Consider the following 55,510-nt stretch of genomic DNA (forward strand, 5'->3'; position numbering starts at 1 on the left):
TGATTCTGCCGCTTCCGGTTTGAGCGCAACTGCTTTGGGTGGCGAATCCAAAGCGGAGGCATTACGGTCGGTGGCGGTTGGCTTTCGGGCTCACGCCAAGGGAACAAATGATGTAGCAGTCGGTGGCGCAGCGGCTGCTTCTGGCGGTCAATCCGTTGCAGTTGGCCTGCTGTCCAAGGCTTCGGCTTTGCGTGCCGTTGCGGTAGGTAATGGCGCGCAGGCAAGTAATATTGATGCAGTAGCGATCGGCAGAGATAGTGAGGCGGATGCGCTCAGTGCGACGGCCTTAGGTGATCGAGCTAAAGCACGTGGGACTCAATCACTTGCGCTGGCATCGGCTGCTGAAGCAGAAGGTTATCAAGCAGTGGCGGTCGGTACGCGTGCGGTATCGAATGCCGTAAACAGTGTAGCTTTGGGTGTAGAGTCTTCCGCTACAGCCTTGAACGGTCTGGCTGTCGGCACCAGCTCCAGCGTGCGTAAAGAAGGTGGTACGGCAGTCGGCGGCGGTGCATCGGCTTTGGAAGAGAAATCTTTGGCACTCGGTTTCCAAGCCAAAGGTAAAGCCGAGAAAGCGGTGGCTCTGGGTGCGCAAAGCATCGCAGATTTGGCTGCAGGTCAGGCAGGCTATGATTTTGCGACACAGTCGGCAAGTCAATCTGAAGAAAAGGCATGGAAATCGACATTGGGCGCGGTTTCGGTTGGCAATGAAAAGGACAGCCGTCAAATTACCCATGTGGCTGCCGGTACTCAGGATACGGATGCGGTAAATGTGGCTCAGGTCAAAAGGCTTGCGGAAAGATGGCAGGCCGACAGTCAGCAAAAAGAGTCGGCAGTAGCCGCTCAAATCAATCAGATACGCGCTGAAACACGCGTAGAAATGAAAAAACTGGAAGACCGTGCTGATGCCGGCTCTGCCGCTGCGATTGCGGTGGGTAATCTGGGACAAGCTTATCAGCCGGGACAGGGTGCGGTATCCATTGGCAGCGGCGTTTGGCGCGGAAAGGCCGGTTTTGCTGTCGGAGTGTCGAAAGTATCCGCCAGCGGCAAATGGCTGGTGAAAGGTTCGGCTGTTGGCGCATCTAAGGGTGGTGCAGGCGGTGGAGCCAGCGTAACTTATCTGTGGTAGAAAATTTCAGATGGCCTTGAATGTTGAGGCCGTCTGAATTTGGTATGCGAAGCGGTAGAAGCGTAAAATCAACGTTTTTACCGCTTTTTTATTATGGAAACCTCTTTCCTGCTTGCCGGAAAAATTACCGAGCTGACGCTGATTGTTTTGATGGGCGTGGCCTTGGTGAAGGCCGGGCTGTTGAAATCGGAAAACAGCTACACGCTCTCCGTCATCGCGCTTTACCTGATCAGCCCGTCCGTCATGATTCACGCTTTTCAGATGGATAATACGCCGCAGATTATCGAAGGGCTGAAGCTTTCCGTCATGCTGGCGGTGTTTTTCCATGTGGTACTGATTGTTCTGGGCAGGTTGTTTAAGCACTTGTTCAAACTCGATGCGCTCGAACACGCGGCGACGGTGTACAGCAATTCGGGCAACCTGATTATCCCTTTGGTAATGTCGGTCTTTGGTGCGGAATGGGTGATTTACACCAGCGGTTTTATCATGGTGCAGACGTTTTTATTTTGGACGCATCTGCGCCTGTTGATTTGCGGCCGAGGCAATGTGGCTTGGAAAACCATTCTTACCAATATCAACATCTTATCTATGCTAGTCGGGTTGCTGATGTTTACCTTCCAAATCAAGCTGCCGCATATTGTCGATAATACTTTGGCGACGGTGGGCAGTATGATTGGCCCAGTTGCCATGTTGGTGGCGGGCATGCTTTTGGCTTCTCTGCCGTTGCGCTCGATTATGTGGACGCCAAGGCTTTATCTTGTTGCTTTTTTAAGGCTGATTTTGATTCCGGTATTATTGCTTTTTGCCGTCAAAGTCTGTGGTTTTGCCCATCATGATGCGCATGCGGATACGGTTGTTTTAATCAGCTTTTTGGCAACGACTTCGCCTGCAGCTGCGACGGTTACCCAAATGGCGGTTGTTTACGGCAAAAATGCCCAAAAAGCCAGCGCGATTTATGGACTGACGACCTTGCTTTGTGTGGTAACCATGCCGGTGATGATTGCGTTATATCGTTGGATTATTTAAGAAAAGGGCAGGCCGTCTGAAACTTTGACTTTATGTTTCAGACGACCTGTTTGGTATTTTAATTTTGAAAATAACTTTTATTATCAATTAATTAAGCAACTAAAAAAACTATACAAAGCCGTTTGCAGCGTGTATCCTTATGTCTAACATTCATCCAATATCAATCTTTAAAGGAACACAGCCATGACCGACTTTACCCTTTGGGAAACCGCACCTTTCAATTCCACCATCGACCATATCTTGCAGCGTTACCACAATGTCCACCGCGCCCAGTTTGAAGAGTTGGTTCCGCTGGCGCAAAAAGTGGCGCAGGTTCATGCCGACACTTTCCCTGCCGAAGTACCTGATTTGTTGGCCTATATGCAAAACGAGCTGTTGATGCACATGATGAAAGAGGAGCGCATGTTGTTCCCGATGATTAATCAGGGTGTGGGTCGCGGCGCGGCCATGCCCATCAGTGTGATGATGCATGAACACGAAGACCACGATCAGGCCATCGCGCGTTTGGAAGAATTGACCAATAATTTTGAGCTTCCCGAAGGCGCTTGCGGCAGCTGGACCCGTTTGTACGCATTGGCCAAAGAGATGGTGGACGATTTGAAAAACCACATCCACTTGGAAAATGAGATTTTGTTCCCCCGCGTTTTGGCTTCTTAAGAATTGATGTTAATCAAGGCCGTCTGAATGTTCAGACGGCCTGTTCTTTAATCCCTTGCTAAGTTAGTACAATAGTTCTAAAATTTTAATAAAGAAACAAAAATAAGCAGTAAAGGCACACATCCGTTTTTTTGTTTACTTGAGAAGGAGTTTATGAATGAAATATTCTAAAGTTTTACTATCGGGTATTCTATTTGCTGCCGTGACTGCATGCGCCCAAGCGACGGACGGTAGCTGGAGCGCCCTGCAGGATACGAAAACAGGTGTGCAGTCGCGACCTTATTATGAATTTGGCAATGTGGTTCAGAAGATTTCTTTTAAGAAAACCGGCAATCCGGAAAATGGTCTGAAAAAGCCTGTCTTGACGGTGTATCGCCAAGGCAAGCTGTTGGGCGAAGCATATAATTTGGAAGCCTCTCATGGCAGCCCCTTGTTGCCAACCCTGTTTCTGGTAAACGGCAAGTCATTAAATGTAAATGACGGCAACGATAGAAAACAATTGGCTTCTGCGAAGAGAATCGATTTTTACGATTTCGGCCACGGCCGTATCGGCCACGCAGTCTTTACCGCGCCTAACGGCATCTGTCAGGATATGAAACACGGCAAAGGCGTTTCCTACAAGCTGGTTACCAACTATGTTAATTTTCCGGATTATCCTTCGCCTGAAAATATCTTGATTATCACTGCGCAAGGCAAATATGAGCAAGACGGGTTTATATTGGATGCCACTGAGTCAAGAGTGACCAGTGCCAATAAAGAGTTTGCCAAAAAATATGGCGAAGCCCTGAAATCCAAGAATGGCCCTGAGACCAGGCATGTGAATATGGCCAATGCAGCCAGTGCGGAAAAAGGCAGACTGTTGGCTGATTATATCTGTCAGTAATCATATTAAAGGCCGTCTGAAATTCAGACGGCCTTTTAGAATCATGAATGCATCTCTTGTTCAAACGACAGCAGAATCTGTTTTACTTCGTCCGCTTCTTTGACGGCGCGGATACGGTCGAACAATATCTGCGCCTGTTCAAACTCTTTTTTCATCATGCCCAGCCATTGTTTCAAACGGGCAACCGGATATTTGTTGTTGGCCTCTTTGGCAAGGCATAAGTCGAAGAACTGGACTATCCATGAGGAGACTTCGGCAAAGTCAGTGTCTTTCACTGTTTTGCCGTTTTCATATTGCTTGATTTGCCGTGCCAAGTCAGGACGGATAACCGCGCCGCGCCCGAGCATCACGCTGTCGCAGCCGCTGACGGTTTTAATGTCGAGATAGTCTTGAAGGCTGAACACATCGCCGTTGGCAGTAACGGGAATATTGACTGCATCGCGGATTTTGCGCACCCATTCCCAATGTGCCGGCGGTTCGTAGCCTTCGACTTTGGTGCGCGCATGGACGGTCAACGCGCAGGCGCCGCCGTTTTCAATCGCAGAAGCGCATTCCAATGCCAGACTTTTGTCTTCATAACCGAGCCGCATCTTGGCAGTCAGCGGAATGTGTTGCGGCAGGCGTTGGCGCAGGGTGCGGACGATGTGGTAAATCAAGTCCGGCTCTTTGAGCAAGACCGCGCCGCCTTTGTGTTTGTTGACCGTCGGCGCGGGGCAGCCGAAGTTGAGGTCGATTTTGTCCGCACCGAAACGCACGGCTTCCAAAGCATTGAAGGCCATGTTTTCCGCATCACTGCCCAAAAGCTGGACAGTACAGGGCGTGCCGGCCGGCGTGCGGTTGGCATGGGCGATTTCGGGAACATATTTAAGCCAAGTGGCGCGTGAGTGGACCGTGTGCGTAATGCGGACAAATTCGCTGACACATTCGTCAAATCCGCCGATACGCGTCAACAGGTCGCGCATCACATCGTCCACCAGCCCCTGCATGGGGGCAAGAATAAGCTGCATGAGTCAGGCCGTCTGAAAAAAGGAGGACATATTGTAGCGGTATATCGGTTAAAATACAGCTTCCTTTTTCAGACGGCCTTTTTATGATGCACACAATTCCGGCAACCGCCGCCATGTTGGTAAAAAATTCAGAACGTTATCTTTCAGAAGTTTTGAGTGCGCTGAAAGACTTTGACGAAGTCCTGTTGTTGGACAACGGCTCGACCGACCGTACTTTTGAAATTGCCAAGGACTTTCCCAATGTCAGCTATTACAAGCATGACTTTATCGGGTTTGGCCCGATGAAAAATCTGGCGGCCAGACTGGCGCAAAACGATTGGATTTTCAGCATAGACAGCGATGAAGTGGCGGATGAGGCTTTAATCGAAGCCATTCGTGCGGCCGTTTTGGAAAATGAGAAGGAACATATCTTTTCGCTTTCCCGTCTGAACCATTACCACGGCCGCTTGATTAAAGGCTGCGGTTGGTATCCGGATATTATTCCGCGCCTTTACCATCGTAGATTTACCCGTTTTTCCGACCGTCAGGTGCATGAGTCTTTGGTGTTGCCGCAGGAAGCCAAGGTTAAACAACTCGATGGCCGTCTGAAACATTATTCTTTTGAAAACGCCGAAGGGCTGATTCAAAAAATGCAGCAATACAGCTCGTTGTATGCGGAAGAAAACCGCTTCAAGAAAGACAGTTCGCCGTTTAAGGCTTTGCTGCATGGCGGCGTATCGTTTGTGAAAAATTACCTGCTCAAACGCGGTTTTGCCTATGGGGCGGACGGGCTGACGATTTCGGTGTCCAACGCGCAAGGTTCGTATTACAAATATGTCAAACTCTATGAGCGCAACCGCGCGATAACCGTCTCCCTCATCATCACTACCTATAATCGTCCTGATGCTCTGGAGCTGGTGTTGAAATCGGCTTTAGCGCAAACCCGTCTGCCGGATGAGATTATTGTCGCGGATGACGGCTCAAGGCAGGAAACCGCCGAAGTGGTTGATTTTATCCGCCGCAGGGCAAGTATTCCGGTCAAACATTCATGGCAGCCGGATAGAGGCTTTCGTGCTGCCGAATCGCGCAACCGTGCGCTGGCGCAGGCGAAAAGCGATTATATTGTGTTGATTGACGGCGATATGGTCTTGGATCCGTCTTTTATCGCCGATCATTTGAAGATTGCCCGCAAAGGACGTCTGATACAGGGTTCCCGCGTGATTTTGACTGAGGATAAAACGCAGGATATTTTGAACGAAGGCGATTTGCCTGCCTTGTCCATGTTCAGCTCGGGGATAGAAAAACGGCTTTCCGCCCTGCGCTGCCGTTGTTTGGCCAAATTGGCAGGCCGAAAAGGCAACCGCAAACACAAAGGCATCAAAACCTGTAATATGGGATTTTTCCGCAGCGATGCGCTTGCCGTCAACGGGTTTGACAATAGCTTTGTCGGCTGGGGCAGGGAGGACAGCGAATTTGTCGCCCGTTGCTATCATAACGGAATGAAGCGCCATAATTTGAAATTTGCCGGCATTGCGTACCACCTCTGGCACAATGAGGCAGAACGCGATTCATTGCCGCAAAACGATGCCTTGTTGGAGGCGACTTTGTCAGAACGTAAAATCCGCTGTGTTCATGGCGTATCGGATTTTGTAAAAGATGAAGAAGTAGCCGGAAAATAGCCTTATCATCTTTTTAAATCATAGAGGCCGTCTGAAAATCTTCAGACGGCCTTTTTTGTGTTTTTAAAAACCTAGCGGTTAAATGAGAATATTATTTATTTAATATAGATCAGTATGTATAATTAGGTAAAGTATGGTTATGGAAGAGGGTTTACTCTATAATCCAACCGTTTGTAATTTTATTTCGGTCAAAGCCGGATTTTGGGAGTTGTTATGTCAACTATGTTTTTTATCCAGTTTGCCGTTGTGCTGCTGTGTATCCTGATTGGTGCGCAGGTTGGTGGTATTGGTTTGGGCGTGCTTGGCGGTATCGGCTTGGCCGTATTGTCTTTTGGTTTCCATCTTCAACCGACCAGCCCGCCGATTGATGTGATGCTGATGATTATGGCAGTAGTTTCTGCCGCGGCGGCCATGCAGGCCAGTGGCGGTTTGGACTATATGATTAAGATTGCCACGCGCGTGTTGCACCGCAATCCGAAATACATCACCTTTATCGCGCCGGCGGTGACTTATACCTTTACCGTGTTGGCAGGTACGGGCCATGTGGCTTACTCGGTTTTACCCGTGATTGCCGAAGTCAGCCGTCGCAATGGCATCCGTCCTTCCCGTCCGCTGACGATGGCTGTTATCGCTTCCCAATTTGCGATTGTCGCCAGCCCGATTGCCGCCGCGGTTGTTGCCTGCGTTACTATGCTTGAGCCGCAACACATTACAATGGCGGATGTGTTGAAAGTGACCGTTCCGTCCACAATTTTGGGTATCGGTTTGGCTTGCGTGCTCGTAAACAAACTGGGCAAAGAGTTGAAAGACGATCCGCATTATCAGGCTTTGCTGAAAGACCCGAACTATGTGAAAGAATACATCGATGTGGAAGAGCAAAAAACCGATGTTGCCATTTCGCCGAAAGCCAAATTGTCGGTCGGTATTTTCTTGACTGCGGCATTGCTGGTGGTGGTAATGGGTGCGCTGCCTGAGCTGCGTCCGGCTTTTGAACACGATGGCGCGATCAAGCCTATGGGCATGGCGCATACGATTGAAATCGTGATGTTGTCTGCTTCTGCGCTGATTATTTTGACGTGTAAACCCAATGGCGATGCGATTACCCGAGGTTCGGTATTCCATGCCGGTATGCGTGCCGTGATTGCGGTATTTGGCGTGGCTTGGTTGGGCGATACCTTGATGAACGGCCACTTAACAGAAGTAGAATCGACCGTCAGTCATTTGGTTGAGTCTGCACCATGGACCTTTGCCTTTGCCCTGTTTGTCTTGTCGGTATTGGTCAACAGCCAAGGCGCGACAGTGGCAACGCTATTTCCAATCGCCATCAAACTGGGTATTCCTGCGCCCATCATTATCGGCACATTCGTTGCGGTAAACGGCTATTTCTTCATTCCGAACTACGGCCCGATTATTGCCGCTATCGACTTCGATACAACCGGCTCGACCAAAATCGGCAAATTTATCTTCAACCACAGCTTCATGATTCCGGGCCTGTTGAGCATGGCATTCAGTTTAGCCATCGGTTTGTTGTTGGTTCAGGTGTATTATTGATAGGCTAAAAAAATAAGGCCGTCTGAAATTAAATTTCAGACGGCCTTTTTGATATTGTTATTCGTGAGCTTAATTGCAGTATTTATTGACGTCGTTTTGGTATTGCTTAATCAGGCTGTCGCGATTGGCCAAGCGTGCGCTTTCGGCGACTTGGCGGTTGATTTTGGCGATTTTGCAGTTTTCCAGCTTGTTTTGGCGGTTTTGCTCTTCGATTTTTTTATTGCGTTCTTCGATTTGTTTGTTTTGTTCCGCAACCTGTTCGTTGGGCTGCTCGGCAACCGGCTCAGATGCCGCAACAGCAGGCGCAACGGCAGGTTTGACGTTGTGCGTGCGGATGTTGACCACGCCGGAACGCTTCGGTTGCAGACGGTTTGGCGTATCGGAGTAGCTGTTGCCCGATGCGCCTTTCCAAGTGTAAACCTCGGCCGCGCCGGTCAGGGCGGCGGAAGAGAGAAGGGCTGCTGTCAGACAGGTTTTGAGTACGGAAGATTTCATGGGTTTCCCTTATGTAAATGATGTTCTCATCCAACCTATTTTACTTGAAACTGCAATGCGTTGGCATATTTTTGTACTGCAGATCAAATCATGTAAAAAAATAACGTTAAAACGTGTATTGCCAATGTTAGCATCAAGCCGGTGTGATATAATGCCGTGCATCTTGCACAAACTGAAAGACCGAGCATCATGCGTATTGTAGAAAAAGCCTATACTTTCGACGACGTTTTGTTGGTTCCAGCGCACTCAAACGTGCTGCCTCGAGATGTCAAACTTCAAACCAAACTCACCCGCGATATCACGCTCAACCTCCCTCTACTTTCTGCTGCAATGGATACCGTTACTGAAGCGCGTCTAGCCATCTCTATGGCTCAAGAAGGCGGCATCGGCATTATCCATAAAAACATGACGCCGGAGTTGCAAGCGCGTGCCGTTTCCAAAGTGAAGCGCCATGAGAGCGGCGTGGTGAAAGATCCCGTTACCGTTGCACCGACCGCATTGATCCGCGAAGTTTTGGAAATGCGCGCACAACGCAAACGCAAAATGTCCGGTCTGCCTGTTGTTGAAAACGGCAAAGTGGTCGGTATCGTGACCAACCGCGACCTGCGTTTTGAAAACCGTGTCGATCTGCCGGTTTCTGCCATCATGACTCCCCGCGACCGTTTGGTTACCGTACCTGAAGGTACCAGCATTGATGAAGCCCGCGAAATCATGCATGCGCACAAAGTTGAGCGCGTTTTGGTGTTGAACGACCAAGACGAACTCAAAGGTCTGATTACAGTTAAAGATATTCTGAAAACAACCGAATTCCCTAATGCCAACAAAGATGCCGAAGGCCGTCTGCGCGTCGGTGCCGCGGTGGGTACCGGCGGAGATACCGAGGAGCGCGTTAAAGCATTGGTGGAAGCAGGCGTGGACGTAATTGTGGTCGATACTGCCCACGGTCATAGTCAAGGCGTTATCGATCGCGTGCGCTGGGTAAAAGAAACCTATCCGCACATCCAAGTCATCGGCGGTAACATTGCTACTGCTAAAGCCGCTTTGGATTTGGTGGCTGCCGGTGCGGATGCTGTTAAAGTCGGTATCGGCCCGGGTTCGATTTGTACGACCCGTATCGTGGCAGGCGTGGGCGTGCCTCAACTGACTGCGATTCACAATGTTTCCGAAGCCCTGAAAGGTACAGGCGTTCCCCTGATTGCCGACGGCGGTATCCGCTTCTCCGGCGATATTGCCAAAGCTCTGGCAGCAGGTGCATATAGCGTCATGCTCGGCGGTATGTTTGCCGGTACGGAAGAAGCACCGGGCGAAATCGAACTCTACCAAGGCCGCTCTTACAAGTCTTACCGCGGCATGGGTTCGTTGGGTGCGATGAGCCAAGGTTCTGCCGACCGCTACTTCCAAGACAAAACCGACAGCACAGACAAATATGTTCCTGAAGGCATCGAAGGCCGCGTTCCTTATAAAGGCCCGATTGTGAACATCATCCACCAGCTGACCGGCGGCCTGCGCTCCAGCATGGGTTATTTGGGTTGCGCCAATATTGCTGAAATGCACGAGAAAGCAGAATTTGTGGAAATCACTTCTGCCGGTATGAGCGAATCCCACGTTCACGACGTACAAATCACTAAAGAAGCGCCTAACTACCATCGTTAAACGAGTATAAAAAGGTCGTCTGAAAATATTTCAGACGGCCTTTCTGTTTTTATAAGGTTTTAAAAATGAAGCAAATATTGCTTGCCGCCGTTATGCTTAGTATTTGGGGCGTGGTATTTGCAGAATAATTGGGGAGACAAACGCTTCACGCGCTCAAACCAGAGTGCATCTGTTGAAATGACATGTATCAACTAGTACGTTTTGAACTGAGCGATTAAACCGAGTTTCAGATGGCCTTTTAAAAATCGTATTACAATAAGCTAAAATTAAAAACACATTCCATTATGTCCAAAAAAATCCTGATTATTACCCCAAGCTGGATTGGCGACTGTGTCATGACCCAACCGCTTTATCGTCGTTTGCATGAGCTGCATCCCGGCTGCACCATTGATGCTTTTGCACCCAAATGGTCGATGGCCGTATTTGAGCGTATGCCTGAAATCAACCGTGTGATGGAAAATCCGTTTGGACATGGTGCGTTGGAATTGAAAAAACGCTGGCGTATCGGGCGTGAATTGGGAAAAGAAGGCTATGATCAAGTAATTGTTTTGCCCGGTTCGCTCAAATCCGCCATCATTGCCTTGGCTACGGGCATTAAGCAGCGTACGGGCTACGTCGGTGAGTCGCGCTATTTTTTGTTGAACGATATCCGCAAGTTGGATAAGGCTGCGTTGCCTCTGATGGTCGACCGCTATACTGCGCTGGCGCATCCGACCCAAGCGGATTTTAACGGGCATTCCGATAATCCGTGTTTTAAGATTGATTCCGAAAACCGTCAAGCCGCTTTGGCAAAACATGGTTTAGCGACGGATAAACCGATTTTGGCATTTTGTCCCGGTGCGGAATATGGCCCGGCCAAGCGTTGGCCTGCGCGTCATTTTGCCGAACTCGGCCACCGATATTTGGCTGAAGGTTGGCAGGTTTGGCTGTTTGGTTCGCAAAAAGATTTTGATATTGCAGATGAAATCAACCGGCTTTCAGACGGCCTGTGTACCAATCTTTGCGGCAAAACCAATCTTTCGGAGGCGATTGATTTGTTGTCTTGCGCCGATACGGTTGTGTGCAACGACAGCGGTCTGATGCACCTTGCGGCCGCGCTTGATCGAAAATTGGTTGCGGTTTACGGCTCATCCAGCCCTGACCATACGCCGCCTCTAAGCCAAAAGGCAAAAATCGTCAGTTTGAATTTGGATTGCTCGCCTTGTTTCAAACGCGAATGTCCATTAGGGCATACGGATTGTTTGAACAAGCTGACACCGGATAGGGTGCAACAAGCGGCGGAAGAGCTGGCTCGTTCGGCGTAATCCAATAAAAATTAGATGGAAAACAACAAAGGGCGGATTTGAATCTGCCCTTTTGATTTTTCGTTTCTTTTATTTTTTAACAAAAGGCCGTCTGAAAATCATATTACAGACGGCCTTTTTTAGTTTGAAATCAATACATCTGATTATTTTTGATGCAGATTATAAACGTATTCTACTTCTTCTCGGCTGCCCATGAATACGGCAACACGTTGGTGCAGGCCGGTAGGTTGGATGTCGAGCATGGCTTCGATGGCGTCGTTTGATGCGCCGCCGGCTTGTTCCATAAGCAGGCTCATCGGGTTGGCTTCGTACATCAGGCGCAGTTTGCCCGGTTTGGATGGGTCGCGTTTGTCTTGCGGATACATAAATACGCCGCCGCGCATCAGGATGCGGTGAATTTCGGCAACCATGCTGGCAACCCAGCGCATATTGTAGTTTTTGCCGCGTACGCCGGTTTCGCCTGCCAGCAATTCGTCAATGTATTGTTGAACAGGGGTGAACCAATGTCTTTGGTTAGACATATTGATGGCGAATTCTTTAGTGGATTCTGGAACACGCGGATTTTCTTTGGTCAGCAGGAATTGGTTGGCATCGTCCAGAGTGAAGACGAATACGCCGTGACCGACAGTCAGTACCAGTTGGGTTTGCGGACCGTATAAAACATAACCAGCGGCTACTTGGTCGCGGCCTTTTTGTAGGAAGGATTCGGTAGTCAATGCGCCTTCAGGTTTCGCCAAAATGGAGAAGATGGTGCCGACGGAGATGTTGACGTCGATATTGGAAGAGCCGTCTAACGGGTCAAACAATACCAAATAGCCGCCGTTTTCTTGTGTGGCGACGTAGGTGTCTTCTTCTTCGCTGGCAAGGCCTGCGATGTTGGCATTGGCTTTTAAAACATCAATCATGATGTTGTTGGCGATAACGTCAAGTTTCTTTTGGTCTTCGCCTTGGATGTTGCCAGTACCTGCCATACCCAAAACGCCGGAAAGCGCGCCGAGGCGGACTTTGGCGTTGATGTCCAAACAGGCGGCGGCTACGGATTCCAGTATGCTGGCCAGCTCTTGCGGCAGTTTGTGTTCGGGCAGGTGTTGGGCTAAGAATTGGTTCAGTGTCTTCATGGTTTCACTCTTTTCCTAAGTTTGAATCGGGTATTTTTCAATTTCAGACCGTCTGAAAACGGCGTGTTCATTTGGTTTTGCTGTCGGCCATGCCTAAAACTTCTTTAGTGCAGGCGATGCTGGTGTCTTTGATGCGTTTTTTTAGCTCGTCGCTCATGGTGTTGCTGCCGCCCAAAAGTGAGGTTGCTTCTTCGGGGCTGATTTTATCAACTGTTTTTTCACCGATACAGCGGCAGATTTTTTCAGTGGTCGCGGAATCAAACGGGCTTTTTCCGGAAGCTTTTTCTACGCAGGCTTCGGTTGCCGAGCGGACAAATTCGGTGCGGAAACTTTGGGTAAATTCTTCTTTAAATTCGTTTTTTGCGGATTCGCTGCACGCGCAAAGCAGGAGCGTGCAGGCTAGGGGTGTGCGTATATTCATGAGTGGACGGCCGTTAATTGTTATGTTGTGAATTGTAGTGGAAAAAGGCTTAAGTATAAAGGGTTAAGGCCGTCTGAACAGGTATGGTGGCAAAATCGAAGCGCTTGGGTATGCGTTCAGACGACGGCGTTTATTTCGTTTTACTTTCCAATACATAATGCGCGCCTGCATCTTGCGCCAAAATTTTGGAAAGTTCGGGCAGATTGTTTTGCAACTGTTCGGCAAGCATGTAGGGCGGATTGATGACGAACATGCCGCTGCCGTGCATACCGAAGCCGTCGCTGCGCGGCGTATGGACATGAAGCTCGGCGTGCAGATAATTGTCGGGAGCGATTTTTTTGAGTTCGTCCGGCAGTTTGCGGCTTTCTTCGCGGCTCAAGCAAGGATACCAAACCATGTAGCAGCCGGTTTCAAAGCGTTTCAAGGCATCTTTCAAGACTTGGACGACACGGCGGTAGTCTTGTTTTTCTTCGTAGGGCGGATCAATCAAGACGGCGGCACGGCGGGGCGGAGGAGGCAAGAGTGAAATCAGGCCTTGATAACCGTCCGCTTGGCTGACCTGCACTTTACGCGCAGGACGGACTTCGCGCATATTGTTTTGCAAATGGACAAAATCGGCAGGATGCAGCTCAAAGAGGCGCATTTTGTCGCTGTCGCGCGTGAGCGCCTGTGCCAGCCAAGGCGAGCCGCAGTAAAGGTTGTCTTGCGGCAGTATTTGTTTCAGACGGCCTACAAATTCAGCCAATTCGGAAGGCAGCTTGTCAGCTTGTTCCAAGAGCGCAATGCCTTGTTTGTATTCACCGACTTTTTGCGCTTCATCGCCGCTCAAATCATACAAACCGGCACCGCTGTGCGTATCGATATACCAATAAGGCTTGTCTTTGCGGTTGAAATATTCGAGGATGAGGAAGAGGGTAAAGTGCTTGAGCATATCGGCATGGTTGCCGGCATGGAAGGCGTGGCGGTAGCTGAGCATGATCGGGCTGCGGAAATAAAAATCCGATTATACCCCAAACCATCGCCATCACCGCTTTCAGACGGCCTTTGTGCCTGGAAAATGCTACAATATCCGCCTTATCGTACCATCGGAAAGAAGACATCATGTTTACAGGCATCGTACAAGGCATGGGCAAAATTACAGACATCGCCCAACCTTCTCCCGACTTTCGTACCCACACAGTCGAGCTGCCCCCCGAAATCGCCGACAATCTGCAAACCGGCGCCTCTGTCGCCAACAATGGCTGCTGCCTGACCATTACCCGAATCGACGGCAACAAAGTCAGCTTTGATTTGATGGACGAAACCTTACGCAAAACCAATCTCGGCAGCTTGAAAGTCGGCGACAGTGTCAATTTGGAACGCGCGGCACGATTTGGCGATGAAATCGGCGGTCATGTGATGAGCGGCCATGTGATGGCGGTTACCCGAATTTCCCGAATTGAATCAAGCGAGTTCAACCGCACAGTTTGGTTTGAGCTGCCGGAAAACCTCAAGCCCTACATCCTGACCAAAGGCTTTGTCGGTTTGGACGGTTGCAGCCTGACCATAGGCGAAGTCAGCGACAGCGAATTTTGCGTACACCTGATTCCGGAGACTTTGGAGCGTACCCTGTTTGGCAGCCGCAAAGAAGGCGATCTCATCAATATTGAAATCGATCCGCAAACCCAAGCCGTTGTCGATACCGTGATGCGTGTATTGGCACAAAAGGCCGTCTGAAAAAAAGAAAGCCGAAATGAAATTATCCAATTTTTTGAAAAAAGCGAATTCCGTTTTAAACCGTCTGGATTTAATCCTGCCTGACGAAGCCGGTAAAACCGACTGGCGCGCTTTGGCCTACCGTTGGCACAGCGTGGGCAAAAAAGGCATTTTGGAAAGCCTGCCGCGTCCGCATACGTTTCCTTTGAGCAGATTGGCGGCAGTCGGTTCGCAAACCGACAGGCTGAAACGCAATACCGATCAATTTTTGGCAGGCCGTCCGGCAAATAATGTCTTGATGACCGGCGCACGCGGTACAGGCAAATCCTCCTTAGTTAAAGCGTTGTTGCACGAATACGCCGAGCGCGGTTTGCGTTTGATTGAAGTGGATAAGAGCGATTTGATTAGCTTGCCGGCTTTATTGACGCTGTTGTCCGATCGTCCTGAGAAATTTATCGTTTTCTGCGATGATTTGTCGTTTGAAACCGGCGATGAAACCTATAAAGCCTTGAAAACTGCTTTAGACGGCGGACTGTCGCAACGTTGCACCAATGTTTTGGTTTATGCCACTTCCAACCGTCGTCATTTAATTCCTGAATACATGGATGAAAACGGCGGTACTACGGGCACTCGCGGTGAAATCCATCAGAAAGAGGCCGTCGAGGAGAAAATCTCTCTTTCCGACCGCTTTGGCTTATGGCTGAGTTTTTATCCTTTCGACCAAAACGATTATTTGACCGCCGTAGCCAACTGGTTGGAAGATTTCAATGTGCCTTTTGACGATACGGCGCGCCAAGCCGCGTTGCAATGGGCGCAAATGCGCGGCAGCCGTTCGGGCCGCTCGGCATGGCAGTTTGCCTGCGACTGGGCAGGACGCTTGCCGGAAGAAAGAGTGCTGGATTAAGGCTGAAAAAGTAAAGGCCGTCTGAATATGGTTTCAGACGGCCTTTTTGTATTTTTATTTATCCATCAGCGTAAACATGAAGACAACCACTGCTGGCGTTGGCGCGGATTGAGCAGATGATAGAGGCGGTATTGGATTTCCATTTCATCCACTGCATAGTCCATGCTGGAGAGGTAGCGGCTTTCAACATAGTCGCGGGCGGCGTTTGAGTCGAATGAGTCGCCGGAGAGGATTTTGATAATGGTTTGACGGCGGTTGCGGTCGGAGCGTACGGTTTTGCGGTAGGCTTTATCGTTGATTTGTTTGAAGTCGGTACGCAGGCGGCGCAGGGCGGCGTGTTGATCGGCGGATAAATTAAGCTGTCGGATGTCGCAATTCGGGTGGAAGTCGTCCAAAGTGGCCAGAAACGGACTGGCGTGTGCAGGCAGACTGGAACAGAGTAGGGCAAGTGCTAAGAAAATAAAAGTCGGATAGCGGGAAAGTGCAACAGACACGGTGTTTTCCTAATGTTTCATCAGGTTTGGAAATATAACCGATAAGCGTGTGAAAGGCAGTATCAATGCAGTTAACTTTTGTTAATGATGTTAGATTTTTTTGCACATGTATGTAATCTAATAATTTATTTTCAAAGCCTTACTATGTGATTATAAGTTTCATTAATGTATATGAAATGTAAATTCATAAAAATGACGGCAGAGATGTTGTCGGCAGCATACAACATAGGGTTAAAAATGCGATAATGACAAAGGAACACACTTTAGGAGAATAAACATGACCGACTACCGTATTGCCCCCAGTATTTTGTCTGCCGATTTTGCCCGCTTGGGCGAAGAGGTTGGCGAAGTTATCCGCGCCGGTGCGGATTTGATTCATTTTGACGTGATGGACAACCATTATGTACCGAATCTGACTTTCGGCCCTATGGTTTGCGCGGCTTTGAAACCGTATGCAACCATGCCGGTCGATGTGCATTTGATGGTTGAGCCGGTGGACGATTTGATTCATGCGTTTGCCAAAGCCGGTGCCAATATCATTACTTTCCATCCCGAAGCCAGCCGCCATGTCGACCGCAGCTTGGGTTTGATTAAAGAATACGGCTGTCAGGCTGGTTTGGTATTGAATCCTGCTACGCCGGTCAATATTCTGGAAAACGTTTTGGATAAACTGGATATGGTGTTGCTGATGTCGGTCAACCCGGGCTTTGGCGGACAAAGTTTTATTCCGAATACGCTGGGGAAAATCCGCAAAGTGCGCGAGATGTTGGATGAGTATGAACGGCAAAGCGGCCGCCATATCGCATTGGAAGTCGATGGCGGCGTGAAGACAGACAATATTGCTGAAATTGCGGCGGCAGGTGCGGATACGTTTGTTGCCGGCTCGGCGATTTTTGGCAAACCGGATTACAAAGCCGTTATTGATGAAATGCGTCAACAGTTGGCGCAAGTCGGATAACTAAGCCGGGATATTCTTGGTTTCCAAACTTTAAATAATCAATGTTTAATATTAAAGGCCGTCTGAAATGATTTTCAGACGGCCTTTTGTTTTAGCCTAAACCCTTATAGCGGCCATTTCAATGCAGGATTGCTTTCAATGACTGCTTTGAATTGGTTTTGAATACGCTCAATCGCTTCTTGCGTATCCGCTTCAAAACGCAATACCAAAATCGGCGTGGTATTGGAAGCACGCATCAGGCCGAAGCCGTCAGGGAATTCAACGCGCAAGCCGTCGATGGTGATGATTTCGGTCACACCTTCAAACTTGGCATTGGCAGCCAGCTCTTCAATCACTTTGTGGCCGTTGCTGCCTTCGGGCAGGTCGATGTTGAGTTCCGGAGTGGAAATGCTTTGCGGCAGCTTGTTCAACACTTCGGACGGATTGTCGAAGGCAGACAGGATTTCCAAGAGGCGTGCGCCGGCATACATACCGTCGTCGAAGCCGTACCAGCGTTCTTTAAAGAAAACGTGGCCGCTCATTTCTCCGGCAACCAGTGCACCGGTTTTTTTCATGGTGGATTTGATGAAGCTGTGGCCGGTTTTCTCCATGACAGGATCACCGCCGTGTTCTTTAATCCAAGGCGCAAGCAGACGGGTGGATTTGACGTCGAAAATCACTTTGGCTTTAGGATTGCGGCTCAACACGTCTTGAGCGAAAAGCATCAGTTGGCGGTCTGGATAGATGATGTTGCCGTCTTTGGTGACTACGCCCAAGCGGTCGGCATCGCCGTCAAATGCCAAGCCGATTTCGGCATCGCTGTTTTTAAGCTCGACGGTGAGGTCTTGCAGGTTTTTCGGTTTGGAAGGATCAGGGTGGTGATTAGGGAAATTGCCATCCACTTCGCAGAAAAGTTCGGTCACTTCGTTGCCCAAGCCTTTGTAGAGCTTGCCTGCAAATGCGCCACCGACACCGTTGCCCGCGTCAATCACGATTTTCATCGGGCGTTTGAGCTTGATGTGGCCGACGATGTTGTTGTGGTATTCGCCGGAGATGTCTTTTTCGGTTACGCTGCCTTGTTTATCGGCGGCAACAAAACCGTCTTTCTCAACAATGGCTAAAAGTTCTTGAATGGCTTCGCCTGCGAGCGTGTCGCCGCCGAGCATCATTTTGAAACCGTTGTAATCGGGCGGATTGTGGCTGCCGGTAATCATTACGCCGCTGCCGCCGCATTCGTTGATGGCTGCGAAGTAGAGCATAGGGGTGGCAACCATGCCGACATTGAGGACGTCGATGCCGCTGTCTGTAAAACCGCGTTGAATCTGCGCCATCAGGCCGGGACCGCTCAAACGGCCGTCGCGACCGAGTGCGATGCGGGTAATGCCTTTTTCGGAGGCTTTGGTAGCAATAGCTTTACCGATTAAGTAGGCAGCTTCGTCGGTCAGGGTTTTGCCGACGATGCCTCGGATATCGTAGGCTTTGAAAATGTCGCGGGCGATATTTGCCATGTGGATTTCCTTTAAATTTAAGTGGAAATAATGGGGTTTATTCTAACACGGCTAAAAGGCCGTCTGAAAAAATCAGACGGCCTTTTGTCGTTACATCAAAGAACAGTGTTGTTTGGACGAATCAATTGTTGAAAGTGTTGCACTGGTTGATGTCGCCGCTTTCCAAACCGCGCTTGAGCCAAGTCATGCGTTCTTCGGACGAGCCATGGGTAAAGCTGTCGGGAACGACATAGCCCTGCGCCTGTTTCTGCAAGCGGTCGTCGCCGACGGATTCGGCGGCAAGCATCGCTTTTTGAATGTCTTCTGTTTTGAAGATATTGTTGTTGATGGCGTAGTGTCCCCAAATACCGGCGAAGCAGTCGGCCTGCAATTCGAGTTTGACGGAAAGGGCATTGGCCTCTTTTTTGCCGACTTGCTGTTGCATTTTGTGGATTTTAGGCAGAATGCCGAGCAGGTTTTGAACGTGATGGCCGACTTCATGGGCAATAACGTAGGCAAACGCGGCATCGCTGGCGGATTCGAGCTTGGTGCGCATGTCTTCGTAGAAACTCAAATCCAAATAAACTCTTTGGTCGCCCGGACAGTAAAACGGGCCCATGGCAGATTGGCCCGTACCGCAGGCGGTGGACGTACTGCCTTCATACAACACCATGGTTGTCGGTGTGTAGTGTTGGCCGTGTTGCTGGAAATATTTACTCCATGTTTTTTCGGTATTAGCAAGGACGACACGGGACAGTTCTTTCAACTCGGCTTCTTGTTGGCTGTCGAGTCGGGAAGCTTGCTGGGTAGGAATGCCCATCGAAGATGAGCCGCCAACCAAACCGCTCAAATCCACGCCGTAATATGCGCCGATCAAAACCACGATAATGCCGAGTATGCCCGGCGTTTTACCGCTGCCGCCGCCACGGCTTCCGCGGCGATCTTCGACGTTTTGGCTTTGTTCACGACCTTTCCAATCCATAATGCGTATCCTGTGTAATTTTCATGCGGCGGATTATACTATGGAATGTCAAATGTGTTTGATCGAATTGTGAATATTGCTTGAGGCCGCCTGAAAATGCGGCATCGGGAAAGTGAAAACGGCAGTATCTTTCAGACGGCCTTGGTGTTTGTTAGAATGAACAAACCTACTATTGGGAGATATAAGATGAAAGTCAGCAGTAAAGCTATTGTCAACGGCGAATTTGAAGACAAATACGGCAAGCGCGGCAGCCAGTTCAGCCCGAGCGGTATGCCTTCTTATTCGATTCCTTTTGAGATTGAAGATGCGCCTGAAGGAACAAAATCGTTTGCCGTGGTGCTGGAAGACAAAGATGCCATTTCAGCATCCGGCTTCGTATGGACGCATTGGTTGATTTCGGATTTGAAACGCACTTCCGTGGCAGAAAATGAAAGTATTTCTGCAACAGATTTCACACAGGGCGCGAACACTTGGGCGAGTGCGTTGGGTAAATTTGAAATTGAAGAGGCTTCTTTTTACGGCGGTATGGCACCACCGAACAACCGCCATCGTTATGAACTGATTGTGTACGCGCTGGATACTGTTTTGGATTTACCGCGCGGTTTCCGCTTTAATGAGCTGCATTTTGCCATGCAGGGTCATGTCTTGGATTCGGCATGCGTGGTCGGTACTTATGATGTGTGACGGTATGCGTCATTATTGAAAAACAGCCTATCCGGTTTTAATTCGGACAGGCTGTTTTTATGGGAAATCAAATCAATTAAACCACTTCGGCTTTAGTGATGATGACTGGTTCGCTCGGTACGTCGTCGTGGTAGCCGTGACGTTTGGTAGAAACGCCTTCGATGGCATCGACAACGTCAAAACCGTCAACGACTTTACCGAATACGGCATAGCCCCAGTCTTGGACTACGGTTTTGCCGTACAGCTCTTTAGAACGGAAGTTCAGGAAAGCGTTGTCGGCAGTGTTGATGAAGAATTGCGCGCTGGCAGAATGAGGATCGGAAGTACGCGCCATGGCGATGGTGTATTTTTCGTTAGGCAAACCGTTGGACGCTTCGTTTTGAATCGGATCGCGGGTTTCTTTTTCGTTCATGTTTTCATCCATGCCGCCGCCTTGAATCATGAAGCCTTTGATGACGCGGTGGAAGATTACGCCGTCGTAGAAGCCGTCTTTAACGTATTGCTCGAAGTTTTTAGCTGTAACGGGGGCTTTGTCGAAATCGAGTTCGATTTTGATATCGCCTTTGTTGGTGTGCAGGATAATCATGGGTTTCCTTTCGTTAGAATCCGGTTTTGAATCATTCGTTAAATTGTGTCTGAACGACAAACTTCAAGGCCGTCTGAAAAATATTCTTTCAGACGGCCTGGGATATGGTTTTACGGGTTTACGGCATCAGGACGAAATAAGCCCACAGCGCAACCAATACGATACAGAGGACGTTCAGCAATAAGCCAACGTTCATCATTTCGCGTTGCTTAATCAAGCCTGTACCGAACACAATCGCGTTAGGCGGCGTGGCAACCGGCAGCATGAAGGCACAAGATGCGCCAATGCCGATGACGAATACCAAGACTTGTTCGGGCAGACCCATTTGTGCGGCGATGCTGGCGAAAATAGGTACAAGCAAGGCGGCGGAAGCCGTGTTACTGGTGAACTCGGTCAGGAAGATGATGAAGGCGGCAACCACGAAAATCACCAGCAATGCAGGAGAATGGGAGAACGTGGAAGCAACTTGCTGACCCAGAGCTTCAGATGCGCCGGAAGATTGCAGCAATGCGCTCAAGCTGATACCGCCACCGAAGAGCATCAATACACCCCAGTCGGTATTGCGGGCAACTTCTTTCCATTGCGCCACGCCGAATACGACGACGGCAACGGCGGCAATCAGCGCGATAACGGTATCGGGGTTGGAAATGCCGAATGCAGCTTTGATTTTGGAGCTGAATACCCAAGCGATGGCTGCGGCCAAGAAAATCAACAACGCGATAACGCGGTGCAAAGTCCAAGGGATAGATTCGGCTTTAACTTCCACGCGCTCGTTCAAATTAGGTTTGAGGATGACGTACATGGAGAACAGCATCAGCGGCAGAATCAACAGCATCATCGGCAGGCCGAGCTTCATCCAGCCGACGAAGTCCAAGTTCAGCGCTTTGGCGGCAATCATGTTCGGCGGAGAGCCAACCACGGTGCCCAAGCCGCCGATACTGGCGCAGTAGGCGATGCCAAGCAGGACGAAGACGTAGGTTTTGCGTTCTTTTTCTTGGTCGAGGTGGCTCATCATGCCCATTGCCAAAGGCAACATCATCGCGGCAGTCGCAGTGTTACTGATCCACATAGACAGGAAAGCGGTAACGGCAAACAGCATCAACACGGCAACTTTCATATTGCCGCGGGACAAGCGCAACAGGCTGACGGCGATTTTACGGTCGAGACGTTGCATGTGCAGGGCGGTTGCAAGCGCGAAGCCGCCGAAGAAGATATAAATCGTCGGGTCGGAGAAACCAGCCATCGCTTTTTTGATGTCCATATCTGGGAAGCCGAGTACAACGGCAAGGATAGGGATCATCAGCGCGGTAACGGTAATGTGTACGGCTTCGGTAAACCAAAGTGCCGCAACAAAAAGCAACAGCGCGATACCTTTATTGGCATCGGGGCTGTAGGGAAGGATGTAATAAATGCCGAAGCAGACAACAGCAGAGATAATGGTCGTCAGCAGTCCTTTAAAGTCGGTAATCGGCTTCTGCGCACTGAGAAGCTCGACGTTCTCAGGATGCTGAGTCTTATCCTTGGCGTTTAAGTCCATGATGTATTCCTCTGAAACATGATTGGTTTTTCTTTTCAGCCGTACGTTCAGACGGCCTAATAGGCGACAGTATATTTGTAATTTGATGTAGTGTAAACAAATTGTAAATTGTTTTTTAAAAATGAAATGAAAACCGGATAAGCAGCAAGAAAACTGCTTATCCGGCGAATGAAGACCCATCGTGGGTTAATAAGAATCGGGACAAACCGGTAAAACTACCAAAATTACGGCCAGGTCAGTAATACCATCCTGATTTATATGGATTTAAACGTTTTGCGTCAGATTGTCTTGTTCCTTAAACAACAAGCCGCAAACGGCCAGACCTGCCGCTGCCAGCAAGGCTCCGGCAATGCCGATATTGGAAAGGCCGAACCAGACGGTCACATAATGTCCCAAAAGCGCACCGCCGCCGATACCGACGTTGTACAAACCTGAATAAATCGAGTTGGCCACATCTGTTGCATCTGAGGCAAATGCCAAGACTTTCGACACCATGCCCAAGCTGACAATGACGATGGCCACTCCCCAAATAAACACCAGCGCGTACACCGCATAAGGGAAAGAGGCAAACGGCAGAAGAAGCAGGGCAGAGAGCAGGATGACCGCCACCGCGCCAAGCATAAACAGGCGTTGCGATTTGGCAAACCATTTGCCAAACAAATAAGAAGCGGCAAAGCCTGCCAAACCGTACAGGCTCAAAACGATGGTAACTTGTTCTGCCTTAAATCCGCCAACTTGCAACACAAAAGGCTCGATATAGCTGTATGCCGTGAAGTGTGCCGTAATAATCAACACCGTCATGGCATAAAGCAACATCAGGTTGCGGCGTTTGAACAAACTCGGCAGGCTGCTTAAAGAGCCGGTATTTTGGCTGGGTAAAGCAGGCAGGTTTTTGGCCAACACCAGCATTACGCCGGCAGCACAGCCCCCGATCAGCAGGAAGCTGAGCTGCCAGCCGAAGTATTGCCCGACCACGCGCCCCAGCGGAATGCCCAAAACCATCGCTAAAACCGTACCCGTACTGAGCAAGCCCAAAGCCTGATTGGTTTTGCCGGCGGGGGCAAGCCGTACCGCCAAAGAAGCCGTAATTGACCAAAAGACCGCGTGTGTCAGCGCAATTCCGATACGGCTGACCAAAAGGATGTTGAAGTTCCAAGAAAAGAACGACAGCGCGTGAAACAGCGCAAACAGTGCAAACAGCATCAGCAATAATTTGCGCCGTTCGATGTTTTTCGTCATCAGCATCAGCGGCAGCGATAGGAGCGCAACAATCCATGCATACACCGTAATCATCATGCCCACTTCCGTTGCCGGTTTGCCAAAGCTCTGACCGATGTCGCTCAAAAGCGCAATCGGAATGTATTCGGTGGTATTGAAAATAAATGCACCCACCGCCAGCGCGCATACGCTAACCCATTGTTTGAATGTTGAAGTCATTATTATGTCCGTTTGATGAAGCAAAGGTCGTTATTGTACGCCTATCTGCATTTTTCAGACGGCCTTAATGAAGAATTTGCAAGCTGTTTGTGTAAGGAGTAAAGTATTTGGCAACTATATTTGTTTGAATGAAAGGAAATACAAATGCAAACTGTTACCCTCAATATCGACGGCATGACCTGCGGCGGCTGCGTGAAAAGCGTAACCCGTCTTTTGGAAGGCGTAGAAGGCGTGGAAAAAGCAGAAGTCAGCTTGGAAAACAAAAATGCAGTGATTACTTTTGATGAAAGCAAGACAGATACCGATGCGCTGATTGATGCCGTAGAAGACGGCGGCTACGATGTGGCTTTGTAACCGATAAGCGTATTTTGAAAAGGCCGTCTGAAACGCTTCAGACGGCCTCTGTCTCTTGATAACTTACTTTTTGCCATTATTTGGATTACACCGCCACACGGGTAAACAAAAGTTTTCGCGCATATCTGAAGCAAAGCGGCGGCAAGTGGCTGCCGTATTACGACGAGGCCTGTACCAAACCGTTAGCGGCCGACTAAGGCTACCTGAAACTTTTCAGGTAGCCTGTTTCTATTCTGCCAAAGCCGCCTAACGCTCCTCCAGCCCGGCCAAAATCGCACAATCCGGGAAGTCGTCTCCCGTGCAGGCATCGTGCCAACGTTGCAGCTCGGCCACCATGCCCTGCAAGCGTTCGATTTTGGCTTCCAGCTCGGCGATGTGCCGCGCAGTGAGCGTTTTCACTTCGCGGCTGGTACGCTGCGGGTTGTGTTGCAGGCTCAAAAGCTGCCCGATCTGCGGCAGCGAAAAGCCCACTTCCCGCGCATGGCGGATAAAGCGCAGCCGGACAAGGTCGGCCTGTCCGTAGCGGCGGTAGCCCGCTTCGCTGCGCGCGGCCGGGGCGATTAGGCCGTGCTTTTCGTAGTCGCGGATTTGTTTGGCGGAAAGGCCGCTCTCGGCCGCGGCCTGGCTGATGTTCATCATGATGCTTGACCTTTACTTCGGGTGAAGCTTTATAGTGGCGGCACTTAGCAGGAAAGCAAGAGCAGACCCATCATTTCAGGCTACCTGAAAGCTTTGGCTGCAACGGGCTTTAAAACCTCAGCCTCATTCCAACAGAAAGGAAACCCTATGCAAACCATCACATTAAACATCGAAGGCATGACCTGCGGCGGCTGCGTGAAAAGCGTTACCAGCATCCTCGAAGGCGTAAACGGCGTGGACAAGGCCGAAGTGAGCCTGGAAAACAAGAACGCCGTCGTGGAATTCGACCCCGCCCAAACCAACCCCGCCGCGCTGATAGAAGCGGTGGAAGACGGCGGCTTTGATGCGGCTTTGTAAATCGAATCGCAACAAATCGACTGCAACACCCCAAAGGCTACCTGAAAACCCTGCTCCGCTTTTTTCAGGTAGCCCAACCACATTCAGAAGGAAGAAACCATGCAACAAAAAGTCCGTTTCCAAATCGAAGGCATGACCTGTCAGGCCTGCGCTTCGCGCATTGAAAAAGTGTTGAACAAAAAAGATTTTGTCGAATCGGCAGGGGTAAACTTTGCCAGCGAGGAGGCGCAGGTTACGTTTGACGACAGCAAAACTTCCGCTGCCGACATCGCCAAAATCATTGAGAAAACCGGTTACGGCGCAAAGGAAAAAACGGAAGATACATTGCCGCAACCTGAAGCAGAACACCATATCGGCTGGAGGCTGTGGCTTTTGCTGGCCATTAATATTCCGTTTTTAATCGGCATGGCAGGCATGATGATCGGGCGGCACGATTGGATGATTCCGCCTGTATGGCAGTTTGTGCTGGCAAGCGTGGTGCAGCTTTGGCTGGCCATCCCGTTTTACAAAAGCGCGTGGGCAAGCATTAAAGGCGGACTGGCGAATATGGACGTGCTCGTTACCATCGGCACGGTGTCGATTTACCTGTATTCCGTTTATATGCTGTTTTTCAGTCCGCATGCGGCGCACGGCATGGCGCATGTGTATTTTGAAGCAGGCGTGATGGTGATCGGTTTTGTGTCGCTGGGCAAATTTTTGGAACACCGCACCAAAAAATCCAGCCTCAACAGCTTGGGCTTGCTGCTCAAACTCACGCCTACTCAAGTCAACGTGCAACGCAATGGCGAATGGAAACAGCTTCCCATCGACCAAGTGCAAATCGGCGACCTTATCCGCGCCAACCATGGCGAACGCATTGCCGCCGACGGCATCATTGAAAGCGGCAGCGGTTGGGCGGACGAGAGCCATCTTACCGGCGAATCCAACCCCGAAGAGAAAAAGGCGGGCGGCAAAGTGTTGGCGGGCGCGCTGATGACCGAAGGCAGCGTGGTGTACCGTGCCACGCAGCTCGGCAGCCAAACCCTGCTCGGCGACATGATGAACGCGCTCTCCGAAGCGCAGGGCAGCAAGGCGCCGATTGCGCGCGTAGCCGATAAGGCGGCGGCGGTGTTTGTGCCAACTGTTGTGGGCATCGCGCTTCTGACTTTTATCGCCACTTGGCTGGTAAAAGGCGATTGGACGGTTGCGCTGATGCACGCCGTTGCCGTTTTGGTAATTGCTTGTCCGTGCGCGCTCGGTCTGGCGACGCCCGCCGCGATTATGGTCGGCATGGGCAAAGCAGTGAAACACGGTATTTGGTTTAAAGATGCGGCGGCAATGGAAGAAGCCGCCCACGTCGATGCCGTCGTGTTGGACAAAACCGGCACGCTGACCGAAGGCAGACCGCAGGTTGCCGCCGTTTATTGCGTACCCGACAGCGGCTTTGACGAAGACGCTTTGTACCGCATCGCCGCCGCCGTCGAACAAAACACCGCCCACCCGCTCGCCCGCGCCATCGTCTCCGCTGCCCAAGCGCGCGGTTTGGACATTCCTGCCGCACAAAGCGCCCAAACCGTTGTCGGCGCAGGCATTACCGCCGAAGTGGAAGGCGTGGGTTTGGTGAAAGCAGGAAAAGCCGAATTTGCCGAACTGACCTTGCCGAAGTTTTCAGACGGCGTTTGGGATATTGCAAGCATTGTTGCAGTCTCAGTTGACAACAAACCTATCGGCGCATTCGCACTCGCCGACGCATTGAAAGCCGATACCGCCGAAGCCATAGGCCGTCTGAAAAAACACAATATCGATGTTTACATCATGAGCGGCGACAACCAAGGCACGGTCGAATACGTCGCCAAACAACTGGGCATCGCACACGCCTTCGGCAATATGAGTCCGCGCGACAAAGCCGCCGAAGTACAGAAACTCAAAGCCGCCGGCAAAACCGTGGCGATGGTCGGCGACGGTATCAACGACGCACCCGCGCTCGCCGCCGCCAACGTCAGCTTCGCCATGAAAGGCGGAGCGGACGTTGCCGAACATACCGCATCCGCCACGCTGATGCAGCATTCGGTCAACCAACTCGCCGATGCCCTGTTGGTATCGCAGGCGACTTTGAAAAACATCAAGCAAAACCTGTTTTTCGCCTTCTTCTACAATATCTTGGGCATTCCGCTCGCTGCGCTTGGCTTTTTAAATCCCGTCATCGCAGGCGCGGCAATGGCGGCAAGCTCGGTTTCGGTATTGGGTAATGCCTTGCGCCTGAAACGGGTGAATATTGAGTGATAATATAAAGGCCGTCTGAAGACTGTTTTTTCAGGCGGCCTTTAATCCATATTTTCTGATTTCGAGACCCAAGCGGGAGTATGTTGTATGGACATGATGTTGTTTACCAATATTGTATTGATTGTTTTATGTATTTTTACCATGTTGTTGGTGTGGTCGCGCAACTGGAAACGCAAGCAGGCGTATTTTGAGAAAATCAAGAGCAATCCGGAAAACCTCAAGTGGGTTGGGCAAAATCTGACCGGTCAGGAATGGAAGGATTTGAAAGCCGTAAGCGACCATTTTGGCCTGCCCATGTTGCAGGCCAAGCAATTAATTGATTTTTATAAAAACAGTCAGCGTTAATTTATGATTTAACAATAAAACTTGACTGAAGTTAAGGCCGTCTGAAATAGCACTCTTATAATAATATAAGTGATATTTCAGACGGCCTTGCTGTTTGTTTAAATAAAGGGAGGAGAACAAAAATGACCGTTTACTTAATCGGCGATTCCGTTCGGCTTGCATCGGAGCCTTACATGCGCACCGCTTTGCCTGAGGCGGATATTGTTTCTCCATCGGAAAACTGCCGTTCGTCGCATGATGTGTTAGAGCATATCAGGCAATGGACAGAGGACGCGATTGTGGGAGACATTATTCACATCAACTGCGGTTTGCACGATATCCGCCACAATCAAGGCTGTAATGAGCCGGTGGCCGATATAGAAACCTACCGCAATAACCTGACCCAAATTTTCGATTATCTGAAACAGACAGGTGCAAAAATTATTTGGGCGAGCAGTACGCCGTTTTTGGAAAGCGTACACAATATCGTCAAACCCTCGCGCCGTTATCTGGCTGATTTGAAGGCCTATAACCGTGTGGCAGAGGATTTGGCAAGGCAATATGGCTTTGCCGTCAATGATTTATACGGTTTGATGTTTGAGCAGGATTTGACCGATGTGATGCTGTGCGACGGGCTTCATTTCAATGAGTTTGGCAGTAAGATGATAGGCAAGGCAGTAGCCGAAGCGATATTGAAACAGATGGATTGACCTAATTTAACTCGTTTTGTCATGTTTTGGCTTTCAGACGGCCTTTAAAGTTGAAACGAAGCCCCCGATATAAGGTAATGCAGCACTCATCCTATCAACATTTAATCCAGGAGTATGACCATGAGCGGCGAATTAGATAAAATCAGCGGTAAAGTAAAAGAAGTGGCTGGCGATGTATCCGGCAATGCTAAACTTGAAGCTGAGGGCTTGGTTCAACAAGGCGTTGGCAAAGTAAAAGAAGTGGTCGGCGACATTGAAGAAAAAGCAGGCGATGTTTTGCAAAAAGGCAAAGAAGAAGCTGAGCATTTGGTTGATGAAGCCAAAGAAAAAGCTGAAGGCTTGATTAATGATATTAAAAGCAAATTTTAATATTTAAAGAATAAAAGGCCGTCTGAAAGATTTTTCAGACGGCCTTTGTTTATGGTTTTACAGTTTAGGCAAACTGTTTGCCAAATTCGATAAATTCGTCTTTTTTGGCTTTGGCCTTGCCGGAGTCGATGGCTTCTTGAGCAGCTTTGACACCGTCTGCCAGCGAAGCGACCACATTTCCTGCGTAGAGCGCGGCGGCGGCATTGAGGACGACGATATCGCGTGCGGCACCGGCTTTGCCGTCCAGCACTTCGTTCATTTTTTGCAGGGATTCTTGCGCATTTTCGACTTTGATTTCGTCTAAATTGCGGCGGACTTCCATGCCGAAATCGGCCGGGCTGATGTCGTATTCGGTAATTTTTCCGTCTTTCAGTTCGGCAACGCGGGTTTTGCCGGTCAGCGTGATTTCATCCAAACCGCCTTCGCCGCACACGACCAAAACATGTTTGGAACCAAGCTGTTGCAATACGCGGGAAAGAATGCCGCACAAGTCGATGTGGAACACACCCAAGAGTTGGTTTGCTGCGCCGGCAGGATTGGTCAGCGGCCCCAAAATATTGAAGATGCTACGGAAACCGAGCGAACGGCGGACAGGGGCAACATAGCGCATGGCGCTGTGATGGTTGGGCGCGAACATAAAGCCGATGCCGGTTTGCTGGATGCTTTGGGCAACCTGTTCGGGGTTGAGGTTGAGGTTGGCGCCCATTTGTTCCATGGCATCAGCAGCGCCGCTGGATGAAGAAACAGAGCGTCCGCCGTGTTTGGCGACTTTTGCGCCTGCCGCAGCCGCGACAAACATGGAAGTCGTGGAAATATTGAAGGTTTTGGCACCATCGCCGCCCGTGCCGACAATATCGACCAAGTCATCGGCGTTTTCCAGCGGCACTTTGGTGGCAAATTCACGCATCACGCTGGCTGCGGCGGTAATCTCGGAAACGGTTTCAACTTTAATCCGCAGGCCGGTCAGGATGGCGGCGATTTGCTCGGGCGGAACTTGGCCGCTCATGATTTGGCGCATGAGGTCGGTCATTTCATCGTAGAAAAGTTCGTTGTTGCTGATGAGGCGTTCAATCGCTTGTTGAGGGGTAATCATGATTTTTCCTTTGTTCGTGTCCGATGTGATTCAGGCCGTCTGAAAATGCGGTTTGAACATTGTCAAACACCTTTCAGACGGCCTTTCATTAAGATTTTTGCGGACGATAGTCTTTGAATTCTTCCAAGAAGTTTTTCAGCATATCGTGGCCGTGTTCGGTCAGCAGGGCTTCGGGGTGGAACTGTACGCCTTCGACGGCATATTCTTTGTGGCGTACGCCCATGATTTCGCCATCTTCCGTCCAAGCGGTAATTTCGAGGCAGTCGGGCAGGGTGGCGCGGTCGATGGCCAGGCTGTGGTAGCGCGTGCAGTTGACCGGATTGGGCAGGTCTTTAAACATGCCTGTGCCGTGATGGAAAACGGGGGAGACTTTGCCGTGCATCATTGTTTGCGCGCGCACGACATTGCCGCCGAACGCTTCGCCCATGGTTTGATGGCCGAGACACACGCCCATGACGGGCAGCCTGCCGGCAAAGTGCTGCATGGCCGCAACAGAAATGCCTGCTTCTTTCGGTGAGCAAGGGCCGGGGCCGATGACCAGATATTGCGGTTTTAGGGCTTCGATTTCTTCGATGGTAATTTCATCGTTGCAGCGTACCAAAACTTCCTGCCCCAATTCGGCAAAGTATTGAACGATGTTGTAGGTGAAGCTGTCGTAATTGTCGATAAATAAAAGCATTTGCAAACCTTTAATGACATCTTGGCAGACAGGGTAAGGCCTGCCAAAAGTGTAAAAATCGTTTATGTTTGCATAATATCACAATCTTTACCTAAAGGCCGTCTGAAACGGCGGATAAGACAAAACAGCTAAAAAATGCTATGCTTTACGCTTTGAACCTAATCTGTTTGAAGTGATGAAAAAGTATCTTATCCCGACTGCCGCCGTTGTTGTCGCCGCTGCGCTCGGCACGCCTTATTATCTTGGTGTCAAAGCGGAAGAAAGCCTGACCGAGCAACAAAAGCTGTTGCAGGAATCCGGTTTCCTGACCGTTGAGTCCCACCAATACGATCGCGGCTGGTTTAGTTCAACCGAGACGACCGTCATCCGCCTCAAGCCGACCCTACTTCAAAATACGCAAAAATACCTGCCGGACAATTTGAAAACCGTCCTGCAAGAGCCGATTACGGTCATCAACCACGTAACACACGGCCCGTTTGCCGGCGGCTTCGGCACGCGCGCCCACGTGGAAACCGAGTTCCAATACCATCCGGAAACCAAAAAAGTTTTAGACCGCTTCTTCGGCCAGCAAACGCCGTTGACCATGACCAATACGGTTTACCTTTCCGGCGACGGCAAACTCAGCCTCAATATTCCCGCCTTCGATTATGAAGAGCTTTCCGGTATCAAGCTCAACTGGAAAGGCTTTAGCGGCAATACCGATTACAGCCAAGGCTTCAAAAGCTATCGTCACGATTATCTTGCGCCGTCTTTGCAAGTCAAATTGGCCGACAAAGGTGATGTGTCTTTGGAAAACCTGCGCTTCCAATCCGAAACGGAAGACGGCCTGACCAAACTTGCTTTGGGTAAGAGCAGCATTACGTTGGATAAATTCCTGCTGCAATGGAAAGAAAATATCGATTACAACGTTAAGTTGAACGAATTGGTCAACCTTGTGACCAACCTGCAAATCGGTGCGTTTATCAATCCGACCGGCACGATTGCTCCGTCTAAAATCGAAGTCAACAAACTGCGTTTCGATACCCAGACCAGCGAAGTCGATAAATTCATCAACAGTGAAGGCCGCTTCCAATTTGAAAGCCTGACCTATGGCGAAGACAAATACGGCCCTCTGGATATCAATGTCGCTGCCGAACATTTGGATGCCGCATCACTTCTAGCATTGAAAAACAAAATTGCCGAAGTGTCCGTGAAGAAAATGAGCGAAGAAGAAATTCAGGCTTCCTTGATTCAGACGGCCAAAAACGAGGCTTCGGGCCTGTTTACCAACAATCCGGTTTTAAACGTCAAAACTTTCAAATTTACCATGCCTAATGGTGATGTCGATGTCAGCGGCAAGCTTGCCTTTAAAGGTTTGACGGCCAAAGATCTCAACAGCTTGGGCGATATGCTGAAAAAAACCGAAGCTGACTTCAACATGAGCGTACCGCAAAAATTGTTGGAACAACTCGCCGTCAACCAAGCAAGCAGCCTGTTTAGCGTCAATGCCGAAGATGAAGCCACAGGCCGTGCCAGCATCGACGATATCAACGAGACCTTGCGCCTGATGGTAGACAGCACCATCAAAAGTATGGCAAGAGAAAAATATTTGACCTTAGAAGACGATAATGTCAAAACCCATCTGACTCTGCAAAACAGCGAGTTGAAATTAAACGGAAAAGTCCTTCAAAGCGACCCGGAACCCGAGTTCGACGAATCAGACTTTCCCAATAACTAATCCTCAATCACACAAACAGCGGTTTTAGCTTCACTGAAGTTAAAACCGCAGATCAACCCACAATCAAAAAGGAAACCCATGTTCCGTACCATGCTCGGCGGCAAAATCCACCGTGCCACCGTTACCGAAGCCGACCTCAACTACGTCGGTAGCATTACTGTTGACCAAGACCTGCTGGATGCGGCAGGTATTTGCGTTAACGAAAAAGTCGCCATCGTCAACAATAATAACGGCGAACGCCTTGAAACCTACACCATCCCCGGCGAACGCGGCAGCGGTGTCGTTTGTCTCAATGGCGCGGCCGCGCGTTTGGTTCAAAAAGGAGACATCGTGATTATCATGTCTTACGTCATGTTGTCCGAACCCGAAATTGCAGCGCATGAGCCGAAAGTCGTCCTCGTCGATGAGAACAATAAAATCCGCGACGTGATTTCTTATGAGCCGCCGCACACCGTGTTGTAATATTCAAACAAAGGCCGTCTGAAACGTTTCAGACGGCCTGTTTCCCAAATTCAACTTATCTGAAAGGCTTTGCCGTGAATATCCAAATCAACAACATCACCGTCAGCAACGATGCGCCCTTTACCCTTTTCGGCGGCATCAATGTCCTTGAAGACCTCGATTCTACGCTGAAAGCCTGTGAGAAATACGTTAAAGTAACCGATAAACTCGGCATCCCTTACGTGTTCAAAGCCTCTTTCGACAAGGCAAACCGCTCTTCCATCCACTCTTTCCGCGGTGTGGGTTTGGACGAAGGCATGAAGATTTTTCAAGCGGTAAAACGTGAGTTTAACGTTCCCGTGATTACCGACGTTCACGAGCCTTACCAATGCCAGCCGGTTGCAGAAGTCTGCGATGTCATCCAGCTGCCTGCCTTCTTGGCGCGCCAAACCGATTTGGTGGTGGCAATGGCGAAAACCGGCAATGTCATCAACATCAAAAAGCCGCAATTCCTCAGCCCGTCTCAAATGAAGAATATTGTTGAGAAATTCCAAGAAGCAGGCAACGAACAAATTATTTTGTGCGAACGCGGCGCAAACTTCGGCTACGACAACTTGGTGGTCGATATGCTCGGCTTTGGCGTGATGAAAAAAACGTGTAACAACCTGCCCGTTATTTTTGACGTAACCCATTCCCTGCAAACGCGCGAATCCGGTGCCGCTGCGTCAGGCGGACGTCGCGCCCAAGTATTGGACTTGGCGCTTGCCGGTATGGCAACCCGATTGGCTGGTTTGTTCCTCGAATCCCATGCCAATCCCGACCAAGCCAAATGCGATGGCCCAAGCGCATTGCCACTTGTGCAATTAGAAGACTTCCTGACCCGTGTTAAAGCAATCGATGAAACCGTGAAATCGTTTGCGCCTATGGATATTCGTTAAGGGAAAATAAGTTAAAAGGCCGTCTGAAAGCATTTTCAGACGGCCTTTTTATTGGCATTACTGTCCGCGTAAAAACAACGCATCCAATTCTTTTAAAGTCAGTTTGACCCAAGTCGGACGGCCGTGGTTGCACTGGTTGCTGCGCGGCGTGTTTTCCATATCGCGCAGGAGCGCATTCATTTCCGGCAGAGTAAGCTGGCGGCCGGCGCGGACAGAGCCGTGGCAGGACATGGTGGCGAGGATGTGGTTTTCGTGTTCTTCGATGGTTTGGCTGCTGCCGACTTGGGCGAGTTCGCCCAATACGTCTTTGGCCAGTGAAACAACGTCGGCTTTACCGAGCATGGCGGGAACTGCACGGACGGCAAGGGTATTGCCGCCCATATCGGACAGTTCCAGCCCGAAGCCTGCCAGCGTTTCGGCATGATCGGCAAGGGCGGCGCATTCTTCGTGGGACGCGGCAAAGGTTACGGGAATAAGCAGTCGCTGGCTTTGCAGGTTGCCGTTTTCCTGACGTTGGCGTTTCATTTTCTCGTAGTTGACGCGTTCGGCGGCAGCGTGCATATCGATGAGCAACAGGCTGTCTTCGGCTTGGGCAAGGATGTAGATGCCTAGTAATTGGGCAATGGCAAAGCCGAGCGGCGGCAGTTCAGATTGAGAGGGAAGGCCGTCTGAAAGCGGCGTATCTGTTTTGGGATTAGGCGTTTCAGACGGCATATTGCCGAAACGTGCCTGCTCGAATTGGCTCAGCTCAAGGTCGATGTCGTCGGTTTTTTTGTAGAGCTCGGCATAAGTATTCATGGCCACGCGGCTTTCGCGCAGAGACAGGCTGCGTTGTTGCGGCACGCGCGCTGCTTGGTAAGGCATGGGTGCAGTTTTGCCTGATGAACCAAAGGCATTGCGTGTATCGGGTTTGTTGTCTGTTGGGTAGTTGGATGCGCTATCAAACAGATTTTCGCTGTCGTTTTCAGACGGCATTGGGGCAGGAGTAACGCCGGTAATGTCATGCAACACTTCGCCTGCGTTGCTGACGCTTTCGGTCAGGTCGGCGCGCGTGTCGGCAAGGGCTTTGTTGAGCGTGTGGAACACGAGTTGGTGTACTTGTTGGCTGTCGCGGAAGCGGATTTCGGTTTTGGTTGGGTGGACGTTGACATCCACGGCTTCGGGCGGCAGGTCGAGAAAGAGGACGAAAGCAGGCGTCAGCGCGTTGTGCAATACGTCGCGGTATGCTTGCTTGACGGCATGGAGCATGACTTTGTCGCGGACAAAACGATGGTTGACGAAGCAGTATTGTTTGTCGGTTTTACCTTTGGCAAAGGTTGGCTTGGCAATCGAGCCATAGAGTCGTAATGCGCCATTGCCGCTGTCAATTTCCAATGAGGCCGTCTGAAAATCATCGCCGACAATGGCGGCAATACGTTCATGCAGGCTTTGTGCAGGAAGCTTGAACACTTGTTTGCCGTCGCGTTTGAGTGAGAAGGCAATGTGCGGATGCGCCAGCGCGAGGCGTTCGAGCATGGTGGCGCAGTGGGCGTATTCGGTGTTTTCGGATTTGAGGAACTTGCGCCGCGCAGGGGTATTGAAGAAGAGTTCGGCGGCTTCGATGGTGGTGCCGACGGGGTGGGCGGCTGCCGTAGGGTTGCTGAGTTTGCCGTCTTCGGCTTTGACTTGTGTCGCGTGCGAACTGTCTTCTTGACGGCTGGTCAGGGTCAGGCGGCTGACGGAGGCGATGCTGGCCAAACCTTCGCCGCGAAAGCCCATGCTGGCAACGTGTTCCAAATCGTTTAGGGTTTTGATTTTACTGGTGGCGTGGCGGTGGAGCGCAAGCTCGATATCGTCTGGGTGGATACCGTTGCCGTTGTCGCTGACGCGGATGAGACGGATGCCGCCGCCGGCCAGCTCGACATCAATCGCTGTTGCGCCTGCATCGATACTGTTTTCAACGATTTCTTTTAAGGCGTTGGCAGGGCGTTCGACCACTTCGCCGGCAGCGATTTGGTTGACAAGATGGTCGGGCAGGGCGGCAATTCGGGACATCGGTTTCTTTCAAAAAAGCAACGGAGGAAGGGGAAATTACAGGTATTTGCGCATCAATTCGCATTCGACGCGGACGGTTTTGTTCAGCTGCAACACGGCAGTACCGAGCGATTCATAACGATTGAGGCGATAAAAAGGCACGGAATTGAGCGAGGCATACAGTTTGAGAAAGCTGAGGCCTGCATTTCGTGCCATTTCTTCGGCGCGGCTGAGGAGGGCCGTGCCTAAGCCGAGATTGTGGAAGAGTGGATGGACGTATAAGGCGTCCAGTTGCGCTTCTTTGAAATCGACTTGGAAGAAGCCTTGAATCAGCCCTTTGTATTCGACCACCCACAAGGCTTTGTTTTTATCGGAGATGGTTTCCAAATAGCTGTTGATGTCGAGCAGACTTTCCCATGTGTGCATAATGGTTTCATCGTAACTGCGGATGCAGGCGTATTGAACGGCGTGCAGATGGGCGTTGTGTATGGCTTGGCAGTCTTTTTCGGTTGCCGGACGGAGGATGGTCAGAAGGCTCATGGCGGATGGTCGGAAAAATTGATTTCAGACGGCCTTTGGCAATCAAAGGCCGTCTGAAAAAGTGGGTAAGGTTACAGGCTTTGATGTAAGGTTTGTGCGGTTTGGAACGCGTTGTCCGCATCGTTGGCCAAGACGGTAAAGTGGCCCATTTTTCGGCCTTTGCGCGCGGCTTTTTTGCCGTAAAGATGCAGATGTGCATTCGGGTTGCTTTGCAGCGGCAGCCATTCGGGTTCGCCGCCGTCTTCCTTCCAAACGTCGCCCAAAATATTCGCCATACAGCAAGAAGTCAGTAATTTGGTGTCAGCCGGAGGCAGGTTGCACATCAGGCGGACCTGTTGCTGGAATTGGTCTGCCGCGCAGGCGTCGATGGTATGGTGGCCGGAATTGTGCGGACGCGGCGCGATTTCGTTGACGACCAATTCATGTGTGTCGCCGACAACAAACATTTCTACCGCCAATACGCCGACGTAGTTCAATTCATCGGCCAATCGCTGCGCCATTTGTCGCGCCTGTTGCTGAATGTCGGCACTCAGTCGGGCCGGGACGATGGAGTAGGCGAGGATACCGTTTTCGTGAATATTTTCGGCAGGGTCGAAAGTTTGCACGTTGTCATTGTTCAGACGGCATACGATAACGGAAATTTCGCCACGCAAGTCCACCATTTTTTCCAAAACGCAATCCACGCTGCCGTGTTCGGCAAACGCAGCTTTGAGTTCGTCCACTGTTTTGACGCGGATTTGGCCTTTGCCGTCGTAGCCCAAAGTGGCAGTTTTCAGGATGCCGGGCAGAAATTGTACGCTTTCTTCAGTGATGTCTTCGGCTTTGCAAACTGCTTGATACGGCGCGGTTTGCAGGCCTGCTTTGCGTATCCATGCCTTTTCCTGAATGCGGTTTTGCGCGATGGCAACGCAGTCTCCGCTGGGGGAAACGTTGGTATGTTTGGCGAGAAAACGCATCGCGTCGGCATTGACGTTTTCAAACTCGGTCGTAACCGCCGCACATTTTGCTAATTCTTCCAAAGCTGCTTCATCATCAAACGGCGCGCACAAATGGTGGTCGGCAAATTCCGCCGCCGGCGCATTCGGGTCGGGATCGAGTACGGTTACTTTGTAGCCCATGGTTTTGGCAGCAACAGTAAACATTCTGCCTAATTGTCCGCCGCCAAGAATGCCGAGCATAGCAGGAGGGAGGATGGGGGATGTGTTCATGGATAATCGCTTTATGAAGAAATTGGGTAGGGTGTTTGTAGGCCGTCTGAACATGATGTTACGGCTTCAGACGGCCTGATGTTTTAAAGTTTGCCGATAAATTGCGGCGGAACGTTTTCAGTTAACCATACGCCGTTGTCCGCCAGATAAAATTGATGTCCTGCCGCAAGCATGGCGACAGTGTCGATGGTTAATACAAGCGGCTTGCCGTGTCGGGAGCCGACGTTGACGGCTGTTGCGGCATCGGCAGACAGATGGACAAAATGGCGCGAGGCAGAATGCAGGCCTTGTTCCAAAATAGACGGAACAGAGCGCTCAGCCGTACCGTGATACAAAATCTGAGGAGGCATTGCCACTTTGTGTTCGACCTGAACTTGTGCCGTCGAATGACCTTGCGCCGCGCGAATACGTTTGCCGTCTTCGGAAATCGTAAATCGTTTTTTATCGTTGTTTTCGACCACTTCCAGCAATACTTCGTAGGTCAGCGGACTGCCCGTAAAGCCGCGCTCGGGATGGTTTACCTGCGTCAGTAGGGTATCAATATCCACCCAGCCGTCTTTATCCAAAGTAATGCCGATTTGCTCAGGATGGTGGCGTAAGATAAAGCTGAGGAATTTGCTGACGGATTTTAATTGTTTTTCGTTGAGTATCATAATCTTGTTGTTTATTTATTTCAGAGTGCAGGCCGTCTGAAAATTATTTATCCAACCCTTCTTGCACCATTTGCGCTGCGCGGATTACTGCGCGGGCTTTGTTCTGCGTTTCCTGCCATTCGGAGGTTGGGTCGGAGTCGGCAACTACGCCTGCGCCGCTTTGGACGAAGAGGGTATTGTTTTTAATCACGGCAGTGCGGATGGCAATGGCCAAGTCCATGTCGTTGTTGAAACTCCATACGCCGACTGCGCCGCCGTAGATGCCACGTTTGCTCGGTTCGACTTCTTCGATGATTTCCATGGCGCGGACTTTTGGGGCGCCGGAAAGTGTGCCTGCAGGGAAGGTGGCGGCGAGGATATCCATGTTGGTCATGCCGTCTTTCAGACGGCCTTCGACGTTGGAGACGATGTGCATCACGTGGGAGTATTTTTCAATCACCATTTTGTCGGTGACTTTGACTTCGCCGGTTTTACTGATGCGGCCGACATCGTTGCGTCCTAAGTCAATCAACATGACGTGCTCGGCAATTTCTTTGGCATCGCTCAGCAGGTCTTGCTCGTTGGCGAGGTCTTCGGCTGGTGTTTTGCCGCGCAGGCGTGTGCCGGCGATAGGGCGGACGATGACATCATCGCGTTCGCGGCGGACGAGGATTTCGGGCGAAGAGCCGACAATATGAAAATCGCCGAAATCGTAGTAGAACATATACGGCGATGGGTTTAGCGTACGCAGGGCGCGGTAGAGGGCAAGTGGATTGTCGGTAAATTCCATGCTCATGCGTTGGCTGGGGACAACCTGCATGCAGTCGCCTGCAAAGATGTAGTCTTTGATTTTGTTGACGCAGGCTTTGAAAGGTTCTTCTCCAAATTCGCTGACTGCTTGCGTCTGCTTGCTGCCGAGGGAAAGCGGGATGGCGCAACTTTGGCGTAGCTGGGTACGGATGTCTTCAAGTCGTTCGCGCGCGCGTTCGTAGCCGTTGGCTTGAGACGGATCGGCATAAACAATCAGGTAGATTTTGCCGCTTAGGTTATCCACTACGGCAAGCTCTTGCGAGAGCATCAGGAGGATGTCGGGCGTACCGAGCGGATCAGCTTTGGCCGTATGTTTCAGGCGGTGGGCAAAATGTTCGAAATTGTAGATGGTTTCATAACCGAAGTAGCCGACCAGGCCGCCGGTAAAGCGTGGCAGGCTTGGGATTTCAGGCGTTTTGAAGCGGTTGTGGAAGGCTTCGATAAAGGGCAGGGGATTGCCGTCGTGTTGTTCGACGATTTCGCCGTTTTGATACACATTGACATGTTTGCCGCTGGTTTTGAGATAGTGGCTGCAAGGCAGGCCGATAAAGGAATAGCGGCCGAAGCGTTCTCCACCGACAACGGATTCGAGCAGGTAGGTGAAAGGCTTGTTGGCAAGTTTGAGGTAGATTGAGAGCGGTGTGTCCAAGTCGGCAAGCAGCTCTTGAACGAGTGGAATGCGGTTGTAACCTTGTGAGGCTTGGGCTTGGTATTCTTGTTTGCTGATCATCTTGATAAGTCTTTCAGACGGCCTGTTTTAGGGTGTTAAATCGTGTGAAGAGTATAGCATTTAATTGGGATTGTTGACAGTCTGAGCGTTATGTCAGATATGGAAAACGCCGTCTGAAAAAGACGGCGGGAGGTATCAGGCAAGGGTATTGGAGATTTTGTTTTTCCGGCTTCGTTTCCACTTGAAGAGATAAGCGGCAACAACGGGAATCAGGGCGATAATGGATTTGAATGTCCAGCCTGAATACCATGTGCCTTCGGGAACGTCGCTTGCAAGCCAAGTGAAGTACGGCCACCAGCAGGCAACCAGGCTGCCGAGGAACAGCGGCCAAATATGACGGCTTAAGTTGCGTTGCCATAAAAGGAAACAGATGGCCGCCCAAACGAAAGTCAGTACGGTAATCAGGAGAATGGTGTAGGCATCTGAAATCAGGATGGCGGCAATGTAGTAGCTGAGTACGACCCATAATAGGGCAAGTATCAAGACGATGATTTCTTCCGGGCGTTTAAACATGATTTCTCTCTTTTGTAATACTGGCAATGCGTTAATACTATACCCTAAACAAGAAGCGATGATAAGAGTCTTTCAGACGGCCTTGTAGTCGGGTTTGCTATAATGGGCGCAATCAATTTTTTGGAAAGGACAAACCATGAAGGCAAACTTTCAAGAAACGCTGAAGGCTTTGGGTAAACAGGCGAAAAAGGAAGCCGCGGAGCGGGAAGCCGAAGCGAAGGCTAAAAAGCAGGTAGAGGATGTGGATTTCAGTAAGGCGGTTGGCAAGGTTACGCCGTTAAAAAATCCTGGTAACTATTATGAACAGCCTCGTGATAAATCGCCTATCAAGCCGCGACCTAAAGAAATGGCGACTTTGGAGCAGGAAGATTATTTTTATGTAGGCAGCGGCGGCTGGGAAGAACCGCCGGCTTCGTTCAGTAAAAACGGGCAGGGTAAAAATGATTTGATGCGTTTGCGAAACGGTCATTATCCTGTTGTAGCGGATGTAGATTTGCACGGCTATACGCAGGAGGAAGCGCAGCAGGTATTGAACGAATTTATTGAGTTTACGAAAAAACGCGGCGTTTGCGGTGAGATTGTCCACGGTAGCGGCTTAGGTTCCTCAGGCTATAAACCGGTTTTGAAAAATATGACGCGCCGCTGGTTGATGCAGCATCCTGATGTATTGGCTTATGTCGAGCCCCGACAAGGCAATGATGGCGCAGTCAGGATTTTGTTGAAGCGTCAACGCCGAGACGATGATTGGAAACAGTAAAATATAAAAAGCAGTGTCGATAAAATGACACTGCTTTTTTATGTTTATCAGACTAAGAAGATTTCTTTTTGGAAACCGATTCGCAACCTTTGCCATTGGTCATTGTAGTTTTGGACTTATCGGCAGAATCAATATCAGTACATTTGTAAGCATTGCCCAAACTATCCATCCAAACGGAAAGGGTATAGCCTGTTTTTGTGGGAATGGCTTTCAAACGATAGGCCCGGCTTTTATTGATATCTTCGGCAGAGTATTTCATTTCGGCAGAGTATTTGTATTTGTCTGCCAAATCTTTATGGCCTTTGTATTTGGAAATAAAGTCATCCAACTCGATTTTAATCTCATTAGTTTTCCACTTTGGATTTTTAACCATCTGGTTTTTAAAAGCAGAATTGATGGCGACTAACTCGGCATGCGCTTGTGATTGGTAGCCGCGTTCAATGTAGCGATTGTAAGAGGGAATGGCAATCACGCTCAGGATGGCTAAGATGGCGACGGCAATCATCATCTCAACCAGCGTAAAGCCTAGTTGTTGGGTAGAGGTGGTATTCATTTTATTATTCGCTGGCAACGTAAGATTGAAGAACAACTTGGGTATTGACATTCTTACCCCATGCCTTGGCGGTAACGCGGTAAATAGTACGGTTGTCGGCAGAGTTAGTGCCTAAATATTCGATGATGTGGAGAGGAGGTTTTACCTTAATACCACTGATTTTGTATTCTTTACCGTTTTTTTCAATACATTTATCCGTGCCACATTTACGCACCCAGGCCTCATCTTTTGAAGTACCAGTCACAGTAATCGTACCTTCTGCAGTAAGATAAGAGCCGGCATTAACGTGTGCTGCTTTGCATAAACCTTTCTGTTTATTATCTTTATCTTTATCTTTAGGTTTGGTTTTCGAGGTCGAAATACAATCATCAGTGAAAGGAAAGTCCCCATCCTCAATTTCGTAAATGCGATTCTCCCCTTCACGCAATGCTGCTTCGGCGAGTGTAGTTGCAAATTTATGGTCAGCATCGTTTGTACTGATACGCTGTTCGGTATTGTAGGACTGGGTGGCTGTAACCACGAGCAGGGCGATGACGACCATCATCATTAAGACGATAAACAAAGCATAGCCTTGTTGCTGGTCGGGCTTGATTAGAGTGATCGGTCGGCGCATACGTTTCCTCCGCGGATGGTGGCATTAATATTATAGATATCGACTTTATTGTCTTGTTCTTTTGATAGGTCAATACTGCCGTTATTCAGTACGATTTGGATAGAAGCCGGAGACTTGGCCTCAATTGAGGTATCCAATTGATCTGCATACTTAAAGGTTTCCGCATTTGCTCCACTTGCTGATGCATTTTCAGAATCAGAACATTCTGCATAGATATAATGGATATCCATAGCAGTGATGCCTTTAATCAACAGCTGCGGGTTGCTCCATGAGCCATCATTTGATAATTGGAAACGGAACAAACCGCTCTCTTCGCCAAGTTTACCGACAGCGTAGGCAATTATTTCATGTTTCATGATGGCGATACTGCCGTCTTGATCAGAGTCGGTAATTTTTAAAGCCAATTTTGCCGCAGCCAAATCTTTAATTTCTGTGTGAGGTTTGGCAATGCCGGAGCAGCTGCTGGCAATGGCAGTTTTTTCAGTTGAGTCTGCTTTGTCGATACCGTATTGAAACAGCAGGATTGGGTCTTTACCGGTTTGAGCAAAGCTGCTATAGCTTAATTTATTGATTTCTTTAACCGGCAACAGATTATTCACACCAGCTGTTTTCAATGTGTATTCATCTGAGCTTTTGTCTTCTATTACTGCAGAGGCAGGAAAATTCGCCATATTGAAGCAGCCGAAATTGCCTGCCATACGCGCATCGCGGACGATCATGTTGGCGGTGTTGCGCAAATCTTGTTGGATACCGATGCGGGCGTTGGCAGATTTGTTTAATCCGCGTGCAGTAAAGTAAGTGGAGCTGACAGCCATTAAGACAATCATGCTAAGCAGGCTGGCAACCAAAAATTCAAGGATGCTAAAACCGCGAATGGCGGTTTTATTGGGAATATGGTTGAGTAAGCGTTTATTGTTCATTGTTAGTCTCTTACGCGTGATTGGTAGGTATAGACAACGTGATGCCCCGATGTGTTGAGATTTTTTGCGGTATTTTCTTCTTCGACATCTTGCAACCATAAAACTTTAACGATGGTTGTGTCGCCTTTGCCATCGCAGTTTGCTTGGAAGCCATTTTCGTAAGTCGGCTCTGCACCGGAAGAATCTTTACAGATAGTGAAGAAGAATTGGGCTTCGGGAAGGGCTTTGGCTAAGTCGGCTTTAAACTGGGCAATTTGAGCCTGTGCAAGTTGGGTTTTGTTCATTTTGGCTTCAAATTTTGCAGTTTGCTTTGAGTCTTTCAGCTGTTCAGAGCTTGATGTGATGTAATAAGCATCATCATAGGATTTTTTATAACGGGAGGTTTCTTCACCTGTTATTTTATCGACTTCTTTTTTTTCAGAGAGCGTTGGATTAATGAGCATACCTTCAATCAGATTTTGCGTAATTTGGGCGACGGCGGTTTGATTTTCAGACTCGCGCACATTGGATACGGTACGTAGTTGGACAGCCAGAAGGGCCAGCACACCGATAGCAAGGACAAACATGGCAATCAAAACTTCAATCAGGGTCATGCCTGATTGAAGTTTTGGAGTAAAGCTTGTTGAGCTCGTTTTCAGACGGCCTTTAAATGATCTGAGATGAGTAGGATTAGTAATGTTCATAAGATACCGTTGTTATTATTTGGAAGTGTATTCGCACATTTTGCGATCATCGTTTTTAGCACAGATTTCGACATGCCCATTGCCATTGATTAAAAGTACGGTAGCACGGGCTTTTTTGGTTTCAGCATCGTCAGCTGATTTATCTGTCAGGCTGATTTTGATGTGGCCGTCTGAAAATTGATAATTCTTGCCATCGGTTGAATGTTCAAATGTACCATTGGGCAGGAATTTCCACCAGACTTCTTTTGGAGCCGAAGAGGAGAGGGCAGAACGGTCATTGCTGCTAGGGATATAGTTGAAGCTGTATTTCACTTTTTCAGTGTCGCCATTGAGAATAATGGAGCGGATGGATAAATCGACACCATCATTTTTATAGTTTGAATCTTCGTTTTTATCAGCGTAGGCCAACATACCATTACCGGCATATTTGGAATCGCAACCATTATTGGGCGAGCCATCGGATTTAATTTTGACCGGGCAGATGTAAACGGGAAGATTGAGACGGACGGCCTCATTACGCGCGAAGCGCAGCAGATTGGCAATTTGCTCTGCTTGCGATGCCGTACGTCTGGAGGCAATCCATTGATTCATATTGGGAAGTGCGATGACGGCCATTACTGCTGCAATAGTAATGACGATCAGCAACTCAATTAGGGTGAAGCCTTTTTGTGTCTGATACATGAGTGATTTTTTGGTGGTAATGTGTTGGGTAACTGACGTTTTCTCTTTTGTACTTGCCTGTGGCAATGTTTTTGCTTTTATTAGATTTATTTTAAACGATTTTGTAATGCGTGACTAATGAAATATGAAATTCGGTTAGTTTTTCAGACAATCTGTCTCAATCTTCCATCAACATGGATTCTGGAACATAGGCGGCATTATCAAATTTGGTAAATTGACCCATCCAAGTGAGGAATACTTTCCCGACTGGACCGTTACGGTGTTTGCCGATAATACATTCCGCCAAGCCTTTTGCGGGTGATTCTGAGTTGTAGTATTCATCACGATACATGAACATAATCAAGTCGGCATCTTGTTCGATTGCGCCGGATTCACGTAAATCGGACATCATTGGGCGTTTGTCGGTACGCTGTTCAACGGTACGGCTCAACTGCGACAGGGCAATGATGGGAACTTGCAACTCTTTAGCCAATGCTTTGAGGGAGCGCGAAATTTCGCCAAGCTCAGAAGCACGGTTGTCAGAACGGCCGGAGCCTGACATTAATTGCAGGTAGTCGATGACGATCAAGCCCAATTTACCGTTGAACTGGCGAGCAAGACGACGGGCGCGGGCGCGGAGTTCGAGCGCGGTCAAGCCTGGAGTTTCATCGATATACATTGGTGCATCGGAGAGTTTAACAACTGCTTCGTTCAGACGGCCCCAGTGTTCGTCTTGCAATCTGCCGGTTTTTAAAACGCTTTGGTCTAAACGTCCGACTGAACTCAGCATACGCATAACCAGCTGCGCACCGCCCATCTCCATCGAAAATACGGCGACAGGCAGCTTGCCCTCTACGGCAACGTGTTCCGCAATATTGATCGAAAAGGCAGTTTTACCCATAGACGGACGGCCTGCGACGATGATCAAATCGCCCGGTTGAAGGCCTGATGTTTTTTTGTCGAGGTCGATAAAACCTGTCGATATGCCGGTTACCTCATCAGGATTGTCGCGCGAATAAAGCATATCGATGCGCTCGACCACTTCTTTCAAAAGGTCGGGCATCTCAAGGAAGCCTTGTTTGGATTTGGCGGTACTTTCGGCGATTTGGAATACTTTGTTTTCTGCCTCGTCCAAAAGCTGGCCTGCATCGCGCCCTTGCGGATTGTATGCGCTGCGTGCAATTTCCGTGCCGACTTCGGCAAGCTGGCGCATGATGGAGCGCTCGCGCACGATTTCGGCGTAGCGGCGGATATTGGCAGCAGACGGCGTGTTTTGCGCCAGTGTAATCAGATAGTTGAATCCGCCTGCCGCTTCCAATTCTTCATTGCGTTCCAAATTTTCTTGGACGGTAATGACGTCGGCAGGACGGCTTTCATTAATCAGGTTGGCAATCGCACGAAAAATCAGGCGGTGTTCGTGGCGGTAAAAATCCTCGCCGGAAACGACATCGGCAATACGGTCCCAAGCAGAATTTTCCAGCATCAGGCCGCCCAAAACGGATTGCTCCGCTTCTGTGGAATGCGGCGGCAGTGATAATGCGCTGATTTCACGGTCTTCAGACGGCATATCGGGATAATTGCTCATGACGGGCATCTCTGGCTGGAAAATTGTAATCCGCTATTATAACGCAGTGTAAGTTCAATTGGTTTGTTTAGGCTAAAGCAGGTAAAATAGCTATGTTGTCAATATGACGACGTACACTACCAAAATATAAATATCAATAATCAGGAGCATAAAAATGGAACACAAGCTGCCACAATTGCCTTATGAGCTGGATGCATTGTCCCCACATCTGACCAAAGAAACTTTGGAGTTTCACTACGGCAAACACCATCAAACTTACATCACCAATTTGAACAATCAAATCAAAGGCACTGAGTTTGAAGAAATGCCTTTGGAAGAAATCCTGAAAAAATCTTCCGGCGGTATGTTCAACAACGCTGCTCAAACGTGGAACCATACTTTCTACTGGCTGGGCTTTACCCCTAAAGGCCAAGGCAAACCTGCCGGCGAATTGGCTGCAGCCATCGATGCCAAATGGGGCAGCTTCGAGAAATTCCAAGAAGCGTTCGATGCTTGCGCGGCCGGTACTTTCGGCTCAGGTTGGGCATGGTTGGTGAAAACGCCTGCCGGTGAATTGGATCTGGTTTCTACTTCCAATGCAGGTACTCCGCTAACTACTGAAAACACTCCGCTGTTGACTTGCGACGTATGGGAACACGCCTACTATATCGACTACCGCAACAGCCGTCCTAACTACCTGAAAGGTTTCTGGGAAATCGTTAACTGGGATGAAGTTGCCAAACGCTTTGCCGCATAAAACGATATGAATGAAAAGGCCGTCTGAAGAATTTTCAGATGGCCTTTTTGTCGATATGGGCGTGATGAAATAGTTTAGATGAATGTTTTTTCTGTTTGATGCGCAAAATTATCATGGAGCAGAAAAAAGGATAAACGGGAGATTATGCTAAAATATTGTCAACAATTTTTCGATTCCACATGATATGGAATCAGCGTTTGACACATATCACACAAGAGGATTTTATGAAATTTCTAGACCGTGAGGCGACCATTGCCAAACCCGGCTTTAATCGTTGGCTGGTACCGCCTGCCGCTTTGGCCGTGCATCTTGCCATTGGGCAGATATACGCTTATTCCGTGTTCAATGCGCCGCTGACCAAGCTTATCGGTATTACTGAGTCGGCTGCAGGAGATTGGAAGCTGACCACGGTTGGCTGGATTTTCAGTATTGCCTTGGCGATGTTGGGCGCGTCAGCAGCCATGTTCGGTACATGGATGGAGCGCGTTGGGCCGCGTAAAGCAATGTTTGTTGCTGCCTGCTGCTTTAGCTTGGGCTTTTTTGTGTCGGCGATCGGCGTCCATACGCACAATCTGTTTTTGCTTTATTTGGGTAACGGTGTGATTGGCGGTGTTGGCTTGGGCTTGGGCTATATTGGGCCTGTATCGACACTGATGAAATGGTTTCCTGATAAACCGGGTATGGCGACAGGTTTGGCGATTATGGGCTTTGGTGGTGGCGCAATGTTGGCCTCGCCTTTATCCGTGTCGCTGATGAGTTTTTTCTCCAGTGAAACTTCGGTTGGCGTAGCGCAGGCTTTTGTTGTTTTAGGATTGTTTTATCTGGTGTTGATGATGTTCGGCGCGTTTACCATCCGCATACCTGCCGATGGCTGGAAACCTAAAGGTTATGTTGCACCGAAAATCAAAAACAAATTGGTCAGCAGCAATCATGTCAATGTCTCACAAGCCATGAAAACGCCGCAATTCTGGCTCTTGTTTTGGGTATTGTGTCTGAACGTGACAGCGGGTATCGGCGTTTTAGGTCAGGCTTCTGTCATGATTCAGGAGCTGTTTTCTGAAACTTCTGTCGGTAAACAGGCTGCCATTGGCGCAGGTGCGGCGGCAGGTTTTGTGAGCCTGTTGAGCCTGTTTAATATGGGCGGCCGCTTTTTGTGGTCCAGCGTGTCCGATAAAATCGGGCGTAAAAATACTTATACTATTTTCTTCGTGCTCGGCTCGCTGTTGTATTTTGCCATTCCGTCTATTGGCGGGAGCGGTAACAAGGCTTTGTTTGTTATTGGGTTCTGCGTCATCATTTCCATGTATGGCGGTGGTTTTGCAGCGATTCCGGCGTATCTGAAGGATTTGTTCGGTACTTATCAAGTCGGTGCAATCCACGGTAGGATTTTGCTGGCATGGTCAACTGCGGCCGTTATTGGTCCGGTGTTGGTCAACTATATCCGCCAAAGCCAAATTGAAAGCGGCGTTCCGGCTGCCGAGGCTTATAGCATCACCATGTACATCATGGCAGGTTTGTTGATTGTCGGTTTACTGTGTAATTTGAGTGTCCGTTCGGTTCATGAAAAGCATCACGAAAAAGACATTAAGGTCGCGGCACATAGTGGTAACCCCGATGATGAAACCGCTGTATCCGATGCCTATCTGATCAGCAAAAAAGTATCAGCGGGCGGTATCGGAGTATGGTGGCGCTGGGCTTTGGTCTGCGTTCCTTTGGGCTATGGTGTCATTATGGTGTTTGTTAAAGCATTAAGTTTGTTTAATTGATTGTTGAAAATGAAAGGCCGTCTGAAAGTTTCAGACGGCCTTTTAAAATATTAAGCAACTAATCTTTCGATACGCTGATGGTATGTTTGATGTGTTTTAAATTCGCAACGATGGTAAAAGTCATCATCACCAGTAACGCCCATGAACTCCATTTACTGATGTGTACCGATGCCCACGCGCCGATTTGGTTGGGATAGCGCCAAACGCCGAATAGGGTTCCCAAATTTTCCGCCAGCCAAATAAAAAATCCGATCAGGACGAAAGCGAGCAGGAGCGGCATTTTGCGAGTGGTGTCATAGGGCGTGTATAAGACCGTTGTCCGGGCATATAGGCCGAGAGCGAAAGCGGCAAGATACCAGCGATAGTCGCCAATATAGTGATGGGTAAAGAAATTGATATAAATCGCCAGTGCGCACAAAGTGCCCAACCAATACGGCGGATGACTTTTGATTTTTAAGTCAAACAGCCGCCATGCTTGAATGATATAGCTGCCGACCGCAGCATACATAAAGCCTGCAAACAGCGGTACGCCGCCGATTTTGGTGTATGCCTCATCAGGATAGCTCCAAGACTGGATATCGCCTGATGTTTTAAACCACTCTAAAGCAAAGCCCACCAAGTAAAACAGCGTAATCGATTTCACTTCATCCCAAGTTTCCAACTTGAAATACAGCATGGCTGCTTGTACGGAGATGGCAAAAATCAGCAGTAGGTCGTAGCGTGAAATACCCAACCAGCCTGTTTTCGGAACGAGGAACATGGCAATGAAAAACAAGCCTGCAAATAAGCAGGCTCGTGCTTCTTTTAAACCGAAAAACCAAAATTCAACGATAAAGCGTCGCCAACCATGCAAATCCTTGCGTTTGGGATGTTCAGTCAGCCAAGTATCCAGTTTGCCCAACATATTTTCAGACGGCCTCTTTATCTTGAAAATGTTTTAGGCAGATTGAATGGGAATAACGCGGTTTTGCTTACGTTTTGCGCCACCTTCGCAGTAGTTGGTTTTGACATAATCTTCAACGATTTGTAAAAACTCGGCAGCGATATTGTCGCCTTTAAGGGTGACTTTCCGTTCTCCGTCTACATAAACCGGCGCAACCGGAGTTTCGCCTGTACCGGGCAGGCTGATACCGATATCGGCAAGCTTGCTTTCGCCCGGACCATTTACCACGCAACCCATTACGGCGACGTTCAATGATTCAACGCCTGGATATTCAGTGCGCCAAACAGCCATTTTTTGGCGTAAATAGTTTTGTACGTCTTGAGCCAACTCTTGGAATACGGTACTGGTGGTGCGGCCGCAACCCGGGCAGGCTGTGACCATCGGCGTAAAGGAGCGCAAGCCCATAGTCTGCAGGATTTCTTGACCGACAATGACTTCTTGAGTGCGAGAACTGCCGGGCTCGGGGGTTAGGGAGATTCGAATGGTGTCGCCGATACCTTCTTGCAGCAATACGGCCAAGGCCGCGGTAGATGCTACAATACCTTTGCTGCCCATGCCAGCCTCGGTCAGACCGAGATGGAGCGGGTAACGGCAACGGCTGCCTAATTCGCGGTAAACCTGAATCAAGTCTTGTACGGCGCTGACCTTGCACGACAAAATGATTTTGTCTTCAGGCAAGCCCAAAGCCACGGCTTTTTCTGCCGATTCCAGCGCCGAAACAATCAAAGCCTCTTTCATGATTTCTTCAGGCGGCTTTGGTGCAGCGGAGGCCAAGTTGGCATCCATCATGCGCTTGGCAAGGCTTTGATCAAGCGAACCCCAGTTCACACCGATGCGTACGGCTTTATTGTTTTCTGCCGCTGTACGAATCATAAAGGCAAATTTCTCATCGCCTTTTGCGCCTTTGCCAACATTGCCTGGGTTGATGCGGTATTTAGACAGGGCTTTGCCGCACTCGGGAAATTCAGCCAATAAGCGTTCGCCATTGAAATGGAAGTCGCCGATCAGGGGCGTGGTATAACCCATATCGTCTAAGCGGCTGCGGATTTCAGCGACTTTGGAAGCCGCTTCCGGAGTATTGACCGTGATACGGACCATTTCTGAGCCGGCATCGCTCAACTCTTTGACCTGTCGGGCGGTTGCTTCTGCATCTGCGGTGTCGGTATTGGTCATAGATTGCACAACAACGGGCGCATCCGAACCGACGATGAGATGATCGATTTGTACTTGATGTGTCAGACGGCGTTTAGGTGTGGTCATTTTAGTTTTTTCCTGCAACAAAAGAGGCGGATTTTTCACCGGCAACACGGTATTTCAAAGGTTCGATAGGTGTGCCGCCGTAATTGGCTTCCGAGCCGGCTGCAATACCGATCCAAACATTGTAAGGTGCGCCGCCTCTCAGACGTTGTTCGCTTCCGGCTGGAACGATACGGCTGAATACAACTTTTCCATCTTTGTCTGTAATAATCAGATTGCTTCGGTATTGGACTTTAATCCAAAGTTCGTCTTTCTCAACTTTGACGGCAGGCTTCTCTTCTTGTGCTATGGCAGAAGCTTCAGAAGCTGCTTGATCATTAGCCACTTCAGGCTTATTGGTAATTTCTTTTTTGCCGTCTTCCGTCATTTCGCTAACGGCAACATTATCCGTTTTTAAGGCAGGCGTTTTCATCGTATCAGCAACATCTTTGCTGTTTTGAATATTTGCCTGTTCGTTTTCAAAACTGGATTTGCTTTGCCAAAAGTAAACGCCGCCTACAGCCAAAGCCAGTGCGGCTATCCCCAATATCCATTTTGGGAAGCCTTGTTTTTCAGTGTCTGTGTAGCTTAAGCCGGTGTTGGCACTGCGTGTTACCGCGTATACATGGTCTTCAAGTTGCGGAGTAATGGAGAGCAAATGTTTGGCGATGGTTTGTTCGTCGATTTTCAGAAATCGTGCATATGAACGCAAATAGCCTGAAACAAAGACTAAACCGGGAAAGCCTGAATATTCTCCTTTTTCCAAAGCATCAATTTGTTCGGCAGACAGTTTCAAACGTGAGGCAACATCTTGAATATCGATTTTGGCATCAGTTCTGTGTTTGCGTAATTCATCCCCCAATGTTTTGGCGGCTTGTGTGTCGTAGTTGATTTTATCGTTATTTTCCATTTAGTGGCCTGTTGTGACGGTTTGTAGTTCGTCTGAATAAGGGAAGTTTGCCCTAAGTTGGGCTTCGTATTCGTATGCGGCGTGTTTATTGCCCAAGGCGGTAGCCAAACGCCAGCCTAAAAGCAAATCATCAGCCTGCAGGACATCAACTTTGCTTTGGTATTGGCGGAAATAATAGTCGGCATCGTTCAGATTGCCTGCCATCATTTTGGTTCGGGCAAGTTCTTTGAAAGCAGGGAAGAATTGCGGATTCGCTGCTAAAGACCTTTCCAAATAGGCTTGGGCCAAAGAGTATTGGCCTAACCTTGCACTGCAAATGCCTTTATTCATATTGGCAATAAAGGGGCTTGGATAGGTTGGGTCGGCCAGTGCTTTATCAAAATAAGCCATAGATTCGGCAGGTGCATTCATTTGATTGCATAAGAACCAACCGTAATTGTTGTTAACTTCAGCACTATCCGGTTTTAAAGACAATGCTTTAAGAAAGCTTTCTTGAGCTTTGTCTTTGACTTTCAAATACTGATAAATCTCGGCGCGTACCAACCAAGCAAGGTCATTTTTTGAATTGGACTTAAGCGCCTCTTCGATACTTTCAGTAGCTTGGCGGTAGTTTTGGCCACGCATATATTCCACAGCCAGTTGGGTTTTGATATTAGAAACTTGAATGGCACGTTCTTTAGGGCTTGGGCCGGAAGAGGAAGCGCAGGCAGAAAGAGTCAGTGCGGTAAGTAATGCGAATCCGAACTTGATTTTCATAATTAACCTTATTGTTCGACCAAAATCTGTTGCCATTTTTGTTGGCGGCGTGTTTTATCTTGTACTTGTCCGGCCAGTTGTCCGCAAGCGGCATCGATATCGTCACCTCGGGTTTTACGGACAGTAACGACAAAGCCGGCTTGTTGCAGAATATCGCGGAAGACACGGATATTTTCATTGGTAGAACGTTCGTAGCCGGAATTTGGGAAAGGATTGAACGGAATCAGATTGAATTTGCACGGTACGTCTTTAACCAATTCAATCAATTCGCGCGCATGTTGCGCTTTATCGTTGATACCGTCGAGCATAACGTATTCAAAGGTAATAAAGTCACGGGGGGCTTTGACCAGATAACGTTGACAGGCCGCCATCAATTCTTTGAGCGGGTATTTTTTGTTGAGGGGAACAATTTGATCGCGCACTTCATCGTTGGATGCGTGTAAAGATACAGCCAAAGCAACAGGCATTGCATCACGCAGTCTGTCCATTTGTGGAACCATGCCCGAAGTGGAAACAGTCACGCGGCGGCGGCTCAAGCCGTAGCCGTGATCATCCAGCATAATGCTCAAAGCGGTAATAACATTGTCAAAGTTTGCCATGGGTTCGCCCATGCCCATCATCACAACATTGGAGATAACGCGTTCATTTTTAGGGGTAACGCCCATGGCTTTATTGGCCCACCAAAGCTGACCGATAATTTCAGCGGCAGTCAGGTTGCGGTTGAAACCTTGTCGTCCGGTAGAGCAGAAAGTGCATTCCAATGCGCAACCTACTTGGGAAGAGATGCACAAAGTACCGCGTTCGGCTTCGGGAATAAAGACGGTTTCTACACCGTTGCCCGTGCCTACATCCAGCAACCATTTGCGTGTGCCATCAGTAGATTCTTGTGCCATCATTAATTTAGGCACTTCGATTGTGGCTTGTTCATTTAACTTGGCGCGCAATGATTTGGCCAAGTCAGTCATTTCTTCAAAGTTTTGTGCACCCGCTTGATGCATCCAACGCATTACCTGCTTGGCACGAAAAGGCTTTTCACCCATTTCGGCAAAGTGTTGTGTCAGTCCGTTTAAATCGTAGTTCAGTAGATTGGTTTTCATGTATTTTTATGTTTCTCAGTAAAGCTTTTAAAGCAAAGAGGCTTATTGGGCAGCTTTGCTTTAAAAGCCTTTGGGTTTTCAGACGGCCTTTAATTTGTAGGACATACAAAGCAGTTTTGCCGTCCGATATAAATCGGACGGCCGTAAAGCGGCTACAGGCTTTTACTCTTAGCGCGGGCAGATTTCGCTTTGGCTGAAGAAGTAAGCAATTTCAATCGCAGCATTTTCAACGCTGTCAGAACCATGTACGGCATTAACACTGACAGATTCTGCAAAGTCGGCACGGATTGTGCCAGGAGCTGCATCGGCTGGGTTGGTTGCGCCCATCAATTCGCGATTTTTGGCAACGGCATTTTCACCTTCCAATACTTGAATCATGACAGGATTGCGAGTCATGAATTTAACCAAGTCTTCATAAAAAGGGCGATCTTTATGTACGGCATAAAACTCTTTTGCTTCACGCTCAGAGAGATGTTTCATTTTCGCCGCAATAATGCGCAAGCCGTTTTCTTCAAAGCGGCTGTAAATCTTGCCGATGACGTTTTTTTCTACTGCATCGGGTTTGATGATGGAAATCGTACGTTCGATGGCCATGTTATGTCCTTGTTTTTATTGATAGGTAAGTTGTCGCAGCCAAGAGGCAAGGGAAGTGTATTCTACCAAATTTCGCCCCTTTTGGGGAAAGGCATTATTTGCTTAAAGTCAGGTGTGGTTGTTCCAAATAGACTTCGGATTGCATTTCGATCATACGGCTGGCTGTGCGGGTAAATTCTTCGGCGAAATCGCCTTCGACATAAATATCGTTTACGCCAACTGCACTGGTGGCGCACAATTTCACGCGGAAATCGTATAAAACGTCAATTAGCCATGTCAGACGGCGTGCTTCTGCTTTTTCTTGAGGGGTTAGGCGCTCTAATCCTGAAAGGAAAACCATCTCGTAATGTTCGGCCAAGTACAGATAGTCAGCTTGTGAGCGCGGGCCAAAACATAATGCGCGGAAATCAAACCAGATGGCGCGCTCTGACTGGGCTTTATGGGGAATTTCCCGTCCATGAATAATGCTGATGCCTGGGTTTAATTCAGAGATTCCGCTCATTTCCTTAAATAAAGCAGCGAGTTTTTGCTCGTTTTCTTCATTATTGGGGACAAAGAAAATTTCGGCAGGACGCAGCGTACGCAAGCGGTAATCTTCGCCGCCATCCACATTTAAAACGGTCAGGTTGGACTCGATAAGGGCGATGGTTGGCAGAAAGCTGCTGCGGTTTTGGCCTTGAGGATAGAGTTCGGATGGGGCGTAGTTGGAAGTGGCTACCAAGACTACACCTTCACTCAACAGGTTTTCCAGCAAACGGCCCAAAATCATGGCATCGGCAATATCACTGACGTGAAACTCGTCAAAGCATAATACGCGTGTTTCTTTGGCAATTTCTGTTGCAACGGCTTTTAAGGGATTGGCTTCGCTTTTCAATACTTTAAGGCGTTGATGGATTTCGGCCATGAAGGCATGGAAATGCACGCGACGTTTACGACGATAAGGGAGGCAGCCGAAAAAAGCATCCATCAAAAAGCTTTTACCGCGTCCTACGCCGCCATAAAAATAGAGCCCTTTAGGAACTTGGGGGGAACGCAAGCTACGGCCAAGAAAACGGTTGCGTTTGCGTTTGAACATCATCAGCTCGGTCCATAAACGATCCAAATATTCAATGGCTCGCGCTTGGGCTTCGTCGCGGATAAAGTTGGGCTGCTCGGCTGCAGCTTGATACCAAGTCAATGGGCTGTGGTTTTCAAATGGAGGTGGTGTGAATAGTTGGTCTCTATTGCTCATGTGTAACCTTTATTATGCTTTACTGGCGATAGTTGAAACATCATCCGCAATAGTTTGGACAGTAGTTGGAATGATGTTTTCATTACAGAATAGTCGGTCTATTATAAATGATTTCAGACGGCCTGCGTTTTTTGCACAAGCATTGTAGTAAATATAGTTGAAATAGTGTGCGATTAAGGTATGCGTGAAAAGAGCCGGCTTTGGTATTTCTTGTGAAAACAAAAAAAAACGCCGCATTTCTGCGGCGTTTTGCTACTAAGTATTAATGAGCACTTTCTTGCAATGCCAAGTCTACACGCTCACGCAACTCTTTACCCGGTTTGAAGTGAGGAACATGCTTTTCAGGCACTTCCACGCGTTCGCCGGTTTTCGGGTTGCGCCCGATACGGGCAGGGCGGTGGTTCAAGTCGAAGCTGCCGAAGCCGCGGATTTCGATACGTTGTCCACGAGCCAGTGAGCGGGTCATGGTATCAACCAAGACTTTTACACTGTATTCGAC

Annotated in this window: 58 protein-coding genes (2 of these 58 running past the window's edge); 24 read left to right on the plus strand and 34 right to left on the minus strand. The window is 49.2% G+C overall.

Annotated features, from left to right (window positions below; genetic code table 11):
* The 4 genes from HMPREF3047_RS05965 to HMPREF3047_RS05980 all read left to right on the plus strand — a co-directional run.
* Positions 1-1,126, plus strand: partial view of a YadA-like family protein gene (locus HMPREF3047_RS05965; RefSeq protein WP_070712596.1) — the 3' portion only. Its footprint begins 206 nt before the window's first position; the window shows 1,126 of its 1,332 coding nt (coding positions 207-1,332); the start codon falls outside the window, past its left edge; it ends in the stop codon at positions 1,124-1,126.
* A gap of 93 nt (positions 1,127-1,219) precedes the next feature.
* Positions 1,220-2,152, plus strand: a complete 933-nt coding sequence (locus HMPREF3047_RS05970) for an AEC family transporter (RefSeq protein ID WP_070584211.1) — start codon at positions 1,220-1,222, stop codon at positions 2,150-2,152.
* 183 nt (positions 2,153-2,335) lie between these two features.
* A complete protein-coding gene (gene dnrN, locus HMPREF3047_RS05975; RefSeq protein ID WP_070712599.1) occupies positions 2,336-2,809 on the plus strand; it encodes an iron-sulfur cluster repair protein DnrN in 474 nt (157 codons plus the stop codon).
* A 157-nt stretch (positions 2,810-2,966) separates the two neighbouring features.
* Positions 2,967-3,692 carry a DUF8095 domain-containing protein gene (locus HMPREF3047_RS05980; RefSeq protein WP_070712601.1) on the plus strand — a complete coding sequence of 242 codons (726 nt, stop codon included), beginning with the start codon at positions 2,967-2,969 and terminating at the stop codon, positions 3,690-3,692.
* A gap of 41 nt (positions 3,693-3,733) precedes the next feature.
* On the opposite strand, the gene HMPREF3047_RS05985 is transcribed toward HMPREF3047_RS05980, so the two are convergent.
* A complete protein-coding gene (locus tag HMPREF3047_RS05985) occupies positions 3,734-4,699 on the minus strand; it encodes a tRNA dihydrouridine synthase (protein WP_070712603.1) in 966 nt (321 codons plus the stop codon).
* A gap of 83 nt (positions 4,700-4,782) precedes the next feature.
* On the opposite strand from HMPREF3047_RS05985, the gene HMPREF3047_RS05990 reads away from it, so the two are divergent.
* Both HMPREF3047_RS05990 and HMPREF3047_RS05995 read left to right on the plus strand, forming a co-directional pair.
* Positions 4,783-6,357 carry a glycosyltransferase family 2 protein gene (locus HMPREF3047_RS05990; RefSeq protein WP_070712606.1) on the plus strand — a complete coding sequence of 525 codons (1,575 nt, stop codon included), beginning with the start codon at positions 4,783-4,785 and terminating at the stop codon, positions 6,355-6,357.
* A gap of 222 nt (positions 6,358-6,579) precedes the next feature.
* Entirely contained in the window at positions 6,580-7,908 is a 1,329-nt protein-coding gene (locus HMPREF3047_RS05995) for an anaerobic C4-dicarboxylate transporter family protein (protein WP_070712608.1), read from the plus strand.
* 69 nt (positions 7,909-7,977) lie between these two features.
* On the opposite strand, the gene HMPREF3047_RS06000 is transcribed toward HMPREF3047_RS05995, so the two are convergent.
* Positions 7,978-8,403 (minus strand): DUF4124 domain-containing protein, encoded by a 426-nt coding sequence (locus tag HMPREF3047_RS06000; protein WP_070712610.1) that lies wholly within the window; start codon positions 8,401-8,403, stop codon positions 7,978-7,980.
* A gap of 189 nt (positions 8,404-8,592) precedes the next feature.
* Between HMPREF3047_RS06000 and guaB the strand changes: the two genes are divergently transcribed.
* Entirely contained in the window at positions 8,593-10,056 is a 1,464-nt protein-coding gene (gene guaB, locus HMPREF3047_RS06005) for an IMP dehydrogenase (RefSeq protein WP_003678893.1), read from the plus strand.
* Between the two features lie 284 nt (positions 10,057-10,340).
* Entirely contained in the window at positions 10,341-11,360 is a 1,020-nt protein-coding gene (gene waaF, locus HMPREF3047_RS06010) for a lipopolysaccharide heptosyltransferase II (protein ID WP_070712612.1), read from the plus strand.
* A 143-nt stretch (positions 11,361-11,503) separates the two neighbouring features.
* Here the strand turns inward: waaF and HMPREF3047_RS06015 are convergent, their stop codons facing one another.
* The 3 genes from HMPREF3047_RS06015 to rlmJ all read right to left on the minus strand — a co-directional run bounded on the left by HMPREF3047_RS06015 (position 11,504) and on the right by rlmJ (position 13,875).
* Positions 11,504-12,478: a class 1 fructose-bisphosphatase gene (locus tag HMPREF3047_RS06015; RefSeq protein ID WP_070712614.1), complete on the minus strand. Its 975-nt coding sequence runs from the start codon at positions 12,476-12,478 to the stop codon at positions 11,504-11,506.
* 67 nt (positions 12,479-12,545) lie between these two features.
* On the minus strand, positions 12,546-12,899 hold the full coding sequence (locus HMPREF3047_RS06020; protein WP_070712616.1) for a CSN8/SAC3 domain-containing protein: 354 nt from the start codon (positions 12,897-12,899) through the stop codon (positions 12,546-12,548).
* A gap of 130 nt (positions 12,900-13,029) precedes the next feature.
* Complete coding sequence (gene rlmJ / locus HMPREF3047_RS06025) at positions 13,030-13,875, minus strand: 23S rRNA (adenine(2030)-N(6))-methyltransferase RlmJ (RefSeq protein WP_070712619.1); 846 nt, start codon at positions 13,873-13,875, stop codon at positions 13,030-13,032.
* A 125-nt stretch (positions 13,876-14,000) separates the two neighbouring features.
* Between rlmJ and HMPREF3047_RS06030 the strand changes: the two genes are divergently transcribed.
* Together HMPREF3047_RS06030 and HMPREF3047_RS06035 are read left to right on the plus strand one after the other, a co-directional pair.
* Entirely contained in the window at positions 14,001-14,615 is a 615-nt protein-coding gene (locus HMPREF3047_RS06030; protein ID WP_003683409.1) for a riboflavin synthase, read from the plus strand.
* A 16-nt stretch (positions 14,616-14,631) separates the two neighbouring features.
* Positions 14,632-15,498 (plus strand): ATP-binding protein, encoded by an 867-nt coding sequence (locus HMPREF3047_RS06035; RefSeq protein WP_070712621.1) that lies wholly within the window; start codon positions 14,632-14,634, stop codon positions 15,496-15,498.
* Between the two features lie 65 nt (positions 15,499-15,563).
* Here HMPREF3047_RS06035 and HMPREF3047_RS06040 read toward each other — a convergent pair whose 3' ends face one another.
* Entirely contained in the window at positions 15,564-15,992 is a 429-nt protein-coding gene (locus HMPREF3047_RS06040) for a Spy/CpxP family protein refolding chaperone (RefSeq protein ID WP_070712623.1), read from the minus strand.
* 277 nt (positions 15,993-16,269) lie between these two features.
* Here HMPREF3047_RS06040 and rpe point away from each other — a divergent pair, with 277 nt between their 5' ends.
* Positions 16,270-16,950 carry a ribulose-phosphate 3-epimerase gene (gene rpe, locus HMPREF3047_RS06045; RefSeq protein ID WP_070583379.1) on the plus strand — a complete coding sequence of 227 codons (681 nt, stop codon included), beginning with the start codon at positions 16,270-16,272 and terminating at the stop codon, positions 16,948-16,950.
* Between the two features lie 104 nt (positions 16,951-17,054).
* Here rpe and HMPREF3047_RS06050 read toward each other — a convergent pair whose 3' ends face one another.
* Together HMPREF3047_RS06050 and HMPREF3047_RS06055 are read right to left on the minus strand one after the other, a co-directional pair.
* Positions 17,055-18,437 carry a phosphomannomutase/phosphoglucomutase gene (locus HMPREF3047_RS06050; protein ID WP_070583382.1) on the minus strand — a complete coding sequence of 461 codons (1,383 nt, stop codon included), beginning with the start codon at positions 18,435-18,437 and terminating at the stop codon, positions 17,055-17,057.
* A 121-nt stretch (positions 18,438-18,558) separates the two neighbouring features.
* Positions 18,559-19,398, minus strand: a complete 840-nt coding sequence (locus HMPREF3047_RS06055; protein ID WP_070583383.1) for a KPN_02809 family neutral zinc metallopeptidase — start codon at positions 19,396-19,398, stop codon at positions 18,559-18,561.
* A gap of 186 nt (positions 19,399-19,584) precedes the next feature.
* On the opposite strand from HMPREF3047_RS06055, the gene HMPREF3047_RS06060 reads away from it, so the two are divergent.
* On the plus strand, positions 19,585-20,082 hold the full coding sequence (locus HMPREF3047_RS06060) for a YbhB/YbcL family Raf kinase inhibitor-like protein (RefSeq protein ID WP_002232090.1): 498 nt from the start codon (positions 19,585-19,587) through the stop codon (positions 20,080-20,082).
* A gap of 76 nt (positions 20,083-20,158) precedes the next feature.
* Here the strand turns inward: HMPREF3047_RS06060 and HMPREF3047_RS06065 are convergent, their stop codons facing one another.
* The 3 genes from HMPREF3047_RS06065 to HMPREF3047_RS06075 all read right to left on the minus strand — a co-directional run bounded on the left by HMPREF3047_RS06065 (position 20,159) and on the right by HMPREF3047_RS06075 (position 23,642).
* On the minus strand, positions 20,159-20,668 hold the full coding sequence (locus HMPREF3047_RS06065) for a peptidylprolyl isomerase (protein WP_004519830.1): 510 nt from the start codon (positions 20,666-20,668) through the stop codon (positions 20,159-20,161).
* Between the two features lie 118 nt (positions 20,669-20,786).
* Entirely contained in the window at positions 20,787-22,205 is a 1,419-nt protein-coding gene (locus HMPREF3047_RS06070) for an SLC13 family permease (protein ID WP_070712625.1), read from the minus strand.
* Positions 22,206-22,469: 264 nt separating this feature from the next.
* Positions 22,470-23,642: a sugar transporter gene (locus HMPREF3047_RS06075; protein ID WP_070712627.1), complete on the minus strand. Its 1,173-nt coding sequence runs from the start codon at positions 23,640-23,642 to the stop codon at positions 22,470-22,472.
* Between the two features lie 144 nt (positions 23,643-23,786).
* Here HMPREF3047_RS06075 and HMPREF3047_RS06080 point away from each other — a divergent pair, with 144 nt between their 5' ends.
* A complete protein-coding gene (locus tag HMPREF3047_RS06080; protein WP_004519826.1) occupies positions 23,787-23,996 on the plus strand; it encodes a heavy-metal-associated domain-containing protein in 210 nt (69 codons plus the stop codon).
* A 246-nt stretch (positions 23,997-24,242) separates the two neighbouring features.
* On the opposite strand, the gene cueR is transcribed toward HMPREF3047_RS06080, so the two are convergent.
* Positions 24,243-24,635, minus strand: a complete 393-nt coding sequence (gene cueR, locus HMPREF3047_RS06085) for a Cu(I)-responsive transcriptional regulator (RefSeq protein ID WP_070646861.1) — start codon at positions 24,633-24,635, stop codon at positions 24,243-24,245.
* 147 nt (positions 24,636-24,782) lie between these two features.
* On the opposite strand from cueR, the gene HMPREF3047_RS06090 reads away from it, so the two are divergent.
* The 5 genes from HMPREF3047_RS06090 (at position 24,783) to HMPREF3047_RS06110 (ending at position 28,657) form a co-directional block, all read left to right on the plus strand.
* On the plus strand, positions 24,783-24,992 hold the full coding sequence (locus HMPREF3047_RS06090) for a heavy-metal-associated domain-containing protein (RefSeq protein ID WP_003674677.1): 210 nt from the start codon (positions 24,783-24,785) through the stop codon (positions 24,990-24,992).
* A gap of 99 nt (positions 24,993-25,091) precedes the next feature.
* Entirely contained in the window at positions 25,092-27,254 is a 2,163-nt protein-coding gene (locus tag HMPREF3047_RS06095) for a heavy metal translocating P-type ATPase (RefSeq protein WP_070712631.1), read from the plus strand.
* 87 nt (positions 27,255-27,341) lie between these two features.
* Positions 27,342-27,599 carry a hypothetical protein gene (locus tag HMPREF3047_RS06100; protein WP_070712634.1) on the plus strand — a complete coding sequence of 86 codons (258 nt, stop codon included), beginning with the start codon at positions 27,342-27,344 and terminating at the stop codon, positions 27,597-27,599.
* A gap of 122 nt (positions 27,600-27,721) precedes the next feature.
* Positions 27,722-28,288 (plus strand): SGNH/GDSL hydrolase family protein, encoded by a 567-nt coding sequence (locus tag HMPREF3047_RS06105; RefSeq protein ID WP_070712636.1) that lies wholly within the window; start codon positions 27,722-27,724, stop codon positions 28,286-28,288.
* A 120-nt stretch (positions 28,289-28,408) separates the two neighbouring features.
* Positions 28,409-28,657: a CsbD family protein gene (locus HMPREF3047_RS06110; RefSeq protein ID WP_070646866.1), complete on the plus strand. Its 249-nt coding sequence runs from the start codon at positions 28,409-28,411 to the stop codon at positions 28,655-28,657.
* Positions 28,658-28,721: 64 nt separating this feature from the next.
* On the opposite strand, the gene trpD is transcribed toward HMPREF3047_RS06110, so the two are convergent.
* Positions 28,722-29,750, minus strand: a complete 1,029-nt coding sequence (trpD, locus tag HMPREF3047_RS06115) for an anthranilate phosphoribosyltransferase (RefSeq protein ID WP_070712638.1) — start codon at positions 29,748-29,750, stop codon at positions 28,722-28,724.
* Positions 29,751-29,838: 88 nt separating this feature from the next.
* On the minus strand, positions 29,839-30,429 hold the full coding sequence (locus HMPREF3047_RS06120) for an aminodeoxychorismate/anthranilate synthase component II (RefSeq protein ID WP_003683598.1): 591 nt from the start codon (positions 30,427-30,429) through the stop codon (positions 29,839-29,841).
* A 175-nt stretch (positions 30,430-30,604) separates the two neighbouring features.
* Between HMPREF3047_RS06120 and HMPREF3047_RS06125 the strand changes: the two genes are divergently transcribed.
* The 3 genes from HMPREF3047_RS06125 (at position 30,605) to kdsA (ending at position 33,525) form a co-directional block, all read left to right on the plus strand.
* On the plus strand, positions 30,605-32,146 hold the full coding sequence (locus tag HMPREF3047_RS06125) for a YdgA family protein (RefSeq protein WP_070712640.1): 1,542 nt from the start codon (positions 30,605-30,607) through the stop codon (positions 32,144-32,146).
* 78 nt (positions 32,147-32,224) lie between these two features.
* On the plus strand, positions 32,225-32,608 hold the full coding sequence (gene panD / locus HMPREF3047_RS06130) for an aspartate 1-decarboxylase (RefSeq protein WP_003678944.1): 384 nt from the start codon (positions 32,225-32,227) through the stop codon (positions 32,606-32,608).
* 74 nt (positions 32,609-32,682) lie between these two features.
* A complete protein-coding gene (gene kdsA, locus HMPREF3047_RS06135) occupies positions 32,683-33,525 on the plus strand; it encodes a 3-deoxy-8-phosphooctulonate synthase (protein ID WP_070712641.1) in 843 nt (280 codons plus the stop codon).
* A gap of 57 nt (positions 33,526-33,582) precedes the next feature.
* Here the strand turns inward: kdsA and mutL are convergent, their stop codons facing one another.
* From mutL to HMPREF3047_RS06165, 6 genes are all read right to left on the minus strand, one after another.
* Positions 33,583-35,559 carry a DNA mismatch repair endonuclease MutL gene (gene mutL, locus HMPREF3047_RS06140; RefSeq protein ID WP_070712643.1) on the minus strand — a complete coding sequence of 659 codons (1,977 nt, stop codon included), beginning with the start codon at positions 35,557-35,559 and terminating at the stop codon, positions 33,583-33,585.
* 36 nt (positions 35,560-35,595) lie between these two features.
* A complete protein-coding gene (locus HMPREF3047_RS06145; protein ID WP_003678948.1) occupies positions 35,596-36,078 on the minus strand; it encodes a GNAT family N-acetyltransferase in 483 nt (160 codons plus the stop codon).
* Positions 36,079-36,149: 71 nt separating this feature from the next.
* Positions 36,150-37,286 carry a 5-(carboxyamino)imidazole ribonucleotide synthase gene (locus HMPREF3047_RS06150; protein ID WP_070712644.1) on the minus strand — a complete coding sequence of 379 codons (1,137 nt, stop codon included), beginning with the start codon at positions 37,284-37,286 and terminating at the stop codon, positions 36,150-36,152.
* 83 nt (positions 37,287-37,369) lie between these two features.
* Positions 37,370-37,939 carry an RNA 2'-phosphotransferase gene (locus HMPREF3047_RS06155; RefSeq protein WP_070712646.1) on the minus strand — a complete coding sequence of 190 codons (570 nt, stop codon included), beginning with the start codon at positions 37,937-37,939 and terminating at the stop codon, positions 37,370-37,372.
* 43 nt (positions 37,940-37,982) lie between these two features.
* Positions 37,983-39,458, minus strand: coding sequence for an anthranilate synthase component I (gene trpE, locus HMPREF3047_RS06160; RefSeq protein WP_070712648.1), 1,476 nt, complete (start codon positions 39,456-39,458; stop codon positions 37,983-37,985).
* Positions 39,459-39,593: 135 nt separating this feature from the next.
* Positions 39,594-39,971, minus strand: coding sequence for a hypothetical protein (locus tag HMPREF3047_RS06165; RefSeq protein WP_070712650.1), 378 nt, complete (start codon positions 39,969-39,971; stop codon positions 39,594-39,596).
* Positions 39,972-40,107: 136 nt separating this feature from the next.
* Here HMPREF3047_RS06165 and HMPREF3047_RS06170 point away from each other — a divergent pair, with 136 nt between their 5' ends.
* A complete protein-coding gene (locus HMPREF3047_RS06170) occupies positions 40,108-40,728 on the plus strand; it encodes a Smr/MutS family protein (protein ID WP_070712652.1) in 621 nt (206 codons plus the stop codon).
* 52 nt (positions 40,729-40,780) lie between these two features.
* On the opposite strand, the gene HMPREF3047_RS06175 is transcribed toward HMPREF3047_RS06170, so the two are convergent.
* The 6 genes from HMPREF3047_RS06175 to dnaB form a co-directional block, all read right to left on the minus strand.
* Positions 40,781-41,281, minus strand: coding sequence for a PilX family type IV pilin (locus tag HMPREF3047_RS06175; RefSeq protein WP_070712654.1), 501 nt, complete (start codon positions 41,279-41,281; stop codon positions 40,781-40,783).
* A gap of 4 nt (positions 41,282-41,285) precedes the next feature.
* Entirely contained in the window at positions 41,286-41,894 is a 609-nt protein-coding gene (locus HMPREF3047_RS06180; protein ID WP_070712656.1) for a pilus assembly PilX family protein, read from the minus strand.
* Positions 41,873-42,814: a PilW family protein gene (locus HMPREF3047_RS06185; RefSeq protein WP_070712658.1), complete on the minus strand. Its 942-nt coding sequence runs from the start codon at positions 42,812-42,814 to the stop codon at positions 41,873-41,875. Before HMPREF3047_RS06185 ends, HMPREF3047_RS06180 begins: the two co-directional genes overlap by 22 nt.
* A 2-nt stretch (positions 42,815-42,816) precedes the next feature.
* Positions 42,817-43,497, minus strand: a complete 681-nt coding sequence (gene pilV, locus HMPREF3047_RS06190) for a type IV pilus modification protein PilV (protein WP_210399757.1) — start codon at positions 43,495-43,497, stop codon at positions 42,817-42,819.
* 15 nt (positions 43,498-43,512) lie between these two features.
* Entirely contained in the window at positions 43,513-44,178 is a 666-nt protein-coding gene (locus tag HMPREF3047_RS06195) for a pilus assembly FimT family protein (RefSeq protein WP_070712664.1), read from the minus strand.
* Between the two features lie 157 nt (positions 44,179-44,335).
* Positions 44,336-45,742: a replicative DNA helicase gene (gene dnaB / locus HMPREF3047_RS06200; protein WP_070712666.1), complete on the minus strand. Its 1,407-nt coding sequence runs from the start codon at positions 45,740-45,742 to the stop codon at positions 44,336-44,338.
* Between the two features lie 154 nt (positions 45,743-45,896).
* Between dnaB and HMPREF3047_RS06205 the strand changes: the two genes are divergently transcribed.
* Complete coding sequence (locus HMPREF3047_RS06205; RefSeq protein ID WP_070460856.1) at positions 45,897-46,478, plus strand: superoxide dismutase; 582 nt, start codon at positions 45,897-45,899, stop codon at positions 46,476-46,478.
* Between the two features lie 224 nt (positions 46,479-46,702).
* Complete coding sequence (locus HMPREF3047_RS06210) at positions 46,703-48,244, plus strand: L-lactate MFS transporter (RefSeq protein WP_070584854.1); 1,542 nt, start codon at positions 46,703-46,705, stop codon at positions 48,242-48,244.
* A gap of 58 nt (positions 48,245-48,302) precedes the next feature.
* On the opposite strand, the gene HMPREF3047_RS06215 is transcribed toward HMPREF3047_RS06210, so the two are convergent.
* From HMPREF3047_RS06215 to HMPREF3047_RS06250, 8 genes are all read right to left on the minus strand, one after another.
* The gene (locus HMPREF3047_RS06215; protein ID WP_070585503.1) at positions 48,303-49,148 is read right to left on the minus strand and encodes a DUF817 domain-containing protein; all 846 of its coding nucleotides are present in this window, start codon (positions 49,146-49,148) and stop codon (positions 48,303-48,305) included.
* Between the two features lie 33 nt (positions 49,149-49,181).
* Positions 49,182-50,447 carry a flavodoxin-dependent (E)-4-hydroxy-3-methylbut-2-enyl-diphosphate synthase gene (ispG, locus tag HMPREF3047_RS06220; protein ID WP_070585502.1) on the minus strand — a complete coding sequence of 422 codons (1,266 nt, stop codon included), beginning with the start codon at positions 50,445-50,447 and terminating at the stop codon, positions 49,182-49,184.
* A gap of 1 nt (position 50,448) precedes the next feature.
* On the minus strand, positions 50,449-51,333 hold the full coding sequence (locus HMPREF3047_RS06225) for a helix-turn-helix domain-containing protein (RefSeq protein ID WP_070585500.1): 885 nt from the start codon (positions 51,331-51,333) through the stop codon (positions 50,449-50,451).
* On the minus strand, positions 51,334-52,089 hold the full coding sequence (gene pilW, locus HMPREF3047_RS06230; RefSeq protein WP_070585498.1) for a type IV pilus biogenesis/stability protein PilW: 756 nt from the start codon (positions 52,087-52,089) through the stop codon (positions 51,334-51,336).
* Between the two features lie 8 nt (positions 52,090-52,097).
* Positions 52,098-53,186, minus strand: a complete 1,089-nt coding sequence (gene rlmN, locus HMPREF3047_RS06235; protein ID WP_070585495.1) for a dual-specificity RNA methyltransferase RlmN — start codon at positions 53,184-53,186, stop codon at positions 52,098-52,100.
* 168 nt (positions 53,187-53,354) lie between these two features.
* On the minus strand, positions 53,355-53,780 hold the full coding sequence (gene ndk, locus HMPREF3047_RS06240) for a nucleoside-diphosphate kinase (protein WP_004519785.1): 426 nt from the start codon (positions 53,778-53,780) through the stop codon (positions 53,355-53,357).
* Between the two features lie 94 nt (positions 53,781-53,874).
* Positions 53,875-55,011, minus strand: coding sequence for a cell division protein ZapE (zapE, locus tag HMPREF3047_RS06245; RefSeq protein WP_049333700.1), 1,137 nt, complete (start codon positions 55,009-55,011; stop codon positions 53,875-53,877).
* A 262-nt stretch (positions 55,012-55,273) separates the two neighbouring features.
* Positions 55,274-55,510 carry the 3' portion of an integration host factor subunit beta gene (locus tag HMPREF3047_RS06250; protein WP_003678992.1) on the minus strand. Its footprint extends 78 nt past the window's final position, so 237 of the gene's 315 nt are visible here — the last part of the coding sequence; its start codon lies off the right edge, out of view — the gene reads right to left on this strand; its stop codon occupies positions 55,274-55,276.

Origin of the sequence: Neisseria sp. HMSC075C10 (assembly GCF_001815615.1) — a bacterium.
In the GTDB taxonomy this organism is placed as follows: Bacteria; Pseudomonadota; Gammaproteobacteria; order Burkholderiales; family Neisseriaceae; genus Neisseria; species Neisseria subflava_A.

Excerpts from the sequence above, each read along its gene's own strand:
- HMPREF3047_RS06110 (WP_070646866.1), top strand. The coding sequence starts at position 28,409 with ATGAGCGGCGAATTAGATAAAATCAGCGGTAAAGTAAAAGAAGTGGCT.
- HMPREF3047_RS06210 (WP_070584854.1), top strand. The coding sequence starts at position 46,703 with ATGAAATTTCTAGACCGTGAGGCGACCATTGCCAAACCCGGCTTTAAT.
- pilV (WP_210399757.1), bottom strand. The coding sequence starts at position 43,497 with ATGAACATTACTAATCCTACTCATCTCAGATCATTTAAAGGCCGTCTG.
- rpe (WP_070583379.1), top strand. The coding sequence starts at position 16,270 with ATGACCGACTACCGTATTGCCCCCAGTATTTTGTCTGCCGATTTTGCC.
- HMPREF3047_RS06165 (WP_070712650.1), bottom strand. The coding sequence starts at position 39,971 with ATGTTTAAACGCCCGGAAGAAATCATCGTCTTGATACTTGCCCTATTA.
- HMPREF3047_RS06050 (WP_070583382.1), bottom strand. The coding sequence starts at position 18,437 with ATGGCAAATATCGCCCGCGACATTTTCAAAGCCTACGATATCCGAGGC.
- HMPREF3047_RS06185 (WP_070712658.1), bottom strand. The coding sequence starts at position 42,814 with ATGAACAATAAACGCTTACTCAACCATATTCCCAATAAAACCGCCATT.
- HMPREF3047_RS05985 (WP_070712603.1), bottom strand. The coding sequence starts at position 4,699 with ATGCAGCTTATTCTTGCCCCCATGCAGGGGCTGGTGGACGATGTGATG.
- HMPREF3047_RS06080 (WP_004519826.1), top strand. The coding sequence starts at position 23,787 with ATGCAAACTGTTACCCTCAATATCGACGGCATGACCTGCGGCGGCTGC.
- HMPREF3047_RS06170 (WP_070712652.1), top strand. The coding sequence starts at position 40,108 with ATGAAGGCAAACTTTCAAGAAACGCTGAAGGCTTTGGGTAAACAGGCG.
- HMPREF3047_RS06215 (WP_070585503.1), bottom strand. The coding sequence starts at position 49,148 with ATGTTGGGCAAACTGGATACTTGGCTGACTGAACATCCCAAACGCAAG.
- HMPREF3047_RS06030 (WP_003683409.1), top strand. The coding sequence starts at position 14,001 with ATGTTTACAGGCATCGTACAAGGCATGGGCAAAATTACAGACATCGCC.
- rlmJ (WP_070712619.1), bottom strand. The coding sequence starts at position 13,875 with ATGCTCAGCTACCGCCACGCCTTCCATGCCGGCAACCATGCCGATATG.
- HMPREF3047_RS06060 (WP_002232090.1), top strand. The coding sequence starts at position 19,585 with ATGAAAGTCAGCAGTAAAGCTATTGTCAACGGCGAATTTGAAGACAAA.
- HMPREF3047_RS06090 (WP_003674677.1), top strand. The coding sequence starts at position 24,783 with ATGCAAACCATCACATTAAACATCGAAGGCATGACCTGCGGCGGCTGC.
- HMPREF3047_RS06065 (WP_004519830.1), bottom strand. The coding sequence starts at position 20,668 with ATGATTATCCTGCACACCAACAAAGGCGATATCAAAATCGAACTCGAT.
- HMPREF3047_RS06225 (WP_070585500.1), bottom strand. The coding sequence starts at position 51,333 with ATGGAAAATAACGATAAAATCAACTACGACACACAAGCCGCCAAAACA.
- HMPREF3047_RS06155 (WP_070712646.1), bottom strand. The coding sequence starts at position 37,939 with ATGATACTCAACGAAAAACAATTAAAATCCGTCAGCAAATTCCTCAGC.
- waaF (WP_070712612.1), top strand. The coding sequence starts at position 10,341 with ATGTCCAAAAAAATCCTGATTATTACCCCAAGCTGGATTGGCGACTGT.
- HMPREF3047_RS06195 (WP_070712664.1), bottom strand. The coding sequence starts at position 44,178 with ATGTATCAGACACAAAAAGGCTTCACCCTAATTGAGTTGCTGATCGTC.
- HMPREF3047_RS06055 (WP_070583383.1), bottom strand. The coding sequence starts at position 19,398 with ATGGATTGGAAAGGTCGTGAACAAAGCCAAAACGTCGAAGATCGCCGC.
- panD (WP_003678944.1), top strand. The coding sequence starts at position 32,225 with ATGTTCCGTACCATGCTCGGCGGCAAAATCCACCGTGCCACCGTTACC.
- HMPREF3047_RS06035 (WP_070712621.1), top strand. The coding sequence starts at position 14,632 with ATGAAATTATCCAATTTTTTGAAAAAAGCGAATTCCGTTTTAAACCGT.
- pilW (WP_070585498.1), bottom strand. The coding sequence starts at position 52,089 with ATGAAAATCAAGTTCGGATTCGCATTACTTACCGCACTGACTCTTTCT.
- trpE (WP_070712648.1), bottom strand. The coding sequence starts at position 39,458 with ATGATCAGCAAACAAGAATACCAAGCCCAAGCCTCACAAGGTTACAAC.
- HMPREF3047_RS06125 (WP_070712640.1), top strand. The coding sequence starts at position 30,605 with ATGAAAAAGTATCTTATCCCGACTGCCGCCGTTGTTGTCGCCGCTGCG.
- ispG (WP_070585502.1), bottom strand. The coding sequence starts at position 50,447 with ATGACCACACCTAAACGCCGTCTGACACATCAAGTACAAATCGATCAT.
- HMPREF3047_RS06020 (WP_070712616.1), bottom strand. The coding sequence starts at position 12,899 with ATGAATATACGCACACCCCTAGCCTGCACGCTCCTGCTTTGCGCGTGC.
- HMPREF3047_RS06000 (WP_070712610.1), bottom strand. The coding sequence starts at position 8,403 with ATGAAATCTTCCGTACTCAAAACCTGTCTGACAGCAGCCCTTCTCTCT.
- HMPREF3047_RS05980 (WP_070712601.1), top strand. The coding sequence starts at position 2,967 with ATGAAATATTCTAAAGTTTTACTATCGGGTATTCTATTTGCTGCCGTG.
- rlmN (WP_070585495.1), bottom strand. The coding sequence starts at position 53,186 with ATGAAAACCAATCTACTGAACTACGATTTAAACGGACTGACACAACAC.
- HMPREF3047_RS05995 (WP_070712608.1), top strand. The coding sequence starts at position 6,580 with ATGTTTTTTATCCAGTTTGCCGTTGTGCTGCTGTGTATCCTGATTGGT.
- HMPREF3047_RS06075 (WP_070712627.1), bottom strand. The coding sequence starts at position 23,642 with ATGACTTCAACATTCAAACAATGGGTTAGCGTATGCGCGCTGGCGGTG.
- trpD (WP_070712638.1), bottom strand. The coding sequence starts at position 29,750 with ATGATTACCCCTCAACAAGCGATTGAACGCCTCATCAGCAACAACGAA.
- HMPREF3047_RS06095 (WP_070712631.1), top strand. The coding sequence starts at position 25,092 with ATGCAACAAAAAGTCCGTTTCCAAATCGAAGGCATGACCTGTCAGGCC.
- HMPREF3047_RS06180 (WP_070712656.1), bottom strand. The coding sequence starts at position 41,894 with ATGCGCCGACCGATCACTCTAATCAAGCCCGACCAGCAACAAGGCTAT.
- mutL (WP_070712643.1), bottom strand. The coding sequence starts at position 35,559 with ATGTCCCGAATTGCCGCCCTGCCCGACCATCTTGTCAACCAAATCGCT.
- cueR (WP_070646861.1), bottom strand. The coding sequence starts at position 24,635 with ATGATGAACATCAGCCAGGCCGCGGCCGAGAGCGGCCTTTCCGCCAAA.
- HMPREF3047_RS06070 (WP_070712625.1), bottom strand. The coding sequence starts at position 22,205 with ATGGACTTAAACGCCAAGGATAAGACTCAGCATCCTGAGAACGTCGAG.
- HMPREF3047_RS06120 (WP_003683598.1), bottom strand. The coding sequence starts at position 30,429 with ATGCTTTTATTTATCGACAATTACGACAGCTTCACCTACAACATCGTT.
- HMPREF3047_RS05970 (WP_070584211.1), top strand. The coding sequence starts at position 1,220 with ATGGAAACCTCTTTCCTGCTTGCCGGAAAAATTACCGAGCTGACGCTG.
- HMPREF3047_RS05990 (WP_070712606.1), top strand. The coding sequence starts at position 4,783 with ATGATGCACACAATTCCGGCAACCGCCGCCATGTTGGTAAAAAATTCA.
- guaB (WP_003678893.1), top strand. The coding sequence starts at position 8,593 with ATGCGTATTGTAGAAAAAGCCTATACTTTCGACGACGTTTTGTTGGTT.
- HMPREF3047_RS06150 (WP_070712644.1), bottom strand. The coding sequence starts at position 37,286 with ATGAACACATCCCCCATCCTCCCTCCTGCTATGCTCGGCATTCTTGGC.
- HMPREF3047_RS06105 (WP_070712636.1), top strand. The coding sequence starts at position 27,722 with ATGACCGTTTACTTAATCGGCGATTCCGTTCGGCTTGCATCGGAGCCT.
- ndk (WP_004519785.1), bottom strand. The coding sequence starts at position 53,780 with ATGGCCATCGAACGTACGATTTCCATCATCAAACCCGATGCAGTAGAA.
- HMPREF3047_RS06100 (WP_070712634.1), top strand. The coding sequence starts at position 27,342 with ATGGACATGATGTTGTTTACCAATATTGTATTGATTGTTTTATGTATT.
- HMPREF3047_RS06175 (WP_070712654.1), bottom strand. The coding sequence starts at position 41,281 with ATGAATACCACCTCTACCCAACAACTAGGCTTTACGCTGGTTGAGATG.
- HMPREF3047_RS06205 (WP_070460856.1), top strand. The coding sequence starts at position 45,897 with ATGGAACACAAGCTGCCACAATTGCCTTATGAGCTGGATGCATTGTCC.
- zapE (WP_049333700.1), bottom strand. The coding sequence starts at position 55,011 with ATGAGCAATAGAGACCAACTATTCACACCACCTCCATTTGAAAACCAC.
- HMPREF3047_RS06145 (WP_003678948.1), bottom strand. The coding sequence starts at position 36,078 with ATGAGCCTTCTGACCATCCTCCGTCCGGCAACCGAAAAAGACTGCCAA.
- dnrN (WP_070712599.1), top strand. The coding sequence starts at position 2,336 with ATGACCGACTTTACCCTTTGGGAAACCGCACCTTTCAATTCCACCATC.
- HMPREF3047_RS06015 (WP_070712614.1), bottom strand. The coding sequence starts at position 12,478 with ATGAAGACACTGAACCAATTCTTAGCCCAACACCTGCCCGAACACAAA.
- dnaB (WP_070712666.1), bottom strand. The coding sequence starts at position 45,742 with ATGAGCAATTATCCCGATATGCCGTCTGAAGACCGTGAAATCAGCGCA.